This window comes from Vibrio sp. 10N.222.54.E6, assembly GCF_041473955.1.
GTDB classification, from domain to species: domain Bacteria; phylum Pseudomonadota; class Gammaproteobacteria; order Enterobacterales; family Vibrionaceae; genus Vibrio; species Vibrio tasmaniensis_A.
Map to the genome: position 1 here is coordinate 57,672 of NZ_JBFRTD010000042.1, position 44,441 is coordinate 102,112.

A 44,441-nucleotide genomic window follows, 5' to 3' on the forward strand; every position below is an offset into this window, starting at 1 on the left:
TCGCAAGTGGTGGCACCTTGTTCCTCGACGAAATTGGTGAAATGCCACTACCAATGCAAGCAGCGCTGTTGCGTGTGTTAGAGCAACGCACTATTCGTCCAGTCGGTAGCGAGAAAGAAATTGCCGTTGACGTACGAGTAGTGGCGGCGACTAACCGAAACCTTCAACAAGAGGTCGAAAAAGGGCACTTCCGTCGCGATCTATTCTACCGACTCAATGTCCTTAAAATTGATGTTGTGCCATTGAGAGAGCGTCCATCCGATCTAATAGAGCTTGTTCCGTATTTCACTCGTCTTTTAGCAAGTGAACTTAGTGTACCGGTTCCAAACTGGGCGCATGAGGACATCTTGGCGATGAATGAATACGAATGGCCGGGAAATATTCGCGAACTCAAGAACCTAGTCGAAAGGTGCATTCTTTTAGACAAGCCACCAGCGCACTATTGGCGCGAAATTAATGGCGATCCTGCGCCCACCAGCATTTCAGTGACGGTGTCACATGGAGCGGAAATACCAAACTTGAATAACGTAGACGCTGCAGAAGGTTACCCCAACACTTGGACACTCAAAGAAGTAGAGAAATCTCATATCGAGCAACTGGTGAGTTTTCATGATGGTAATAAATCCGCAGCTGCAAGAGACCTCGGCGTTGCACGGAAAACGCTAGAGCGTAAATATAAAGATTGGAACACAGAAGGCTCTGAATATGCCGATTAGACGTCATTGGTGGTCAAAGTGGACGTTCCGGTTCAAAACCATGGTGCGTTATCGTCTGTTATTTTTGACGTCAGCGCCGATCATTTTAACTTTATGCGCTTTGGTTGCGATCACTTTGTATTGGTCTGTTCACTATACGTGGCAGGGGGCTTTGATCGATGTTGATGAGCGTTTGGATGTTGCCGACAACAGTATCCATCTAATTCAAAATCAACAGGCCTATAACGTTCAAGCATTCGCTGAGTCTTATAACTTTCGAATCAAACTTACGAGTGATATTTCAAAGGAAGAGCTCACTCGTTGGGTTTCTGAAAACAAATCTCGCTATGAGCTCGACTTTTTGCGTTGGAGAAGTGTTGAGAGCATGGGGAAAAAGCGTGAATACCTCGATCTGACACGCAAAGAATCGTTCTTTAGTGTATTGAGCCAAAATGAACTCAACGAGTTAGACCAAAACCTTGCAAGGCAAGCCGAAGTCCCAATGCTCAATAGTCAAAATGTTGAAACTCGGGGTTTAGTTAGCCGTACCGTTGTGTCGATTCGTGACAAGAATGATCACGTGATTGGTTTTCTTGATGGCGGGATCCTCCTTAATAACAGCACACAGTTAGTTGATCAGATCAGCAACTTGATCTATCCACAACGTGATGGTTTTAATCGCCGCATTGGTACGGTTACCGTATTCCTTGATGATCTGCGTGTCAGCACTAATGTGCCATTAAGCAGTGAAGACAGTGCAGGGCGCGCAATTGGTACTCGCGTTTCTCATGAGGTTCATTCAAAAGTCTTGAATCAAGGGCAAAAGTGGTTAGACCGAGCATATGTTTACGACGCTTGGTACATCACCGCTTACCAACCAATCCACGACCAGTTTGATAACGTTATTGGCATGCTTTATACCGGCTATCTAATCTGGCCACTCGTAGAGACGTATCTGACTAACCTTGGTGAAATCAGCATCACCATCATATTACTGCTGTTAGCTTCAGGTTTGATCGTACACCGTGGTGCACGCGATCTTTTCAACCCAATTGAACGCATCCATAAAGTTGTAAAGCTAGTCCAAATGGGGCAAGACAAGCGAATCGGTACGTTGGGTTTGGATGATCAACATGAACTTACGTTGCTTGCGAAACAGTTCGACAAAATGTTAGATCTGCTCCACGAGCGTAATCAAGAGATTCAACAAGCGGCGTCTGAACTCGAATGTAAGGTTCATTCTCGTACCGCCAGTTTGAAAGAGAAAACGGAAGAACTCGAACTGCACATCCAGCTTCTTAACCAAGCTAGAGATAAGCTGGTGGTCAACGAAAAATTAGCCGCGTTAGGTGAGTTAACCGCAGGTATTGCCCATGAAATCAATAATCCGACAGCAGTAATTCTAGGCAACGTTGAGCTAATGAAGTTTGAACTAGGTGACGAAGTGGCTCGTGTAGACGAAGAAGTCCACGCGATCATGGAGCAGATCGACCGAATCCGAAACATCACGCGAAGCTTACTTCAATACAGCCGACACGGTGGTGTACAAGACGAAATCACTTGGCAACATATCAATCCAATTGTCGATGAAAGTATTACGCTCGTAAAAACAGGCGCAAAAAAGAAAGGCATTGTGTATGTCTCGCAATTGAATGCTAAAACCTCAGTCGAAGTGAACCGAAACCAATTGCTGCAAATTCTAGTTAACCTGCAAATGAACGCGATTCACGCGATGGACGGACAGGGCACATTGACTATCTCGAGTGAAGATTGGGTTGAAAATGGAGTATCTCATGGGGCTATTGTTCATGTTGAAGATGAGGGCTGTGGTATTAAGGAAGAACAACTGAAACGTATTTTCTCTCCTTTCTATACCACCAAAAGAGACGGTACAGGCTTAGGTTTGTCCGTTTCTCAAAGTATTTTGAGCCAAACGGGCGGCGAAATACGAGTTGAATCCGAAGTAGGTAAAGGAAGTCGCTTTAGTATCTATCTTCAGCAAAAAGCCACACCGCAGTTATTAGTGTCTAACCTTTAGTCGTTCATAACGCGAATAGAAAAACACCTCCGCACTTAAGATAAGTTCGGAGGTGTTTTTATTTATGGCCCGTTATTTCAAACAATTACAAGCCATGTCGAACAATTACAAGCGTCTAAAATATGAAAAGCCTAATGCGCTGCCACTGAAATCTTCGGTGGGTTGATGTTGTGCTTCTTAAACTCTTTCATCACACGCAGGGTAATGTCGGTTTCAAACAATTTCTCATACGCGGTGTCCACCACATAAGCCTTACACGTCAACTGTATCGCTAGGTAGTTGTCGGTAATCGTCTGTTTAACCAGAACCGTTACAGGCTTTGGCAAGTGTATGTAACGACTTGAAGACGCGGCTTCTTGAATCAGGTCGCGGGCTAGGGTGATGTCTTCATTCATACCGACGTAAAACGGAATCACCACTTGCATGTCCAATGCGCCATAGTTACCACTGGTGGTCACTTCATTTAAGAACTTGTTGTTCGGAATAGTAATGATGTCATCGTTCAGGGTTCTCATTCGTACCGAACGTAAACCAATGGTGATGATGTCGCCGTAGTTGCCTTCGAACGTGACGCGGTCACCAACCTGAAACGGTCTGTCAATCATCACAGTGATGCCGGCGATAAACGATGCTGCCAAGTCTTTAAGCGCAAAGCCGACCGACACGGCGAGCGTACCACCAATCAAAGCTAAGATTTGGTCGTTGATTCTAAAGCTCATCATGAACACGATAAGACCGGTGCTCACGTAGATAAAGAACTGAGTAAACGATTGCAGCTTTTGTAGCAGCATTCGATATTGCACGAACTGACTACCAAAACTGGTCACTAACGAATTGATGAACTTAAGCAACAACCACATTGCGGCAATAACGATCATGGAGAAGAACACGCCGCTCCATCGCACCAAGCTCGCTATCTTAGAGATGTTTTCTACGTTAGCTAACTCTTCCGTCGCAAAGGTCGGGAAACTGACAGCACTTGCCAAGCCAACAAATAGTAGGATAAATAACTTCTTCATTTTACTTCACCAGTAGATGTTGACGATCAAGAACGTTAGTAATGTGGCGGAACCAGTGCTCGGAAATTCGAGCCTTTTCTTCATGCCAACCAATATAACCACGGCTTTCAAAGTAACGCAGAATCCCCGTTATCTCTGCCGTGCTCAGCTGTGTACATTCAGACAACACTTCTGGAGAAGCGATTTCCAGTTGTACAATAGAACGAAGTACAGCCAACATAGGTTTAGGCATATTCTCTAGTTCCTGCGCTTCAGGGACATGGAATAAACGTACTACCGCTTGATCTGTCTCTTTATTTCGGTTCAAAGAGAGTCGGAAGAAACGCAGCGCAACGGTAGGGTTGCCATCAGAGTAGTGCCACAAAATTCGATAGAAACCTTGGCGTGCACGTTCTTCTTCACTCATGTCATCTTGGTCCCATTGCTTAGGGACCACTAAGCCATCAAAAGACAACGGCTTCTCAAGCTCCGTATTGATACGGCTATTTAGAAGTTCACCCACTTGTTTCTCTGTCCAACGCGGAAGGAAGCACACCAAATCAAACAGCAGACGCTCACCACGCGCTCTATCCACAAATCGCCAACTTGATTTGGCGATCGATATCACGACACGGTGGTTCTTTTTAGAACGACGCAGAAGGTTGGTCAAACGAATCAAATCAGACAGACCGCCAACCATTGGTTTCACCAGTCGTTGAGCGTTATCTATCGCGATAAGGTAAGTGGTATTGCTCTTACGAAGGTGCGCTAATATTTGAATTTCAGTCGCTTCTTCTTCCAAGCCGATGCTCACGGCTAGATGTGCCAACAGCTCTTGGTAACCCGCGTAAGGGCAGCTTACATATACGGGCTCAGCGTTAGATACTTTGTGCAGCAAAGTATAAAGCAGCGTTGTCGCGCCCACACCACGCTCGCCTGAAACAATACAGATAGCCGGGCTGTCTGACATCAAGTAGCGAGACAGTTGCTTAACCTCGTCACCGGCATAGTCAATTAACGTGCTGTCTATATTACCCGGCAGAATGTATTCATACGTTTGATCGCCTTTGATTCGAACCAAGTTTTGCTGATTCTTATCGAGATCTGACTGCTTAGCTACTTCGATTCTAAACAGATACGCTAAAGCTTGGCTAAACAGCGTGTAGTTAGACAGAAGGGCCATAATTCGGTGTTGGAAGTTGTAAACGCTCAGCCACACGATACCAATGGCTGTCGCCAATATATTAAGTATGAACGTACCCTTACGGTTTACCGCCCAACTCACCCATACCGGACGTTCAGAAATGTGTTGAAGTGTATCGAAGACCTTCGCCCTCCATAACCTGAGCACTGAAACCGTAACCAATACAAACCAGAAAAACAGAGCACTATATATCCAACTATAAATCGTGCCTTTGCCTAGCGTAATACTTGATATTTGCAGAATCACACCCGCTACGATGAAGCTCCACACGTAACGGCGGATAGTCGATAGGCGCAGCGCGATCACTTCTTGATTGGATGTACGACCCAAACGGTAGGCAAATTCCAAAATAAAGCTGATGGCAATCGAACCACCTAGAATCCACCACGTGAAGATCTCCAGGAAAATCAAATGTTGCAGACTAGGGATACTAGAAAGCACTCTCAATGACAATGTGATGGCAATTAGCCAAGCAATCGCAATTTCAGCGCGGCTGATGTACCAAATGACACGAACCAAGAAAGGAGGATTCGTTTTCGCTTCAAGAAAGTTAATTCGAAACAACTCAATTAAGCGAGTGCTGTTAGCAAGCCACCACACTAAACCGAAATAGATGAACAACACTTTTAACGACGCACCAATCACAGGTACGGGCGAAATAAAGATATCGTTAACTAACGCCTTGAAGCTTCGGATTTGGAAGTATGCAAGATACTCAATATTGAGCTTAGTTAATTCCCATTCTTGCTTAAACTGGGTAACACCATAAGGGCCAAAACCGGTTAAGCGCTCTTTGTTCGCAGAGCTCGTCTGTTCCAGAAGATGTTGTTTACTGACGTTTAAGCTATTCAAAGTGACGTAACTGGTTTGAACCTCAAACCATTGAGCGACGTCGTTGTTATCTCTATAAGCTTTTATCTGTTGCTCGAAGATTTTGATTTCCTGCTTTTGAACTCGCAGAACTTCAGCTAACAAGATATTGACTTGGCGTCGGTCCGACGACTCCATAAAGAGGGGATCGGGTAACGAATCAATTCGAGCATCGAGGTCAACAGCAGAATCGGATACCTGCGGCTGAGATTGTAAGTCATATTCCAAGTTGGCATGACTAGGCCATGAGAGAATGGCTAAAGTGAGGAGTAAGAAGCGCGATAGTGAACGCATAAAAGTCTCTTAGAATTATGAGGTTAGGATTACTATAGTTAGATAATCTTACTTTGTGAAATCCAACCCCGTATCGGGGGCGAGTACTTTATTCCTGTTTCGATCGATTTTGTCATGAAATTGTCAGGGATTAGGCTAGTATTTGAGCATATTGGCTATGTCTGTGCGTGCTTTGATCGGGTTGGTTTTACTGTAACTAATCAGCATACGATATATTCAATGGTCGGCATGATTTGGGACGTTATATCTCTCCCATTTTAGGGCGCCGTTTGATATTTTGTTTTCCCTGAAAATCAGCGGCTTTTCGTCGATAAATAGAAAATCAAAAGTGTGAGTCAGCTCAAACTATGATTTGGTTGGGTTATCACTCACTTAATAGCGGGTAATTGCAATCAAGACTTGCAGTTAAAGCCCCGAACAAGTAACGTTGCGGCGTTTTTCACATTAAAAAGGTAACGGCATTGATCTCCACAGCAAATATCACCCAACAATTCGGCGCTAAGCCACTTTTCGAAAATATTTCAGTTAAGTTCGGCGAAGGCAACCGCTACGGTTTAATCGGCGCGAATGGCTGTGGTAAATCGACGTTCATGAAGATCCTATCTGGTGAACTTGAGCCAAGTGCTGGTAACGTAAGCTACGATCCAAACGAGCGCGTAGCTAAACTAAACCAAGACCAATTTGCTTACGAAGAATTCACGGTAATCGACACGGTTATCATGGGTCACAAAGAGCTTTGGGCTATTAAGCAAGAGCGTGACCGCATTTACTCTTTGCCTGAAATGAGCGAAGAAGACGGCATGAAGGTAGCTGATCTTGAAGTTCAGTTCGCTGAAATGGACGGTTACATGGCAGAAGCGAAAGCGGGTGAGCTTCTTCTTGCGGTAGGTATTGAAGAATCTATGCACTTCGGTCTAATGAGCGAAGTAGCACCAGGTTGGAAACTTCGTGTTCTATTGTCTCAAGTACTGTTTGCAGACCCGCATATCATGCTTCTTGACGAACCAACGAACAACCTGGACATGGACACCATCAAGTGGTTGGAAGATACGCTAAACCAACGTAACTGCACAATGATCATCATTTCGCACGACCGTCACTTCCTAAACTCTGTTTGTACACACATGGCTGACCTTGATTACGGCGAACTTCGTCTATTCCCAGGTAACTACGATGAGTACATGACGGCTGCGACTCAAGCTCGTGAACGTCTACTGTCTGACAACGCTAAGAAGAAAGCACAAATTGCTGAACTTCAAACGTTCGTATCTCGTTTCTCTGCTAACGCATCTAAAGCGAAGCAAGCAACGTCTCGTGCTAAGCAGATCGATAAGATCCAACTAGACGAAGTTAAAGCGTCTAGCCGTCAAAACCCATTCATCCGTTTCGAACAGTCTAAAGAGCTATTCCGTAACGCACTTGTGGTTGAAAACCTATCTCAAGGTTTTGAAGAAGACCTATACAACAAGTTCGACGGTATTTTCGAAGTAGGTGAGCGTGTTGCTATCATTGGTGAAAACGGTGTGGGTAAAACAACACTACTTAACACACTAGCTGGCGCTCTTGAGCCACGTACTGGTGAGTACAAGTGGTCTGAAAACTCAAACATCGGTTACTACGCTCAAGATCACGCACACGATTTCGAGACAGACATGAACTTGTTTGATTGGATGAGCCAATGGCGCCAAGAAGGCGAAGACGAGCAGGTTGTTCGTGGTTTCCTAGGTCGAATGTTGTTTGGTCAAGACGACATTAAGAAATCTGTAAAGGTTATCTCTGGTGGTGAACAAGGTCGTATGCTTCTTGGTAAGATCATGATGCACAAGCCAAACATCCTGCTTATGGATGAACCAACGAACCACATGGATATGGAATCTATCGAAGCGCTTAACTTGGCTCTTGAGAACTACAAAGGCACATTGTTCTTCGTATCTCACGACCGTGTGTTCGTAGACTCGCTTGCAACTCGTATCCTTGAAATCAAAGATGGCAAGATCAACGATTTCCGCGGTACTTACGCTGAGTTCTTGAAAGCACGCGGCTAAGCTTTAAGTTAGCCTTAGTTTTCAACTCAATGCGTTGGAAATTCAGGCATAAGCTATAAACCGAAAATTAAAAATTAAAAACGCCGTCATACTGAAAAGCATGACGGCGTTTTTGTATCTTGTATCTAGCTAAGTTTCTATGTATCTATCCTTGAAGGGTCACTAACTCTTTACATCAGAACTTTACAATTAGAAGCGGTTAGTGAATCTCCAATCGAACCTACGCTTTTTTCCGACTGCTGATTATTCACCTTTCACATCAAATTCAATCTTCTCTGCGCCAGTGAACACTTGGAAACGCAGGCCTTTAGCGCGAGCAATGGTCGTGATACCAAATTGCTGAGCCAAGTCTAAACCCATTTGCGTTACGCCTGAACGTGATAACAGAACAGGAATACCCATCTGCGCCACTTTGATGACCATTTCAGAAGTCAGGCGGCCAGTAGTGTAAAAAATCTTATCTTCACCAGACTCTTTGTTAAGCCACATCTCACCAGCCAACGTATCTACCGCATTGTGACGGCCAACATCTTCAACAAACGATAGAACCTTGTCGTCTTTGCAAACAGCGCAACCATGTACCGCGCCAGCTTTCTTGTACGTGTCGTTGTAATGAGTCAGTGCTTCTAAAGCCGTGTAAATTTCAGATTGCTTAATTTTGGTCTGAGGCACTTGGTAATCTTCCAACTGCTTCATCACGTTACCAAACATGGTGCCCTGACCACAGCCAGAGGTCACCGTCTTCTTCTTAAGCGCTTGCTCAAGCTGGCTCGTATCTTCATTGGTAATGACCGCTGCAGAGCTGGTTTCCCAATCGATGATGATAGATTCAACTGCTTCAGGGTCAGAAAGGAAGCTTTGGTTCTTCAAATAACCCAAGACTAAAGATTCAGGACGCGAGCCGAGCGTCATCAGAGTTACGATCTCTTTCCAGTTCAACATGACGGTAAGAGGGCGTTCACAAGCGATCTGTTTGGTTAGCTTCTCACCATATTCATCAAACACTTCAACTTCGATTGTTTGAAGTGGGTTTTCACTAGTTTTTATTATGTTTGGTTTTACCACAGTCACGTCCTACTTAATGAGATAGCGATTTAAAGAGATAAGAAGTTAACAAGAGGGTCTAACGCCGATCTTGTTCATCGATTCTTTAACTCATGCTTAAAGCAAATCTTATTCCAAAATAACGGGTATTCAGGAAAACATGAAGCATTTGATTAAAATAGCGCAAAATATGGGAGTTCACCGAGTGGAGTTGTCTGAAATAACCAGTATCGACTAACGTTAAGTGACAACTTGATGACGAACATTGTAGATGCGCTATTGAAGTTAACCTGTATTGGCGTGTTTATTGCTTTATAGCGCTTATAGGATTGAGCTAAGTACAAAATGTCCTAAGCACATTCAGGCCAAAGAAAATCAATTGGGTGAAGTATGTCTGAGATAAAAGAATTCAAAGAACAATACGAAAAAACAGAAGCAGCTTGGCCAATAGGTGTCCAAAGAATAGAGAAAGAGATCAAAACAGGTATCTGGGTAACCACTCAATGGGAATTGAAGGGGTTTGAATTGTCACCAGAAGATGACGCCCCAGACGTTTGTTTACTTCAATTACATAAAGATGAACGTACAGACTATCGATTCAACCTAAGCTCTCAGCAACCTAAGCTTTTCTTAGTAATGGATAATGTCGATTCTGATGTTAAGCCCGTCATTCAGTTACTTACTGCCTCACAAACCGTTGCAGGGCAATACATGGACGGTGACAACCAAGTACTTTCCTACGACATTCCTTTGCCCGTACAGGCTTGGATGGAAGCATTCATCGGTCGTCATGGCGAGTTATTAGAAACAAGACGTAAGAAACGCAAAGGCGCGGGAAGATCAAATGGCAACTAACTTCTTTAGCCGTTGGTCTCAACGAAAGCTTGATGAATCCACTGACGAACCTTTGGAAGTAGAGCAAACATTGGAAGTACCAGCACTCACTCCCTCTGATTCTTCAGCTTCTGAGATTTCGCCTGCTGATCTTTCGTCTGAAATGGAAGCAGCAGCGCCTCAGTCTTTAGAGAGTGAAACTATAGAAATCAATGAAGAAGTTCATGTTGCTGACGTTCAAGATCCCGCACCAGAAGCCACTGAAGATTTGTCTGTTGCCCAATTATTGGTATCAGAAGCCTCTGAAAGCGTAAAAAAAGCCGCATTGCGTAAACTATTCCTCTCAGAAGAGTTCAACGTTCGTGATGGTTTAGATGATTACGACGACGATTACAGCAATTTGAAGTCTCTGTCTGAAGGAGTTGCAGAAACTCTTCGCGATTGGGTAAAAGACAAGACAGAAGAAGACACAGTAAACGAACCTGAACAAGTCGCTGATAATGAAGAAGAAACTTTGATTGATGAGGTTGATGACTCTATTAATGAAGCTGAAGAGACCGAGTCAGAACTCAGTGAAAGTGACGAAATTGCGGGTGAAGAAAAAGGACTGTATAAAAACACAGTGACTAATAATAAAGCTACAATGTCAGACGAAGCTGACCTGACAGAGATGGGACAAAATATACCACACAAATAATAGGTACATTTTGACTAAACACTCAATGAACCGCTTGCGACAAAATGTCCCAAGCGGTTTTTTTATACGTACAATAAACGCCACAAAGCATTAAAGCACTGATATATAAGAATTATTAAATTGGCATGGCATTTGCTAAATAACGTTCATTATCAACTTTTTTGTAGATAGACGAGTTCAGGGTCTAACGAATGGCACACTAGCTAAAGAGTTAGTTGTTAACGGATTACTCAGCAAGTTCTCTATCGCTTACTACAATGAAGGTTGAACAGATTATCCATGTCCATAGATGGAACTGAGCAATGCTTAAACAATTATTAGAACAAGCAACTTCAAATAACGCTAAAGCAAGACTGTATGCATTTGAAAATACAGTAGAGTTAACAAATCTGATTCCACCTACTGTTAGCTACGAAAGCGGCGGTAATACACTTGTTATTGGTCCAACTGCGATCATTGAAAGTGCTGCGGCGCAATTACCTCAATTAACGAGCTTAACCTTGTTGTCAACAGACGGCGAAAAGGGCACAAACCCAGAACTGTACTTCGCGAATTCGGTTCAAGTATCGGGTTTCCTCGGCACGTTTGAAGTCGTGATTGAGAGTAAAGGCACATCAAGCAACCTAGCGAAAGTCGCCATTAATCACGATTGTTTCGATGTTGTTCTAGACCTATGTCTGAACAGCTGCATGACAGAAGAAGTACCTGTTCCTGGTTATTACCCAGTAGGGCGAGGCTATCCAAAACTGGCGGAAGCACTGGAAGAGATTCCAACGCTAATGGGTACTTTTGATAAGCCTAAGTTTTTCCGTCTAGACACTGACCTTTGTGCACACAGTTCTCGTGGCGTAAAAGGCTGTGAGCGTTGTGTTGATGCTTGTCCTGCTGGCGCACTATCAAGTGAAGGCTCAGATAAGACAGGTCACAAGATCGAGATTAACCCTTACCTATGTCAGGGCGTTGGGACTTGTGCAACAAGCTGTCCTACAGAAGCGATTACCTATGCGCTTCCAAATCCTGACGATACGCAAAAGTTCATTGAACGTACGCTAGCCAATTATGAACATGCGGGCGGTCTGGATCCAATCGTACTTATCTGTAGCTCACGTCATGAAACTTACAACGTGATGGCTCTTAAAGCGCTACCAGATAACGTGATTCCAATCGTTGTTGAAGAATTGCCTTCTATTGGTATTGATACTTGGTTTGCAGCGTTAGTGAATGGCGCAACTCAGGTTCTGTTTGCTGCTTCTCGCTTTATGCCAGAAACCATCATTCGTGTCCTAAATAACGAAGTAGGGATCGCTCAAGAGTTACTAGACCAAATCGGTGTTCCAAAAGAAACCATCGATATCCTGTATTTAGAATCTCTACGTGAAGGGCCTCCAACACTGTGTGTTGATTCGTTCGATCTTGCACTTGGCGATCTTCAAGGCAATAAACGTCAACGCCTATTCACAGCACTTGATGCGATGTCTTCATCTCGTATTCCTGTTGAAAACATTGTAGAGCTCCCTTCGAATGCGCCATACGGCACGGTTTCTTGTGAAAGCAAAGATTGTACTTTGTGTATGAGCTGTGTGGCTGTGTGTCCAACACGTGCGCTGCATACCGATGGTGCCTCTCCATCACTTAAGTTTGTAGAGCAAGACTGTATTCAATGTGGTCTGTGTGAAAAGGCATGTCCTGAGAATGTTCTTACTCTGACTCCTCGTATGAATTGGGTGAAAGAAGAACGTCAGAAGGCTGTTGTGATTCATGAAGAGAAAGCAGCGGAATGTTTACGTTGCCATAAGCCATTCGCTCCACAGTCTATGATTGACATGTTACAGAACAAGTTACGCGGTCACTCTCATTTTTCAGATGAAACTGCGATTAATCGTATTGCGATGTGTGAAGACTGTCGTGTGGTGGACATGTTCGATTCAATGGCTCAAGACCCATTGAAACAATTGAAATACTAGGAGTTGGCCTTGGATACTAATTTGGATCAGGCACAAGAGCCTGAGCTCGTAAAAGAATTAAAGCAAGAACAGACACTAAGAACTGAAATCTATCTGGTTCTTTCTGCATTGTTTCGTAGCGCACCTTCTGAAGAGGTGATCAACTTTCTCAAGACGCTAGACATTGAAGCGTCTGAGAGTGCGATGCAAAAGGCTTGGATTGCGATTCAACAAGCCGCAACCGAATCAAACCGCGAAGCACTAGAAGATGAATATCAGAATCTTTTCATTGGCATTGGCCGCGGAGAGATTGTTCCATTTGGCTCTTGGCATAGAACTGGCGCCATGATGGAAAAACCCTTAGCAGAGATTCGTCATGACCTAGAGCTTTTAGGCATTGAACGTGATGATCAAGTGAAAGAACCAGAAGATCATATTGCTGCATTGTGTGAAGTAATGGCGATGCTAACCAATGAAGAAGACGCGCTTCAACAAGCCGTTTTCAATAAGCATCTTGGTCCTTGGTTTAACTCTTTTACGCGTCAGCTTGAAAGTGCAGAAAGTGCGAACTTCTACAAATCAGCAGCACAGCTGTGTGAAGCATTCCTAACGTTAGAGCAAGTGCGTTTTAGCGTTAATACAAAAAGCAGTAAACATAAATTAAAGATTGATGTGAAAAACGTCACTGATTACGAGTAATCGAGCAGTACGCGATTATATCGATAGAGGGGCATTAAGCCTCCAAAAAGATCTACCGCAAGGTAAGGAAGCAATGATGAAAGATAATAAAGAAATAAACACAAGCCGTAGGGACTTACTCAAAGGCTTAACGACTGCAGCCGTTGCTGGTGCCGTTGTCGCTGGTACAACGAAAGTGGCAACTGCTTCAGAAACGGTTGAAATGCCGAAAGAAGACATGAAGAAGACGGGCTATCGTGAAACGCAACACATTCGCGATTACTACGACACACTTTAGGAGATAACGGATGAAACTTGTCAAACGCTCCGATAGTGTGAGCAAAGAAACCAATCAACTGGGTGTGTCTCGACGTGCCTTCATGAAAAACACCTCATTAGCAGCTGGTGGCGCGGTAGTAGGCGCAAGTCTATTCGCTCCAGGCATGATGAAAAAGGCGCAAGCTAAATCAGTCGACCCAGAAGCGAAAACAGAAGTGAAACGCACTATCTGTTCTCACTGTTCTGTGGGTTGTGGTATCTACGCTGAAGTTCAAAATGGCGTATGGACAGGTCAAGAACCTGCATTCGATCACCCATTTAATGCTGGTGGACACTGCGCGAAAGGTGCAGCACTGCGTGAGCACGGCCACGGTGAACGTCGTCTTAAGTACCCAATGAAATTGGAAGGCGGTAAGTGGAAGAAGCTTTCTTGGGAACAAGCGATTGAAGAGATCGGTAACAAGGCGCTAGAACTTCGTAAAGAGTCTGGCCCTGATTCGGTTTACTTCCTAGGTAGTGCAAAACACAGTAACGAGCAAGCTTATGCATTCCGTAAGATGGCGTCTTTGTGGGGAACAAACAACGTTGACCACCAAGCACGTATTTGTCACTCAACCACAGTAGCCGGTGTTGCGAACACTTGGGGTTACGGTGCAATGACAAACTCGTTCAATGACATGCACAACTGTAAATCAATGCTGTTCATTGGTTCAAACCCTGCAGAAGCTCACCCAGTAGCAATGCAGCACATCCTAATCGCGAAAGAGAAGAACAACTGTAAGATCGTTGTTGCGGACCCTCGTCGTACGCGTACGGCTGCGAAATCTGATCACTATGTTTCTCTACGCCCGGGATCAGACGTTGCGTTTATCTGGGGTGTGCTATGGCATGTCTTTGCTAATAAATGGGAAGACAAAGAATTCATCCGCCAACGTGTATTTGGCATGGACGAGATCCGTGAAGAAGTCGCGAAGTGGAGCCCAGCAGAAGTTGAACGCGTGACAGGCGTAAGCGAAGAAGACGTTTACCACACAGCAAAACTGCTTTCTGAGAACCGTCCAGGTTGTATTGTTTGGTGTATGGGTGGTACTCAACACACGACGGGTAACAACAATACACGAGCTTACTGTGTACTTGAGCTCGCACTAGGTAACATCGGTAAATCAGGCGGCGGTGCAAACATCTTCCGTGGTCACGATAATGTACAAGGCGCAACTGACCTTGGCGTACTGTCTGACACACTTCCAGGTTACTACGGCTTGTCTGAAGGTTCTTGGCGCCACTGGTCTAAAGTTTGGGACATCGACTTTGACTGGGTGAAAGGACGTTTCGACGACAACGCATACGGCGGTCAAAAACCAATGAACAGTGCAGGTATTCCTGTATCTCGTTGGGTTGATGGCGTACTTGAAGACAAAGACAAGATCCGTCAGCGCGAAAACATCCGCGCGATGTTCTACTGGGGTCACGCGGTGAACTCTCAGACTCGTGGTCCAGAGATGAAGAAGGCGATGCAGAAGCTGGATATGATGGTTATCGTTGACCCATATCCAACAGTTGCAGCAGTAATGAACGATCGCACAGATGGCGTTTACTTGCTTCCAGCAACCACTCAATTTGAAACCTACGGCAGTGTAACGGCATCAAACCGTTCTCTACAGTGGCGCGACAAGGTTGTTGATCCTCTGTTCGAATCTAAGCCTGATCACGAAATCATGTACCTTCTTTCTAAGAAGCTTGGTTTCTCTGATCAACTGTTCAAAAACATCCGTGTTGAGAACAACCAACCATTGATTGAAGACATCACTCGTGAATTCAACAAAGGTATGTGGACGATCGGCTATACAGGTCAAAGCCCAGAACGTTTGAAAGAACACCAACAAAACTGGCACACGTTCCACAAAACAACGCTTGCTGCAGAAGGCGGCCCAGCGAATGGCGAGACTTACGGTCTTCCTTGGCCATGCTGGGGCAACCCAGAGATGAAACACCCAGGTACGCATATCCTTTACGATACGTCTAAACCGGTTGCTGAGGGCGGCGGTAACTTCCGTACTCGTTTCGGCGTCGAATTTGAAGGTCAAAGTCTATTGGCTGAAGACAGCTACTCAAAAGGCAGCGAAATCAAAGACGGTTACCCAGAATTCAGTGACAAACTGCTGAAACAACTGGGTTGGTGGGACGATCTAACCGCAGAAGAGAAAGCTTCAGCGGAAGGTAAGAACTGGAAGACTGACGTTTCTGGTGGTATCCAGCGTGTGGCTATCAAACACGGTTGTATCCCGTTTGGTAATGCGAAAGCGCGTGCGATTGTTTGGACATTCCCAGACCGCGTACCACTGCACCGTGAACCACTTTACACGCCACGTCGTGATCTTGTTGCAGACTACCCAACATGGGATGACAAGGAAGCAATCTTCCGTGTTCCTACGTTGTACAAATCAATTCAAGACCAAGACAAGTCTGCTGAATACCCAATCATTCTGACTTCTGGTCGTCTGGTTGAGTACGAAGGTGGTGGTGAAGAAACCCGTTCTAACCCTTGGCTAGCGGAACTACAACAAGAGATGTTTGTTGAAGTGAACCCGAAAGACGCAAACGACATTGGCTTTAAAGATGGTGATGATGTTTGGGTTGAAGGTGCTGAGAAAGGCCGCATCAAGGTGAAAGCGATGGTTACTCGTCGTGTTAAACCGGGTTTAGCGTTCTTGCCGTTCCACTTCGGTGGTAAGTTTGAAGGTGAAGACTTACGTTCTAAATACCCAGAAGGCTCTGATCCTTACGTTATTGGCGAAGCTGCCAATACAGCAACCACATATGGTTACGACCCTGTCACGTTGATGCAGGAAACGAAAGTAACCCTTTGTAATATTCGTAAAGCGTAAGGAGTCTTAAAATGGCTAGAATGAAATTTCTTTGTGACACCAAACGTTGTATCGAATGTAACGGTTGTGTCACTGCATGTAAGAATGAAAATGATGATGCTCTGGAATGGGGTATTCAACGTCGCCGCGTTGTCACATTGAACGATGGCGAACCGGGTGAAAACTCTATCTCAGTCGCATGTATGCACTGTACTGATGCCCCTTGTATGGCAGTTTGCCCAGCAGACTGTTTTGAACATACAGAAGACGGCATCGTACTTCACAATAAAGATCTGTGTATCGGTTGTGGTTACTGCTTGTTTGCTTGTCCGTTTGGCGCACCTCAATTTCCTAAACAGGAAGCCTTTGGTGAGCGCGGTAAAATGGACAAATGTACCTTCTGTGCTGGCGGTCCAGAAACAGAGCCAGGTTCTGTGGAAGAACGTCAGAAGTACGGTGCGAACCGTATTGCTGAAGGCAAGCTACCAATGTGTGCTTCTTTATGTTCAACCAAAGCACTGCTAGCGGGTGATGCAGAGAAAGTCTCTGATGTATTCCGTCAGCGTGTTGTTGAGCGTGGTGCGAAGGGTGCAGGCTGGACAGACGGCAATGACCTTTCTTACGATGCGATGAAGAGCTAGTTAGGAGAGACATATGCTTACAATGTTTAAGCGTCTCTTTCTTGTTGTGCTGCCAATGTTGGCAGCACTAACAATGCTGTCTCCTTTGAGTCATGCATCTGAGACAAACTCATCACAAACTCAATCGAGCTCTGCTGAAAGAGAAATCACACAACTTGCTGGCGCTGATTTTTGGCGACAAGTAAGAAACGGTGAAGAAGGTTACACCACATCTCAATCGGCTGAGCACGGTATGTTAATCAGTACGCCCGGGCAAACGTGGTACATATTGAAAGAGAAGTGGATGTCGCCAGCCGGTGCCGTCGCTATCTTTGGCAGTATTGCTTTCGTTACTTTAATGTACGTTGTGATTGGCCCATTAATGCTGAGTGCACCAAGAACGGGCCGTAAGATCAAACGTTGGTCGCGACTGGACCGCGCACTGCACTGGAGCATGGCGTTTACTTTCTTAACGCTCGCGTTCAGTGGTTTGATGTTGGTTTACGGCAAGCACTTTTTGAAGCCGTATATTCCAACTGACCTTTGGGGCTTTATCGTTCTATTGGCGAAGCAATACCACAACTACATCGGCCCGATTTTCTATGTGCTATTGATGGCTGTTCTTATCAAGTGGTGGCGCAAGTCGATCTTCAAAATGGTCGATATTCAGTGGTTCATCAAACTAGGCGGCATGGTAGGGAAACACAAAGGTTCTCATCCATCGGCAGAGTTTTCGAACGCGGGTGAAAAAGCGCTATTTTGGCTGCTTATCATTATGGGTAGTGTCGCAGCGATCAGTGGCTTGGTGTTAGATTTCCCAATCTTTGGCCAAACACGACGTGATATGGAGCTTTCGAACTTAGTTCACATGCTTGCTGCTCTGATCCTTATCTGTGGTTTTGTGTTCCACATCTATATTGGCTTGTTCGGTATGGAAGGCGCACTAGAAGGTATGGTAACAGGCGAAGTCGATGAAACCTGGGCTAAAGAACACCATGACCTTTGGTACAAAGAAGTGATGGAACAAGAGAAAAACGGCGTTGAACAAAGCGCTAACGTAGCAACAGAGAAAATGGAAGGGGTGAATAAGAATGAACAAACCTCATAAGGGTATTTGGGTTGCTTACATCCTAAGCTGCTTTACACCATTTACTTGTCTTCTCTCTGGTGTGATTGCCATTATCTACGCGGGCTATCGTTTAGATAAAGGCGAAGACGGCGAAGTAGTGGATACCCATTACTACGGCTTGATTCGCTCGTTCTTCTTGAACCTGACGTTTTTTGTTGTGCTTATCGTTACGGTAGCGACCTCTAACGGCGTGTTGATCGGTGTGAACGATTACTGGTATCAAAACCATATTATCGATGACATCGCTTACTACATTCCATATGTGGGCATGGTATTTGGTGGTGTGGCGATTGTGGTGTGGTTTATTCGTATGTATCAAGGCATGCAGCGTTTAAGTCAAAACCTACCGCAAAACCCGACAACAGGTCCAAACCTTTAAGCGTTTATATGTAAGCCGTTCGGGTTAACAAACTCGATAATAGCTCCTTTGCGATGAGTTAACTGTAATCAGCGAAAGACCTTAAAAGCCCTGTGATTCATTTCACTGGGCTTTTTGTCGTTTGGGCGCTAGGTAACTGATCTAATGCCTTATATTGACCGCATCAATATGGTGCAATTCCCACAATTGGTGCAATCAGTTATCGAATGTTTTCTCTCTCTGAGAACCAATAAAGTGCACCTAAGAAATTAACCACAAAGAATCAATAACTTAAAACCAAACTCTGTTGCACGTTTTTTGCGTAACCAAGTTGGAACGCATCTTGCGTTTACTGTTGAGTCTTTAATTAATTACGACATCAATTCGCACGGTTCTAGTGCAATTGAGACAAAGCTAAGGGAGAGAGCTTTAATGAGTCAAACGGTTAACCAAGTTCATAGCGCAGTACAGAGCTTGACGCAGAGTTCGGATACTCTGTTTTTATTATTAGGCGCCATCATGGTCTTCTTAATGCACGCAGGCTTTGCATTTTTGGAAGTAGGTACAGTTAGAAAGAAGAACCAAGTTAATGCGTTGGTTAAGATCCTCTCGGACTTTGGAGTCTCCGCCATTGCTTACTTCTTTATCGGTTATTGGGTCGCTTACGGCGCGCACTTTTTTGCCGACGCAGAAACGCTATCGCAAGGGAATGGATACGAGCTAGTTAAGTTTTTCTTCCTAATGACCTTTGCCGCAGCAATCCCTGCGATTGTATCCGGTGGTATTGCAGAACGTGCACGTTTCTATCCAATACTCATCGCAACACTGTTCACCGTAGGCTTTGTTTATCCATTCTTTGAAGGCATCATCTGGAACGGTAATTTTGGTTTCCAAGATTGGCTTGAGGCGCAATTCGGTTATGGCTTCCATGACTTCGCGGGCTCTGTTGTTGTTCATGGTGTTGGCGGCTGGATTGCATTGGTCGCGGTTTACTTCCTTGGCATGCGCAAAGGCCGTGTCCGCGCCGGCAAACACACTAACTTCGCACCATCAAACATCCCATTCTTAGCACTAGGTTCTTGGATCTTATGTGTGGGTTGGTTTGGCTTTAACGTGATGTCAGCTCAAGCTATCAATGGTATCAGCGGTCTCGTGGCAATGAACTCACTCATGGCAATGGTTGGCGGTATTCTTGCGGCTCTGATTGCAGGTAAAAATGACCCAGGCTTCATCCACAATGGTCCTTTAGCTGGTCTCGTCGCTATTTGCGCAGGCTCAGATTTAATGCACCCACTCGGCGCACTGGTAACAGGCGGCGTAGCTGGCGCATTGTTCGTTTACTTGTTTACTTACATGCAAAACAAAACACAGATAGATGATGTGCTAGGTGTGTGGCCTCTGCACGGTGTATGTGGTGCATGGGGTGGCATTGCAGCGGGTATCTTCGGTCAGCAAGCATTCTGGGGGCTAGGGGGCGTAAGCTTTACTGCTCAGATGGTAGGTACACTAGCGGGCATTACGGTAGCTTTAATCGGTGCATTGGTTGTCTACGGTGTGTTGAGCAAAGTAACTGGCCTAAGGTTAAGTGAAGAAGATGAGTTTAATGGCGCGGATCTTTCTATCCATAAGATCTCATCAATCAACGAAGACTGATCACGGTTCAATAGATAAACATCAAGCGGCTTCGGCCGCTTTTTTTGTGCCTATTTCATTTCTGAATAGCAGAGATCAAGCGAGTTATGTCACAAATAGCCAATGAATTCAGTTGGCTAAGACTATGGTCTAATCCCTAAAACTATTGTTGGAATTTGAACAGTGCTAAGCTGTTACCAAGTGACATATTGAAAAGGACGTTATATGCATTTCCCATATCGAAATATCGTAATTCTTACTGGCGCCGGTATCTCTGCGGAGTCGGGGATACAAACATTCCGAGCACAAGACGGATTATGGGAAAACCATAAAATCGAGGATGTTGCGACACCTGAAGGTTTTGCAAAAGATCCTGACCTTGTACAAGCGTTTTACAACAAGCGTCGTCATGGATTACAGAGTGAAAGTATCTTTCCAAATTCAGCCCACAAGGCGCTAGGAGAGCTTGAAGATAAGCTCGATGGCAAAGTAACCATCATCACTCAAAACATCGACAATCTGCACGAGAGAGGCGGTAGCAACAACATTATCCACATGCACGGTGAGCTTCTTAAGGCACGTTGTAGTGAGTCAAACCAAGTTCTAGAGCACAAAGACGACATTCATACTGGTGAATTGTGCCATTGTTGCCAGATACCAGCTCAAATGCGCCCTCATATTGTGTGGTTTGGCGAAATGCCATTGAGGATGGGCGACATTTATTCAGCGTTAGAAGAAGCTGATTTGTTCATCTCTATCGGGACATCAGGCGTGGTTTATCCTGCTGCAGGGTTTGTGCATGATGCGAAAATGCATGGAGCACATACGATCGAGATAAACCTCGAACCCAGTGCGGTAGAGAGTGAATTTGAAGAGAAACGTTACGGTAAGGCGAGTATCGAGGTACCTAAGCTAGTCGGTGAGCTACTGCTGTCAGAGAAGGGGTCTCTAACGGCCTGACCATTGTGCCAATAAATTGATTGACCCGCTTAAGGTTGGAACTTGAGAGCTCGTTATCAGCAACATTTATCATTTATCATTTATCAGTGGCAAACTGACATTTATTCAGATGAGGCTCTAGTCATCAGTTTGCCTTGTTGTCTCTATATTCAGGTAATTTGTTTCTAGATTAGGACAAGACGTGCACCAAGAGTTTTGAACAGGTCGTTGAGCTTTTTTCATTTCGTACATCGCCTTATCGGATTCAACCAATGCCTGTTTAAAATTATCTCGGTTGGTCACTTCGATACCGTAAGAAAAACTGATGTTCTCACCATGCAGTAAGTTATTGACTTGGCTGACAAACTCACCACCACGACCGAGTTGAGCCGTTGCAACAAACTCATCACCACCCACTCTAAACACCATTTCATCTTCCAAAGCAGTTTGCCTCAGAGCCTGAGAGAAACGAACAATCATTAAATCTCCAACTTTGTGGCCTTTAAGGTCATTTGTCTCTTTTAGTCCATCTAAGTCGAAGTAAATGAGCTCAAACTCTGCAAGTTTGATCGCGTCAAACTTCTTGCGATTATACAAACCAGTAAGCTCGTCGCGTTTACCTTGGTCTTTGATCTTGCCAGTTAATTCAGTAATACCGTAAGCAATCAATAAAAATGCTATTTGTAGCAACCCGTCTTCCAAGAAGGTATCTATTAGTTCATTTTGGTCAGCCCACTCATCAAGATGTTTAAGCTCGGTTGATACGTCATAAAACAGGTTAAAAATGAGTAATAGAGCGCCGTAGCGAAGAGCTTTGTGGGGACGAATGGCGTGACGCGCAACATAATAGATGTACATAGTGATCACGAGGGTATTTGTTTCGAAAAACAAATCATAATTTGAATCAATATGAATAAATGAACTCAGGCCAAGCATCAACAGTGACGCTAACAGCATAAAAGTCACAACTAACAGGATAGGGTTTGCTTGCATATGTAATCGCACTTCGTATTGTTTGCTTAATCCTATATAAATTTTGAATAAAAATAAAGCGGCTTACGCCGCTTTATTTAACTTACTAGCAACAATTAAACTTTTGCTAACAAATTAGTTGTCTACTTTAAGTTTTTGAAAGTACTCGTCATAAATAACGCTCGCTTCGCCAACTTCGTCTTGCCAAACACCATTATCCATCACTGATTGTGGCGGGAAAACGTTCTTATCTTCAGAAAATTCTTTCGGAAGAAGAGGGTAAGCTGTTTTAACTGGTGTTGGGTAACCGATCTCTAGAGCAATTTTCGCTGCGTTTTCAGGGCGAAGAAGGAAGTCGATCATCTTATGTGCCGCTTCAGTGTTCTTAGCACCTGCTGGAATCGCTAGGCTATCCATCCAGAAGATAGCGCCTTTCTCTGGCCAGATGATGTCAATCGTTGCGCCTTCTTGGCGTGCCATGTAAGCAGAGCCATTCCAAAGCATACCAAGAGACACTTCACCCGCTAGGTAAGGGTTTGCTGGGAAATCTGAGTTAAATACCAATACGTTTGGCATTAGCTTACGAAGTTCTTCGTACGCTTCTTTGATTTCTTCAGGATTAGTCGTGTTTGGAGAGTAACCCAGTTTAGACAGTGCGACATGGAAAACTTCACGAGAGTCATCCATCATCATCAGTTGACCTTCCCACTGTGTATCCCACAGATCGCCCCAGTTTTTAACTGAAGACTTGTCTAGCATATCTGAGTTGATACCAATACCCGTTGCGCCCCAGATGTATGGGATCGAGTAGTTGTTATTTGGGTCAAATGGCTTATCTAAGTAATTTGGATCCAAATCTGCAAAGTGGCTTAGCTTAGTTTTATCAAGCTCTTGAAGCATGCCTTCTTTACGCATCTTAGAAACGAAGTAAGTAGAAGGAACGACCAAGTCGTAACCCGTACCTTGAGTTTTTAACTTAGCGTACATGCTTTCGTTAGACTCATAAGTTGAGTAATAGACTTTAATGCCAGTCTCTTCGGTGAAGTCTTCTAGTACTTCATTTGGAATATATTCAGACCAGTTGTAAAAATACAGTTCTTGGTCAGCTGCGAAAGAGGGTGTAGAAAGTAAAGTAGCAGCACACAATGCGCCGGTATACAGTGTTTTTTTCATTACTGTTCCGTTCATTTGTTTGATTTGGAGCTGGGTATTGAACCCAAAGTAAATGGATTTCTAAAAATCGCGCTAAATTATAGCAGTGATATAACAAAATAGGCAGCCTAAGCTGCCTATTGATTGATATTCTTATTTTTAGTTTGTTGATTACCTAACTAGGCTTGTTAAGTAAACCAGTTACTTATTAGCCTCTTTTGACCGGAGCAATTAGATAACAAACTCGCTTACTGACCGGCTTTAAGCTTCATGAAGTAATCTTCGTACTTCACCGTCTTATCACCAACCGCAGCTTGCCATTCCACACGATCAAGGTCTTCTTGAGATGGGAACAGCGCAGGGCTGTCTTTAAACTTCTCGTTAGACGCTTTAACGGCTGTTAGGTAGCCTGTGTCACGAGAAATCTGCTCAGCAATCTCTGGGCGAAGTAGGAAGTCGATCATCTTATGAGCTGCTTCTACGTTTACCGCACCAGAGCTAATCGCAAAGTTATCAACCCAACCGATACCGCCTTCTTTAGGGAAAACCAGTTTGATTGGTAGACCTTCGTTTTGCGCTGCAGCAGCAGAACCGTTCCACAGCATACCAAGACCCACTTCACCAGACATGTATGGCGCACCAGGGTTATCTGAGTTAAATACTAGAACGTTCGGCATTAGCTTTTGTAGTTCAGCGTAAGCTTCGTCGATCTCTTTCTCGTTGGTTGTGTTACCAGAGTAACCTAGCTTACGCAGTGCGATGTGGAACACTTCACGCGTGTCGTCCATCATCATCAGTTGACCTTCAAGCTCTGGCTTCCATAGATCAGCCCAGCTTTGGAAGTCTTCCGGATCGTATATTTCAGTGTTAACAGCAAGACCTGTAATCGCAACTACGTGTGGAATAGAGTAGTCGTTGCTTGGGTCGTACGGCTTATCTAAGTAGTTAGTATCTAGGTTCTTGAAGTTGTACAGCTTAGTTTTATCGATTTTTTGTAGCATACCTTCGTCACGCATCTTAGAAACGAAGTAAGTCGACGGCACAACTAGGTCGTAGCCTTTGTTGTGTGTTTTTAGCTTTGCGTACAAGGTTTCATTCGACTCGTAAGTTGAGTAGATAACCTTGATTCCAGTTTCATCAGTGAACTGTTCTAGAATCTCACTATTGATGTAAGGTCCCCAGTTCATGAATACCAATTCTTTGTTATCTTTTGCAAATGATGATGCAGATAACATTGAAAGCGCACATGCACTACCAGCTAATAGAGTAGCCCATTTTTTCATTGACGTTAGCTCCAAACTAAACGTTGCCTAAAGGCAGTAGATAGAAAAACAGAATGGCAATTTACCATTCTGTTTATGAATAACACTTTTGTTAAACTTGAATCTTATCAAGTCCGTCTCAGCAAAGAGTAGGAGACTTACTTGATTTTCTCTCTCGCTAACAACTGAGAAATAATCACCAGTATTAACGACACCACTAACATCACTGTTGCTAGGGCGTTGACCTCTGGAGATATACCGACTTTAACCATCGAGTAAATCTTCAGTGGCAAGATTTCGTAAGTTGGACCTGTTACGAAAGAGCTGATGATCACATCGTCCAAAGACAGAGTGAAGCTCAATAACCACCCCGCAGCAACCGCTGGCTTAGCAAGAGGCAGGATGATCTGTTTTAGAATCGTCCACTCACTTGCACCTAAGTCTTTTGCTGCTTCTAGCATCTTCACATCAAAGCCATTCAAGCGACTGTAAACCGTTACCACAACGAACGGTAAACAGAAAGTAATGTGCGCTGCAAGTAGGGTAAAGAACCCAAGTTGTACACCCATAACCAAGAATAGCGCAAGAAGCGAAATCGCCATTACGATATCTGGTGACATCATCACGATGAACAACATGCCATTGACGATGCCTTTACCTTTAAATTGGTAACGGAATAGGGCAACGGCAGTCAGGCTTCCGACAATCGTTGCGGCAGTCGCTGAGAACACCGCTACGTTGATCGAATGCCACGCAGCCTGCATTAGGCTGTCGTTGTTAATCAGCGCGTCATACCATTTGGTGGTAAAGCCACCCCATTTCATGCCGAATTTATTGGCATTAAATGAGTTTGCAATCAATACGATAATAGGTAGGTATAGAAAAGCGTATACCAACGCCATAAAGCTGAACTTAACTGTGCGACCCATTAGTCTAGCTCCACTTTCTTATTCAATAACTTGCCTGCACGGTAGTAGGCATAAAGCATCACAGCCATTGCCACGGTCAGTGCAATACTCGTCGCAGCGCCAAACGGCCAGTCCCGAGCATTGAGTACTTGGCTCTTAATCACGTTACCAATCAGCAGGTTCTTTGCTCCGCCTAATAGGTCAGAGATGTAGAACATACCTAACGCGGGCAATAACACTAATAAACAACCGCCGACAATACCTGGCATAGTCAGTGGTAACACGACTTTCAATAGCGTTTGCAGTTTGTTCGCACCTAAATCTTTAGCCGCTTCTAGGTACGTATCGTCCAGTTTTTCAATCGCTGAATACAGCGGCAGAATCATGAATGGAAGTAGGATATACACCAAACCAATCATTACTGCGGTTTCTGAGTACATGATGCGTAGCGGCTTATCAATAATATCTAACGCTAACAAACCTTTGTTCAGAACCCCTTGAGTACCCAAAACCACTTTCAATCCGTAAGTACGAATCAGTGAGTTAGTCCAAAATGGTACAATCACGAGGAACAACATGATTGGACGCCACTTCGCTGGCATTTTTGCCACGATATAGGCGAACGGGTAACCAATAATTAAACAAAGCAGGGTAGCAACGATTGCCATATAGAAAGAGTGCATCAGCACTTTAAAATACAGCGGATCAGCCAAACGCACATAGTTATCGAGAGTAAAAGTCATCTCAATCAAGTTAGCTTCATCACGAGTTAAGAAGCTAGTACCGATGATCATGATGTTTGGAATCATCACGAACAGCACCAACCAACCTGTGATTAAAGCAACAATTGCGTTTTGTAAATTAAACTTCTTGCTCATCTTCTAATACCACTTCCCAGCTCTCAACCCAAGTTACTGCAACTTTTTGGCCCAGTGAGTGATCAACATCAGGGTCATCTTCGTTGAAGAATTCGCTAACCATGACACGCATACCCGACTCAAGTTCTACGACTGAATCTAATGTCATGCCTTTATAGGTTCGCTCGACAATGTGACCAACAATACCGCGTTGCTCAGATTCTTTGATTTCTTCGATACGAAGATCTTCAGGGCGAAGCAATACTTGCAGTTTTTGACCCGGTGTTACGTCTTTATCGTGATAGATAATGGACTCTTCACCTTCGATTGTCGCAACAATGCGCTTTTCATCTTGACGAGATTTAGCTGTCGCTTCGAATACGTTAATTTCACCAATGAAACGCGCTACGAATAGGTTCTTAGGCTCTTCGTAGATCTCTCTTGGTGTTCCGTCTTGTTCAATCACGCCATCACGCATAACAATAATGCGGTCGGACATAGAGAGTGCTTCTTCTTGGTCATGCGTTACAAAAATGAACGTGATACCAAGTTGGCGTTGCAGTTGTTTCAGCTCGATTTGCATCTGTTTACGTAGTTTGTAATCAAGAGCAGATAGAGATTCATCCAACAAGAGAACTTTAGGCTTATTAACGACAGCACGAGCGATTGCGATACGTTGCTGTTGGCCGCCAGATAGCTGGTGTGGCTTTCGTTGTGCCATTTGCTCTAAGCGCACCATTTTCAAAGCATCCATTACACGAGGTTCAATCTCGCTGCTTGGAACTTTCTGCATGCGTAAGCCAAATGCCACATTATCGAAAACGGTCATATGCGGGAATAGGGCATAGCTTTGGAAAACAGTGTTTACATGCCTTTGTTCAGCAGGAACTTGGGTTACGTTCTGTCCAGCTAATAGTATTTCACCACTATCCGCCGTTTCAAAACCCGCAATCATTCTTAGCACGGTTGTTTTACCACAACCTGATGGGCCTAAAATCGTGAGAAACTCACCATGATTTACGTTTAAATCCAGATTGCCGATGACTTCCTTACCATCGAAACTTTTACTGATGCCAGTTAGCTGTACTACTGGCTTCCCTACTGATTTTTTAGCGTTCAACGTCTGTTTTTCTCCACCTTGGTTCTATTTGAGACCTGTTGCTATACACCTCTAAGGCGCGCATCATAATCACCAAAAACGTGAATTCAAAGCATTTTTTATCTTTCGAAGACAAAAAAATTCGCAGGTAAAAGTAAACATCCTTTACCATACTGTTATTTGTTGGGTTCACACCCTAACAAGTGTCTAATTATTAACCATTAAGACGTAAAAGCAAGCCTTGTTACAGATTCATATTTTAGTTTGCATCCGACATATGGGTATAATGAAGGTAATTTTTTATCAATAAGTTAGGTGCCTTCGTTTAGTTGGCGCACCTAGGTATCAATATGAACAACGACATCGAAAAAGATTTTAATTTGGGCGGTAGTATCGACCGTGCACTTTCCGGCGATTATGAGCTCAAAGCAACGGCTGTATTCCAAGAGGCTTGGAAACATACGATAAGTCACTTTCTTTCGTTTTCCCCTGCGATTGTTGCGCTGATGTTCGTACAATTGGCTATCTTTTATATCGCACTAAAACTGCAACTTGGTGACCCAGCAGTGATCTTAGATGCGGTAATCGACCCTGAGGCCTTTACCCCCCAGATCGTTGAATCGATTTTCATTGCGAATTTTAGCTATGAAGTCGTCAGTGCACCTATCTATGCCGGCATCTGTTTAATGGCAATGAGCCATGCTGCAGGTCTTCAAACTAAAGTGCGCCACATAGGCAAAGGTTTACAGTTTACGATCCCCGTTATTCTAGTGACTTTGTTCAGCCTAATGCTTCAAGGCATCGCTGGTATGATTCTGCCATTTCTGTCTATCTACTTCTCACTTGCGTTCAGCAACTCAATTCTGCTGATTTGTGATAAAAAAGTGCCACCGATGCAATCGCTGTTACTTTCTCTAAGAGCAGTAAATAAGAAGATCTTCGTAGTCGCGTCTATATACCTAATGGTTATGCTGATGTTCATCGTTGCTGCGATGATGTACGGCATTGGCTTGATCTTCGTTCTTCCATTCTTCTTCCACGTGAAAGGTATCGTTTACCGTGAAATGTTTGGCATCAAGCTGAAGATAATTGCATCAGACCGCCCAATGAGCGATGACGATAGCGATGGCGGTAACAATAACGGCAACAACAGTAGCCATGGTAACAAGAACAAAAACCCGCAGGTCTTCGATGCGTAATAACGACAAAGGCAGCGCGAGTAAATCTCTTGCGCTCAAGGTAACAACACTAGCAATCGTGGGTTCTATCTCACTGATTGGCCCATACCTTTACCAAGAAGAAGAACGCCGACGTACGACAGAACAGAGCTCTACTTCAGCAGACCAATTTGATGACTTGACTGTTGCTTCAAGCGCACCAAATTTTGCGGCTATTAAGGGTGTAAACGAGAAAAAAGACGCGTTTTTCTCGTTCCTACGACCAAGCATCAAGATTGAAAACAAACGTATCACCAAAGAACGTGCGTTTTTAACTAAGCTCTCTGAATCTGGTTTAAGTAATATTGATTCTGAAGACATTTCTTATGCGAAAAGGTTAGGGAAGTTGTACAGCTTACCGGTACCTAGCACAGGTATAGAACAGACATGGTTGGCGGAATTGCTTAACCGAGTCAACGTACTGCCAGAGGCGCTGGTACTGACACAGGCTGCTAATGAATCAGCTTGGGGGACATCACGTTTCGCCACCAAAGCAAACAACTATTTCGGACATTGGTGTTACAGCAAAGGTTGTGGCCTTGTTCCGCTACAACGTAACGAAGGCAGCTCGCATGAAGTAGCAACATTTTCTTCAAGCCAAGAATCCGTACACCGTTACTTCATGAACCTTAATCGTAACCGTGCCTATGCAGATTTAAGAGCCATTCGTGCGCAACTGGCAGCGAATGGTAATGATCTGTTAACCAAAGAAACGGCGACCGAATTGACCAATGGCTTGTTAAAATATTCTGAGCGAGGTTCAGACTATGTGACTGATTTACAAGCTATGATCCGTCACAACAAGGTATACTGGGAAAAGTAACTCATTTGGATATCCGTTTGATTGACTTCTTTAGTCAATTTGACACCAAGCAATATCGCAAAAGAGCAGCTCATTGGCTGCTCTTTCTATTTATAAACGCTCAACTTCAACAAGATTATAATAATGAAAAAGACAGCACTCGCTTTATTAGCCATTTTAAGTTTTGGGGTTTCTCTTCCAGCTTCGGCGCAAGAATACATGTTCACGTATTCTAAACTCTATACTCAGCTGAAAAACAACACCAAAGAAGGGCACGATGATGTCAAAGTTGCGGTGTTCTTTGTTGACCAACAAGCACAGAAAACCTGTCACATCAGCAAAGCTTGGATGGAGAAAGAAGAGCACTACGAAGAGCTAAAAGTGTCTCCTGCGAATGAGCTGCTTCTACCTGTAGATCAAAACCTGCGCTCAGCAAATCCTCTTATCTTTGTACAAACCCAAGAACAAGAGTGCGCGTATTCGCTCGTTGTCATGACACAGGAACCTTTAGCTGAAACTGTTGAAGTTGCACAGCTAGAAAGCCTGTTACCGCAGATGCAAGCGATGCTAGAAGACGTCAGCGGCATGTTCTCTAGCTGGTTCACACCTGATATCCAAGGGTTAACGTTGGAGTTCAATGACAAGCTTGAAGGCAACATTGCTCTATCTAACGGTAAACAGATCCCAATTAAAGAAGGGCGTGCTAAATTCACCTTAGAAGAGCTGAATGGAAGTGACAGCATCACTTTACCAGAGCCAACGGTTCGCGTATTACCGTACATTCCCGCGCAATAAGTCTAGCTAGAAGCACTCCCTACGCTTTGAGGAAGTAGTTCTTAAGCAGCCTGATCTTTTAGAGAAGGCTGCTTTTCTTTGTCTACTATGCAAACCTCGAATTTGTTAAGACGCGTTTATCTAACCGTTTAGAGAGCTTAAAGCACAAAAGAAGCGGAATCTTTCCAATACTCAGCTTGTTAATCCTGCCGTTACTATTTCAACATCAAATAAAAATCCGTATAATCCACGCCCTAAAACAGTCCCACTAGCAATCTACAGTCGGTAATACGACGGTGTGAGAGTCGCAATGAACCAAAACGAAAATAAAAAAGAAACACTTGAATTCAACAAGCTTCAGAAACGCCTGAGACGAAATGTTGGAAATGCCATCGTTGACTACAACATGATCGAAGAGAATGACGTAGTAATGGCATGCATTAGTGGCGGTAAAGATTCATTTGCGATGCTAGATATTTTGCTACGTTTACGTGAAGCTGCACCTATCAAATTCGATGTTGTTGCCGTAAACCTAGACCAAAAACAACCTGGCTTTCCTGAGCACATTCTTCCTGAATACTTCGAAACTCTGAACATTCCTTACTACATCGTAGATAAAGATACGTACTCCGTAGTTAAAGAGAAAGTGCCAGAGGGTAAAACAACTTGTGGTCTATGTTCTCGTCTTCGTCGTGGTACTTTGTACTCGTTTGCAGAGAAAATTGGGGCGACTAAGATTGCTCTTGGCCACCACCTAGACGATATTGTTGAGACGATGTTCCTGAACATGTTCCACGGTGCACGCTTGAAAGCAATGCCGCCAAAATTGCGTTCTGATGATGGCCGTAACGTTGTTATTCGTCCACTGACTTATTGTCGTGAAACGGACTTAATCCAATACGCAGAGCACCTAGATTTCCCAATCATTCCTTGTAACCTGTGTGGCTCTCAAGAGAACCTACAGCGCCAGAACATTAAAGCAATGTTGATTGATTGGGATAAGAAAACGCCAGGTCGTGTTGAGAAGATCTTCAAGTCAATTCAGAACGTAAGTCCAAGCCAACTGGCTGACCGAGAACTGTTTGATTTCGTAAACCTTCCACTAGACCGTAGTGAAGATCGCAAGGCCTACGAATTCGAAGAAGCTGAAATTTCCTCATCAAATATCGATGAGTCAATGTTCATCGACGTGACTAACGTATAATAAGAATAATCGTTGTAGAGCAATAGATGCGCCTACAACAGACAGACAAACAAAAACGCCTCAAGCAATGCTTGAGGCGTTTTTTTATGATTTTAAATCAGCTATAAGGCATTAACCTATAGACAAATTGGGATCAAGTGGACTGACGTAACCCGACGGTTTAAGAGCAAGTACGTCACAGTTAATCTTGTCGATGACATGTTCCGCAGTATTACCAATAAAGACGGCAGACAATCCAGTACGGCCGGTGGTACCAAGAATCACCATAGCAGCGTTGTTTTCAGACGCGACACAAGGAATAACATCTTCTGGCAAGCCTTGCTCAACAACAGTTTGCTCTTCACTCATACCGTGCTTCTGGCGCAACGCTTTCATCGCTGTTAAGTGATGGCCACGAACCGCGTCAGTATAAGAGGTTGGGTCAAACTCTGGCAGCTCGATTGTGATATTAGCAGGTGTCACCGGGTAGGCGTTTACCAATAGCGGCTCAGCATCTAAACGACCTGTGATTTCAAGTAACCTGTCGACCATCGTATCATTGAGCTCTAAGTGAGCTTCGGTTTCAGAGCCAACATGGACTGAAGCGTAAATCTTCGCGTGTTCTGGCCAGAAATCATTTTTAACCAATAGCACTGGGCTAGGGCATTTTCTCAATAAGTGCCAGTCGGTAGGAGTAAAGATGACAGATTCTAAGGTATCGTGCTTACGCGTACCTTTGATTAGGATGTCATGCTCGCCACTGTAAACCTCTGCAATGATCGCTTCATACGGGCGGTTATGCCAAACCACTTGCACGTTAAATTCAATAGAATCATCAAGGTAAGGAGCCGCCACTTTATTCATCCAAATTTCACGTTGATGAATTACGCCTTTACGCATTGCGTCTCTTTCATCGACAGAGAGCATAGATGTCATGTCATACGAGAAATCGTAGATCGATAAAAAGAAAGTGATGTGGCTTGTTGATGTGCTTTTCTTGGCAAGTTGGATAGCACGAACTAGAGCAGGTTGCTCATCGTGATTAATGTCTGCGACAACTAAAATTTTGTTATAGATACTCATAACTAAGCCTACTTTTCAGACCGAACATATAAATAATGTAGCGTAGTTATGGAGAGAATAAGAGAAATATAAGAGGTTTTAAGAGAGAAACATGATGTAGCTCATTATTGAACTACATCATTGATATCTAGACTATTCTTTTGAAACGCCAGCAAGTTCCATCAACGCATCGTGATCTTCGATAGTGATATATTTGCCTTTAACGCTCAAGATGTCTGCTTTTTGGAAGCGACCTAAAAGACGACTAATTGTTTCAACAGTCAAACCAAGGTAGTTACCAATATCGCCACGAGTCATCGTTAGGCGGAACTCACGTGGGCTGAAGCCACGTTGAGAGAAACGAGTAGAAAGGTTGTAAAGGAATGCAGCAAGACGCTCTTCCGCGTTCTTCTTAGAAAGAAGCAGAATCATTTCTTGGTCACCTTTAATCTCATTACTCATCAGACGCATAATTTGCTGACGCAATTTAGGCATTTTGCCTGATAGGTCGTCTAGAATTTCGTATGGAATTTCACAGACCATAGAAGTTTCTAACGCTTGTGCGAAACTAGGGTGCATGTCACCAGTAATCGCATCGAAGCCAACAAGATCGCCCGCTAGGTGGAATGCAGTAATCTGCTCATCACCTTGCTCGGTAATCGTGTAGCTCTTGATCGTTCCAGAGCGAATAGCGTATAGAGATTTAAGCTCGTCACCGGCTTTAAATAACTCTTGGCCTTTTTGAATAGGCTTTTTTCTCTCAATGATCTGATCAAGTTGATCGAGTTCAGATTCATTCAAAGTAAACGGAATACAGAGCTGGCTAATACTACAATCCTGGCAATGGATCGCACAGCCACCAGACTGAACACGTTTCGTCACAGGCTTTTCAGAAATCATAACAATCTTTCACTATTTGATATACGTCAATATTTTAGCATTCCTTAATCCTAAAGGGTAGTAAAAAAACCGGATTAAAGACGCCACTATACGGTATAAATAATAAGCTGTAGCGCCATATAACCGGTATAGAAGCCGTAAATGAGGATTAAAATTGCACCAAACTGACGAAATAAGTCAGCTTGTTGCAGTTTTTTGAGGAAATTTGCCCCCATTCCAACCGTGAGCATCGCAGGGAGGGTTCCTAAACCGAAAGCAAGCATGATACCCGCTCCGTTATACCAACTTCCTGATACGGCCGCCCATGTAAGCATAGAATAAACAAGGCCACATGGTAACCACCCCCAAATGAAACCAAATGGTAGAGCGTGACTAGGATGCTTCAATGGTAGAAATGATTTACCGACAGGAGAGATATAGCGCCATAGTTTTTGTCCGACTTTTTCAAAAAACAACAAGCCGAACCACCATTTGCCAATATACAAACCTAAGACGATCATAAAGCCAGCAGCAAATAATCGCAGCCAACCTAGCAGAGCGTTAAAATCGCTTAGCTGACCTATAGAAGAAATTGCACCGCCAATCACACCGCCAATCACGGCATAGCTTAGCAAGCGTCCTAGGTTATAAAGCAGGGGAATGACAGGGGAAGGTTTACTGTTTCCAATTGAAAGAAGCGACGCAATGCCACCACACATTCCCATGCAGTGACCTGCGCCGATCAACCCAACAACAAAGGCTCCGATCCAATCAGGCGTCATCGTTCTTTTTGTCTAAGTTAGTTTGGCTTTCTACGTTAGCTTTCTCGTTCTTAACAGGTTTACTATCAGAATGGTGAAGAGCATTAGTGTCTTCATCAAACAGAATGTTGTGGCCTTGACGCTCAAGGTCTTCAAACTGCTCACTCTTAACTGCCCACAGAAATATACCGACAGCGATGCACACAAGTACGATCGCAATTGGAATAAGTATGTATAAACTTTCCATTATTTACCTTGCTCTTTTAAAAGCCTTAACGAGTTAGACACAACAATAATAGAGCTAGCAGACATGCCAACAACGGCAATGTATGGAGCAACCAAACCAGCAACAGCCAATGGAAGAATAACTAAGTTATACCCCAACGACCACGCTAAGTTTTCACGGATTATCTTACGCGTTTTAAGCGCTAATGTTCGTGATTTAAGTAATCTATCGAGTTTGTCACCCAATAACACCATATCCGCTGAGGCTTTCGCCACGTCGGTACCGCCGCCCATTGCGACAGAAAGGTGAGCACCCGCCAGAATAGGCGCATCGTTAATACCGTCACCAACCATCATGGTGATGTCACTAGCGTCTCTAGAGTTTAAATAAGCCAGTTTATCTTCCGGCTTCGCGTTAGCAACAATGTCAGTAATGCCGATCTCTTCAGCAACAGGTTTCGCGTTAATCAAAGAATCGCCAGTCAGCAGCGTGGTTTTGATTCCCGCTTCTTTGAATTGCTTAATGAACTCAATACTTTCTTTACGAATCGGGTCTTCATAAGTGAATGTTGCGGTATGTCGACCAGACATCGACAAGTAAATACCATTGCTTTCCGATGTTTGTGCATCACCAAGAATGAATTCACTGCTGCCGATAGCGACTTCTTGTCCATTCCACTCACCAGTGATACCAGAGCCAATTACGTTATTGACAGACTCTACTTCGATATCATCAGAAAGATGAGTCTTGAACGCTTTCGCGATAGGGTGGTTAGCATGTTGCTCTAGGCTCGCCGCTACTTTCAAACAGGTGTCTTTATCAAGTTCTGCGAAGGTTTCAACTTGGCTGATACGAATATCACCCTCGGTCAACGTGCCTGTTTTATCTATGATCAAGTGATTCACTTTGCACAAAGTTTCAAACACATGGCCTTTGCGCAGCAAGATACCGAAATTACCCATACGAGAAGTTGAGCAGGTGATGGCTGTCGGTGTTGCAAGCGATAGAGCACAAGGACATGTCGCAACAAGTACCGAGAGCATAATCCAGAAAGCATCTTCTGGACGTGTTTGGTGCCAGTAAAACCAAGTGCCGAACGAGATAACCAGAATCACAGCAACAAAGTATCGAGCAACCACATCGGCAATCTCTGCGATGCGAGGCTTAGACAGTTGCGCTTCATCCTGAAGGCGAACGATATTGGAAATCACGGAATCCGCTTTAGACGTCATCACTTCCAATTCAAACGATTCATCACCATTCAATGTACCAGCAAAGACGGTATCGTCTTCGTTCTTAACCACATGAATTGACTCACCAGTCAGCATGGATTCATCAATGTGAATTCTGCCAGATAATACTTTGCCATCCGCAGGAATATGCTCACCAGGAAGAACGCGAATCTGGTCGCCGACTTTCAATGTTTTAACTGGAACTTGTTCACCGTCTAATGTTGTCGCCATAGCTGGAACTAGCTTAAGCAGGTTACCACTAGCTGCTGCCGCTTTACGACGCGCGCGCATCTCAAGGAAACGCCCCAGTAATAGGAAGAAGGTGAACATCGAGATAGATTCAAAGAACACTTCGCCTTGCTCTGTCACCGTTGCCACTAAACTCGCAACATAGGCAAACAATAGAGCGATCGACACAGGAACATCCATGCCCAAGGTTCGGCCTTTAATACTACGCCAAGCGTTAATATAGAACGGTAATGCTGAGTAGAGCAGTACAGGCGTTGCGAAGATCAAACTCACCCAACGAAAGTAGCTTTTGAATTCCGGCTCAAGGCTGCCAAAAACTTCGAGATAAAGCGCCACCGCTAGCATCATAACTTGCATAGTCGCTAAACCCGCGACACCAAGACGATAAAGGTAGTTTTTCATCGAACGATGATAAGCGGCTTCTTGTTGGTCAGCCTCGAATGGTGCAGCTTTGTAGCCCAACCTATGAATCGCGGATAGCAACTCGCTTAGTTTAGCCTGAGTGTTGTCCCAACTAAGCAAAGCGCGGTTGGTCGTGGTATTAACACGAATACTCACAACGCCAAGCTTTGAAGAAACTTGCTTCTCAATAAGCCAAGCACAAGCCGCACAAGAGACACCATCTAGTGACAATGTCACCTCAGAGACGTTTTCGGAGTTACGGACGAACTCCAATTGAACATCTTCATTGTCATAGTGACTGAGAGCCAGAAGTTGCTCTGGCACCAGATCGGCTTTTTCAGCCGGAGCAGTACGGTATTGGTAATAAGAGACCAAACCGCTATCTATGATTGTCTGGGCTACGGTTTCGCAACCCGGACAACACATAGGACGAACCGATCCTAAAATTTCTACTTTAAAATCCGTTTCCGCTGGTACATCTTCACCGCAGTGATAACAGGATTCACACATAAGCTTTAATTCGTTAGTTGAGTAGGAGTATCAATAGGGAAGTTCATGCGACCTTGCACTAACCATTCAGAATCATGCGGAGAAAGCTCAATAAACCATGGTCCTTGCATTTCGTGATCCAAAGTCATGGTGTAGTTGCCTTTCGCATCCGCTGTCAGTAGTTGAGTAAAATCGCGGTCAGGCAGTGTTCTGTGAACAAACATTGCGTTAATCGCAGGGAAGTGATCGAGTTTACCTTTCTCAAGAGTAATGATAACTGAGTTACCTTTCTCGTTAACTGAAGCTGAAAGGCCGAGTTCCTTTGCAATATTTACTTTTGAAATGTCGACATTAATGCCTTTTCCTTTTTTATAGTAATCCTCAGTCACTAGGTCTACAGAGTTCTGTGTGAACACAATAACCGTCATGATGGTCCAAATAACTACTGTCGCTGGCAACGCGATTAAGAACCACGGCCAAAACTGTTTATACCAAGGCTTTACCATAAAAAAGATCTCAAAAAAGAATAAAAAGAAGGGGTTATAAAATAAAGGAAAGACAGCCTCTTAGAAAGAGGCTGTTATTGAAATGTTACTTATTATCCGAGTTGCTTAAGCTCCACACGTATGATGAAATCAGTTGTACTTTATCCTCGCCTAGAATGTCTTTCCAAGCAGGCATCACGCCAGAGCGTCCGTACATTACTGTTTCCGTCACAGCTGCGCGAGAGTCGCCAAACAACCAGTCGCGGTCAGTCAGGTCAGGTGCACCTACAGCAGGGTTACCCTTACCATCTGTACCGTGACATGCAGCACATACAACAAAGCGTGCTTTACCAGCTTCAGCTTCACGAGCATTCACACTACGTCCAGAAAGGCTAAGCGTGTAGCTAACCACTTCTTTAACGCCTTGCTCGCCAAGTGCATCTTTCCAGCCTGGCATTTGGCCAACACGACCATGCATGATTGTTGTCACGATAGCTTGTGGTTCACCACCATATAGCCATGCGTCATCAGTTAGGTTAGGAAAACCTTTTTGACCACGAGCATCAGAGCCGTGACACTGAGAACAGTTTTGCAAGAATAAACGTTGGCCCACTTTAATTGCGTCAGCATCTGATGCAATGTCAGGGACAGAACGTAAACCATTTTCGTCGTGAGCTAGCTTTTTGAATGCTTCACCAAAATAGGTGTTGGCGTCATCAAGCTCTTTCGCGTACTCGTCTAACTGCTTGTTCGCTTGAGCCGCAGCAATCGAAGAGCGAGACTCTTCAATACTACGAACTTCTTGGTTTGAACTTGTCCAACCTAGTAGACCTTTAAAATTGCCAAGGCCAGGGTAAAGAGCAAGGTAAACCGCTGCAAACACAATCGTACTGATGAAAAGGTATGTCCACCATTTTGGTAGTGGGTTATTAAGCTCACGAATACCATCGTATTCATGGCCCATATCATGACCTTCTTCTACGCCAGTTCGATCTTTAAAACACCAACGAAGCAAGACAGCACAACCAATTAGGGTACCAATCGTAATCGCACTAACCCAGATACTCCAGAATGTACTCATTACTTTGTCACTCCTTGATTTTTAGAACTTGTTGCCGGCTCGTCGTCTGCAAACACTAGGTTCGCATCTTCGTCGAAACGTGATTTACGATTCTTGCCGTATGCCCACCAAACGATGCCGATGAAGCAAGCAAAAACAGTAACAGTCCAAACACTTTGAAATGTAATAATGTCCATAATTATTCCTTATTTCATTGCGTGGCCAAGCGATTGAAGGTAAGCGATGATTGCATCCATCTCTGTTTTTCCTTCAACATCTTGTTTAGCGTTAGCAATTTGTTCGTCTGTGTAAGGAACACCAAATTGATTACGGAAGAGTTCAAGCTTCTGTTGAGTCAATTTGCCATCAAGTACATTCTCAGCAAGCCATGGGAAACCAGGCATGTTTGATTCAGGAACAAGTTCACGAGGGTCGATAAGGTGAACACGGTGCCACTCATCAGAGTAACGATCACCAACACGCGCTAGATCTGGACCAGTACGCTTAGAACCCCATAGGAATGGGTGTTCCCAAACGCTTTCGCCCGCTACAGAGTAGTGACCGTAACGTTCAGTTTCAGAGCGGAAAGGACGAATCATTTGGCTGTGACATACGTTACAACCTTCGCGGATATAAATATCACGACCTTCCATTTCCAGAGCAGAGTAAACGCGTAGGTTTTCTACAGGTTCAGTCGTCTGCTTTTGGAAAATAAGAGGGGTAATTTCTACTAAAGCACCAAAACTGATAGCAATAACGATCAAGATCGCCAGTAGGCCAACGTTCTTCTCTACCAACTCATGGCGATTATTTGAATTTGAGCTCATTCTAAATCTCCTTAAGCCGGTTGAGGGATAGCTTTAAGGCTATCTTTAGGTGCAGAAACAGTTTTGTACGTGTTGTATGCCATTAGGAACATACCAGATAGGAAGATAAAACCACCTAAGAAGCGTACAAAGTAGAACGGGTAAGATGCTTCTACAGATTCAACGAAGCTGTAAGTTAATGTACCGTCAGAGTTAACTGCACGCCACATCAGACCTTGCATCACACCAGAAATCCACATTGCAACAATGTAGAAAACCGTACCAATCGTTGCTAACCAGAAGTGAACATTGATTAGAGATACAGAGTACATACGCTCTTGACCAAATAGTTTAGGAACTAAGTGGTAAACCGAACCGATAGAAACCATCGCAACCCAACCTAGCGCACCAGAGTGAACGTGACCGATAGTCCAGTCCGTGTAGTGAGATAGTGCGTTAACCGTTTTGATTGCCATCATAGGGCCTTCGAAAGTCGACATGCCGTAGAATGATAGAGAAACGATTAGGAAACGTAGGATAGGGTCGTAGCGTAGCTTATGCCACGCACCAGATAGAGTCATAATACCGTTGATCATGCCACCCCAAGATGGAGCAAACAGAACCAAAGACATAACCATACCTAGAGACTGAGTCCAGTCTGGAAGTGCTGTGTAGTGTAGGTGGTGAGGACCAGCCCAAATATACAGAGACACAAGAGCCCAGAAGTGAACAATCGACAAACGGTAAGAGTAAACAGGGCGACCAGCTTGTTTAGGAACGAAGTAATACATCATACCTAGGAAACCAGCTGTCAATAGGAAGCCTACCGCATTGTGTCCGTACCACCATTGCACCATTGCATCGATCGCTCCGGAATAAATCGAGTACGATTTAAACGCAGATACAGGAACAGCCAGGCTGTTAACGATGTGCAACACGGCAACCGTGATGATGAAGGCTCCGAAGAACCAGTTAGCTACATAAATGTGCGATGTCTTACGCTTAATCATGGTTCCGAAGAACACGACCGCATAAGCTACCCACACAAGAGTAATAGCAATATCGATTGGCCATTCAAGTTCTGCGTATTCTTTACCAGAGGTTAAACCTAACGGTAAAGTAATTGCAGCGGACAGGATAATCGCTTGCCAACCCCAAAAGGTAAAGGCTACGAGAGGGCCACCAAAGAGACGCGTCTGACAGGTACGTTGCACAACATAATATGATGTTGCAAACAGCGCACTTGTACCGAACGCAAAAATAACCGCATTAGTATGCAGGGGACGTAAACGACTGTACGTCAGCCACGGCGTATCAAAGTTTAGCTGTGGCCAAACTAATTGAGCGGCAATCAAAACACCAACGCCCATACCGACAATACCCCACAAAATTGTAACGAGGGTAAATTGACGGACGACCGTATAGTTGTAGTTTTGTTCAAGCTGCTTTTCTTGGCTCATTTGCATGCTTCCAATTTCTTATTTACTACACTTTACTTCCAACACGACTCACGTCGTAATGCCACCCAAATTAGAAAAGGAAATTCAGCCTATTCAGAGCTTTATTTCCACTTGCTGATTTTAAAAAAAAGTGGCATTTTCAACGCGACACTATACTTGAATTAACAAATCAATGACAGAGTAGTAACCTTACGCTTGGTCTGGAATTGGATTTTTATTTAAAAACTTTGAACTTTGTAACAAGGAGTAAAGATTATAATGGCGGCACAAAAGCTAACAAAAGGCAGGCTTGTTCAAATTATCGTCATGTTGGTTATTTTAATAGCTGCATTTACTTGGAGAACAGTGACATACGACAATGACGAAACAGTAAACTGTATAATTTCTAAACCTTGCCAAATTACTATTGATAAACATAATGTTTTAATTTCGGGTGATAACCTAGGGTATTCGATCGAAACATCTAAAACTGGTAAATTTATCATTAACTATAATGAGAGTGGAACTCTAGAAGAAAAAGGGGCATCAATTTGGCTGTTACGAACGAACGCTCAGAACTCCTCAATAACGGTTACATTTCCACAACAGATAGCCACACTTTCTGTAAACCTTTCTAAGGAATAACACAGTAACAAGTTAGTCTCACCTCAATTCTTTTGATAGAAATATGTACTAAGTCAGTGAAATAGATTGTATAAAAGTGTTATAAAGAGAGCATTAATAAAATCTTCCGAGATCTATGAAATTTCTATCAAAAGTCTCTTATTCCCTAGACGATAAAATCGCAGTAGATGAGCTGCTCAGTGGGGTGGCAAACCCTGACGATATTGCCTGTCTTATCTGCTACTGCACCGAAGAGTACTCCACACTTGCTGTGCAGAGATATTTGGTAGATGCGCTCCCGAATACACCAATACATGGCTGCACCACTTGTCACGGTATTATGACCGAAACAGGGTTCCATTCAGGCCCTGTGATTGGGATACTCATCATCTATGATTCCGGGATCAATGCCTACGGTACCGGCATCAGTCACTTTGGCGATTCCATAGACCGTAGTACATTCAGCGCCATCGATAAAGCATTAAAGAACGCCAACCGAGAAGGTGAAATACCCGATCTTATCTTGCTCCATTCCACCCCAGGAAATGAAGAGAAGGTGATGGCGGCCATCGATAACAAATTTGGCACAGAGGTGCCGATTATTGGTGGAAGCGCAGCAGACAATCAAGTGTCTGGAAATTGGAGTATCTTTACCGAAGAAGCTCTTGCTATTAATGGCGTCTCTTTAACGGTGTTTTTTGCGTCACAATCCATCTATTCATCTTTTAGCGCCGGTCATACACCCACTCAGTATTCAGGCACCGTCACCAAAGTAAGAAATCGAATATTGTTAGAGATCGACCATAGGCCTGCGACCACCGTTTATAATGAATGGACTAATTTTCATTTAGGTGGCAGTGATGATGGGTATATTTTTGAAAAGTCGACAGTTTATCCATTAGGTCGAAAGGTCGGTTCTTCTTACGACTACCCATATTTCAAGTTGTCGCATTCGATCAGAGAAACTGAGTGTAACGGTATCGAGTTGTTCACTGATATCAATGAAGGTGACACCATCTATTTGATGCAAGGCTCTAAGCAACAACTTATCAGCCGTGCCGCTAACATCATTCATTCGTCTTACTATAATGATATGGATCTTGAAGAAAAATTAGGGGCGATCAACATATTCTGTGCAGGACCAATGCTGCACCTAAAACAAGATATGGATGAGGTTTGTGACCAAATCAATCACGCACTTGGTGGGCTTCCATACATATGTCCATTTACGTTTGGTGAGCAAGGCAGACTCTCTGGTGGTGAGAATGCGCACGGAAATTTGATGGTATCGTCTGCAACGTTTTATAGGCTGAAAAAGTAATGGATACTGAAGACCAGGAAGCGCTGCAAGAAGCTCGTATTGAACTCCAAAAACTAAAGGTCCGTGAACGTAAATTAGCTGAAGAGAATAGGGTGATCCTATCGACTATCTCTGCGATCAGTAAGGCGAGTAACATATCTGAAATATTTTCTAGTCTCGAATTCGCACTCAAAAAATACATAAAGTTTGATGATTTTATTGTGGTATCAAGAGTAGGGAATGAAGGTAGTTTCAAAACCCTGTTAACCAATAACAAAGTATTCGAACAAATGAATTGGACAGATTGTGGCAAGCTATCGCGAGTCATTAATGGAGAATGTGCCATTCTTTTTGAACCCAAATCTCTGGGTGAATTCAGCACTTTGCATCCCATTATCCTAGACCAAATTAACTCCGTACTGATTACTGGTATTGATAGCGGGCTTACACAATCCGTTATCATCTTTATCCATTCCAATACCAAACACTTTAGTATTGAAACCAAAGCCACTCTAAACCGATTTCGACCGCTGATTGAGCGTGCTGTTTTCGATATTGAAAACAAAGAAAAACTTGAAGCGACAGTCCGAGAACGTACAGCAGAACTCGTAGCAGCAAGAAAAGACGCAGAAAGAGCCAACAAAGCCAAATCTGAATTCTTAGCAATGATGAGTCATGAGTTAAGAACGCCGCTAAACGCCACCATAGGCTTAATCGACACGCTAAAGTCCACACCGCTGAATGATGAACAACAGTCTATATTGTTAAATATGAGTACATCATCTGAACTCCTATTGGCGATCATCAGTGATGTATTGGACTTTTCAAAGATTGAATCTGGATGCTTCTCGTTGGCTCCTCAATGGAGCAATGCAAGAGACACTGTAACTTTTGTTTTATCTGAACAAAAGAAGATAGCAGACGATAAAGGGTTGTCGTTAACCCTAACTAGCGACATTCCAGAAGGTGAACTACATTACATCGACCCAAGTCGCTTAGCACAGATCCTTTTTAATCTCATTGGTAACGCAATAAAGTTCACTGAACACGGGCATGTACATGTTTCTATTACATACCAGCACAGTTCATTCCGTATTAGCGTAGAAGACACCGGAATTGGCATCAGCTCACAGCAACTTTCGTCATTATTCAGTCCGTTCGTGCAAGCCGATAGCACAATCACACGTAGATTTGGTGGCACCGGCTTAGGTTTAGCAATAACAAAACGACTAGTAGAACTGATGCGCGGGCGTATATCGGTCGAGAGTGAGCCAGGAAAAGGCTCGAAATTTGAAGTGCGGTTACCAGTTCTAACGAGAGTTACGAACAATCAAGATCATGCTGCAGAAGATAAATACTCGCAAGTTCCCAGAACCCGTTATTCAGTGTTAGTTGTTGAAGACAACCCAACCAATCAGATGGTGATTCAATTGATCCTTGCGCGGCAAGGCCATGAAGTTTTCATCGCAAGCAACGGTGAAGAAGCCATTGGCTTTGTAGAAAGAGGTAATGACCCGATAGACATTATCTTGATGGATGTGTCGATGCCAGTTATGGACGGAATAACCACAACCAAATACATGAGAGACGCAAACATCAAAACACCAATTGTCGCGCTAACGGCACACACATCAGTAGAAGATAAATTTTCTTGTTTAGATGTCGGTATGAATGATTTCATTACCAAACCTGTAAGAACCAAAGAGATCATTGAAGCAATTGATAGGTTAATGCTTGAAGTCTAATAAACGTATTCTTAATCGAAGATTAGGAAATATGTTTATTAGGTATTTTATGGTAAATAGACTTACTGTTAAATGGAACGTCAGTTTGGTAGTCAAACAAGAGGCAGGGCATCACATAAAGGTACCTGCCTTATAAACACCAAACTCAATTTAACATAATATACATAATACGCACTGAATCGAGGGTTCTATCCCTAGGGCTATAGCACCGCAAGCCATTGAAATACTTGTTAAACCAAGCCCATTATACTTTTTTGCAATGCTGTTCCACAGTGTGTTAGAGCAATTTAGTAAT

41 protein-coding genes (1 of these 41 only partly in view) are annotated in these 44,441 nt (G+C 43.8%); 21 read left to right on the forward strand and 20 right to left on the reverse strand.

Features of this window, described 5'->3' with window-relative positions; genetic code table 11:
• Together AB4513_RS22170 and AB4513_RS22175 are read left to right on the forward strand one after the other, a co-directional pair.
• Positions 1–716 carry the 3' end of a sigma-54 dependent transcriptional regulator gene (locus AB4513_RS22170; RefSeq protein ID WP_009846740.1) on the forward strand. Its footprint begins 748 nt before the window's first position, so only the last 716 of its 1,464 coding nucleotides appear in the window; its start codon lies off the left edge, out of view; its stop codon occupies positions 714–716.
• The gene (locus AB4513_RS22175; protein WP_032555202.1) at positions 706–2,733 is read left to right on the forward strand and encodes a cache domain-containing protein; all 2,028 of its coding nucleotides are present in this window, start codon (positions 706–708) and stop codon (positions 2,731–2,733) included. Before AB4513_RS22170 ends, AB4513_RS22175 begins: the two co-directional genes overlap by 11 nt.
• 131 nt (positions 2,734–2,864) lie before the next feature.
• Here the strand turns inward: AB4513_RS22175 and AB4513_RS22180 are convergent, their stop codons facing one another.
• A complete protein-coding gene (locus tag AB4513_RS22180; protein WP_009846738.1) occupies positions 2,865–3,752 on the reverse strand; it encodes a mechanosensitive ion channel family protein in 888 nt (295 codons plus the stop codon).
• Position 3,753: 1 nt separating this feature from the next.
• Positions 3,754–6,099, reverse strand: coding sequence for an ATP-binding protein (locus AB4513_RS22185; RefSeq protein ID WP_009846737.1), 2,346 nt, complete (start codon positions 6,097–6,099; stop codon positions 3,754–3,756).
• Positions 6,100–6,560: 461 nt separating this feature from the next.
• Between AB4513_RS22185 and AB4513_RS22190 the strand changes: the two genes are divergently transcribed.
• On the forward strand, positions 6,561–8,144 hold the full coding sequence (locus AB4513_RS22190) for an ABC-F family ATPase (RefSeq protein WP_009846736.1): 1,584 nt from the start codon (positions 6,561–6,563) through the stop codon (positions 8,142–8,144).
• Positions 8,145–8,387: 243 nt separating this feature from the next.
• Here AB4513_RS22190 and fdhD read toward each other — a convergent pair whose 3' ends face one another.
• Positions 8,388–9,209: a formate dehydrogenase accessory sulfurtransferase FdhD gene (gene fdhD, locus AB4513_RS22195; protein WP_009846735.1), complete on the reverse strand. Its 822-nt coding sequence runs from the start codon at positions 9,207–9,209 to the stop codon at positions 8,388–8,390.
• 369 nt (positions 9,210–9,578) lie between these two features.
• On the opposite strand from fdhD, the gene AB4513_RS22200 reads away from it, so the two are divergent.
• From AB4513_RS22200 to cobB, 11 genes are all read left to right on the forward strand, one after another.
• The gene (locus AB4513_RS22200) at positions 9,579–10,043 is read left to right on the forward strand and encodes a DUF3305 domain-containing protein (RefSeq protein ID WP_009846734.1); all 465 of its coding nucleotides are present in this window, start codon (positions 9,579–9,581) and stop codon (positions 10,041–10,043) included.
• Positions 10,033–10,719 carry a DUF3306 domain-containing protein gene (locus AB4513_RS22205; protein ID WP_009846733.1) on the forward strand — a complete coding sequence of 229 codons (687 nt, stop codon included), beginning with the start codon at positions 10,033–10,035 and terminating at the stop codon, positions 10,717–10,719. The genes AB4513_RS22200 and AB4513_RS22205 overlap by 11 nt, the downstream gene beginning before the upstream one ends.
• 302 nt (positions 10,720–11,021) lie before the next feature.
• Positions 11,022–12,683, forward strand: coding sequence for a 4Fe-4S dicluster domain-containing protein (locus tag AB4513_RS22210; protein ID WP_009846732.1), 1,662 nt, complete (start codon positions 11,022–11,024; stop codon positions 12,681–12,683).
• 9 nt (positions 12,684–12,692) lie between these two features.
• On the forward strand, positions 12,693–13,361 hold the full coding sequence (locus AB4513_RS22215) for a molecular chaperone (protein WP_009846731.1): 669 nt from the start codon (positions 12,693–12,695) through the stop codon (positions 13,359–13,361).
• A gap of 76 nt (positions 13,362–13,437) precedes the next feature.
• The gene (locus AB4513_RS22220) at positions 13,438–13,638 is read left to right on the forward strand and encodes a twin-arginine translocation signal domain-containing protein (RefSeq protein WP_004733728.1); all 201 of its coding nucleotides are present in this window, start codon (positions 13,438–13,440) and stop codon (positions 13,636–13,638) included.
• A 10-nt stretch (positions 13,639–13,648) separates the two neighbouring features.
• Positions 13,649–16,504 (forward strand): formate dehydrogenase subunit alpha, encoded by a 2,856-nt coding sequence (locus tag AB4513_RS22225; protein ID WP_009846730.1) that lies wholly within the window; start codon positions 13,649–13,651, stop codon positions 16,502–16,504.
• A gap of 11 nt (positions 16,505–16,515) precedes the next feature.
• Positions 16,516–17,124: a formate dehydrogenase FDH3 subunit beta gene (fdh3B, locus tag AB4513_RS22230; protein ID WP_004733723.1), complete on the forward strand. Its 609-nt coding sequence runs from the start codon at positions 16,516–16,518 to the stop codon at positions 17,122–17,124.
• A 13-nt stretch (positions 17,125–17,137) separates the two neighbouring features.
• Complete coding sequence (locus tag AB4513_RS22235; protein WP_009846729.1) at positions 17,138–18,211, forward strand: formate dehydrogenase subunit gamma; 1,074 nt, start codon at positions 17,138–17,140, stop codon at positions 18,209–18,211.
• Positions 18,195–18,611 carry a hypothetical protein gene (locus AB4513_RS22240; protein ID WP_009846728.1) on the forward strand — a complete coding sequence of 139 codons (417 nt, stop codon included), beginning with the start codon at positions 18,195–18,197 and terminating at the stop codon, positions 18,609–18,611. The genes AB4513_RS22235 and AB4513_RS22240 overlap by 17 nt, the downstream gene beginning before the upstream one ends.
• A gap of 411 nt (positions 18,612–19,022) precedes the next feature.
• The gene (locus AB4513_RS22245) at positions 19,023–20,243 is read left to right on the forward strand and encodes an ammonium transporter (protein ID WP_102257387.1); all 1,221 of its coding nucleotides are present in this window, start codon (positions 19,023–19,025) and stop codon (positions 20,241–20,243) included.
• Positions 20,244–20,447: 204 nt separating this feature from the next.
• Positions 20,448–21,182, forward strand: a complete 735-nt coding sequence (gene cobB, locus AB4513_RS22250) for a Sir2 family NAD+-dependent deacetylase (protein WP_009846726.1) — start codon at positions 20,448–20,450, stop codon at positions 21,180–21,182.
• Between the two features lie 117 nt (positions 21,183–21,299).
• Here the strand turns inward: cobB and AB4513_RS22255 are convergent, their stop codons facing one another.
• The 6 genes from AB4513_RS22255 to potA form a co-directional block, all read right to left on the reverse strand.
• Entirely contained in the window at positions 21,300–22,166 is an 867-nt protein-coding gene (locus AB4513_RS22255; RefSeq protein WP_012603927.1) for a GGDEF domain-containing protein, read from the reverse strand.
• Positions 22,167–22,268: 102 nt separating this feature from the next.
• The gene (locus AB4513_RS22260; RefSeq protein ID WP_009846724.1) at positions 22,269–23,306 is read right to left on the reverse strand and encodes an extracellular solute-binding protein; all 1,038 of its coding nucleotides are present in this window, start codon (positions 23,304–23,306) and stop codon (positions 22,269–22,271) included.
• A 227-nt stretch (positions 23,307–23,533) separates the two neighbouring features.
• Complete coding sequence (locus AB4513_RS22265; RefSeq protein WP_102257388.1) at positions 23,534–24,568, reverse strand: extracellular solute-binding protein; 1,035 nt, start codon at positions 24,566–24,568, stop codon at positions 23,534–23,536.
• A 137-nt stretch (positions 24,569–24,705) separates the two neighbouring features.
• Positions 24,706–25,476 (reverse strand): spermidine/putrescine ABC transporter permease PotC, encoded by a 771-nt coding sequence (potC, locus tag AB4513_RS22270; protein ID WP_004733706.1) that lies wholly within the window; start codon positions 25,474–25,476, stop codon positions 24,706–24,708.
• Positions 25,476–26,333 carry a spermidine/putrescine ABC transporter permease PotB gene (gene potB / locus AB4513_RS22275; RefSeq protein ID WP_012603924.1) on the reverse strand — a complete coding sequence of 286 codons (858 nt, stop codon included), beginning with the start codon at positions 26,331–26,333 and terminating at the stop codon, positions 25,476–25,478. Before potB ends, potC begins: the two co-directional genes overlap by 1 nt.
• Complete coding sequence (potA, locus tag AB4513_RS22280) at positions 26,317–27,432, reverse strand: spermidine/putrescine ABC transporter ATP-binding protein PotA (RefSeq protein WP_009846720.1); 1,116 nt, start codon at positions 27,430–27,432, stop codon at positions 26,317–26,319. The genes potB and potA overlap by 17 nt, the downstream gene beginning before the upstream one ends.
• Before the next feature lie 329 nt (positions 27,433–27,761).
• Between potA and AB4513_RS22285 the strand changes: the two genes are divergently transcribed.
• From AB4513_RS22285 to ttcA, 4 genes are all read left to right on the forward strand, one after another.
• Complete coding sequence (locus tag AB4513_RS22285; protein ID WP_009846719.1) at positions 27,762–28,610, forward strand: membrane protein; 849 nt, start codon at positions 27,762–27,764, stop codon at positions 28,608–28,610.
• Positions 28,603–29,451 carry a glucosaminidase domain-containing protein gene (locus tag AB4513_RS22290; protein WP_009846718.1) on the forward strand — a complete coding sequence of 283 codons (849 nt, stop codon included), beginning with the start codon at positions 28,603–28,605 and terminating at the stop codon, positions 29,449–29,451. The genes AB4513_RS22285 and AB4513_RS22290 overlap by 8 nt, the downstream gene beginning before the upstream one ends.
• Before the next feature lie 123 nt (positions 29,452–29,574).
• On the forward strand, positions 29,575–30,225 hold the full coding sequence (locus AB4513_RS22295; RefSeq protein WP_009846717.1) for a DUF2987 domain-containing protein: 651 nt from the start codon (positions 29,575–29,577) through the stop codon (positions 30,223–30,225).
• A gap of 289 nt (positions 30,226–30,514) precedes the next feature.
• Positions 30,515–31,408, forward strand: a complete 894-nt coding sequence (gene ttcA, locus AB4513_RS22300) for a tRNA 2-thiocytidine(32) synthetase TtcA (protein WP_009846716.1) — start codon at positions 30,515–30,517, stop codon at positions 31,406–31,408.
• A 111-nt stretch (positions 31,409–31,519) separates the two neighbouring features.
• Here ttcA and uspE read toward each other — a convergent pair whose 3' ends face one another.
• The 10 genes from uspE to ccoN all read right to left on the reverse strand — a co-directional run bounded on the left by uspE (position 31,520) and on the right by ccoN (position 40,504).
• Positions 31,520–32,470 carry a universal stress protein UspE gene (gene uspE, locus AB4513_RS22305; protein ID WP_009846715.1) on the reverse strand — a complete coding sequence of 317 codons (951 nt, stop codon included), beginning with the start codon at positions 32,468–32,470 and terminating at the stop codon, positions 31,520–31,522.
• Positions 32,471–32,602: 132 nt separating this feature from the next.
• Positions 32,603–33,349, reverse strand: a complete 747-nt coding sequence (locus AB4513_RS22310; protein ID WP_009846714.1) for an FNR family transcription factor — start codon at positions 33,347–33,349, stop codon at positions 32,603–32,605.
• An 86-nt stretch (positions 33,350–33,435) separates the two neighbouring features.
• Positions 33,436–34,110, reverse strand: coding sequence for a sulfite exporter TauE/SafE family protein (locus tag AB4513_RS22315; RefSeq protein ID WP_009846713.1), 675 nt, complete (start codon positions 34,108–34,110; stop codon positions 33,436–33,438).
• Positions 34,100–34,336: a cbb3-type cytochrome oxidase assembly protein CcoS gene (gene ccoS, locus AB4513_RS22320; protein ID WP_009846712.1), complete on the reverse strand. Its 237-nt coding sequence runs from the start codon at positions 34,334–34,336 to the stop codon at positions 34,100–34,102. The genes AB4513_RS22315 and ccoS overlap by 11 nt, the downstream gene beginning before the upstream one ends.
• Positions 34,336–36,708 (reverse strand): heavy metal translocating P-type ATPase metal-binding domain-containing protein, encoded by a 2,373-nt coding sequence (locus AB4513_RS22325; RefSeq protein WP_009846711.1) that lies wholly within the window; start codon positions 36,706–36,708, stop codon positions 34,336–34,338. Before AB4513_RS22325 ends, ccoS begins: the two co-directional genes overlap by 1 nt.
• A gap of 5 nt (positions 36,709–36,713) precedes the next feature.
• A complete protein-coding gene (locus tag AB4513_RS22330; protein ID WP_009846710.1) occupies positions 36,714–37,193 on the reverse strand; it encodes a FixH family protein in 480 nt (159 codons plus the stop codon).
• 85 nt (positions 37,194–37,278) lie between these two features.
• A complete protein-coding gene (ccoP, locus tag AB4513_RS22335) occupies positions 37,279–38,253 on the reverse strand; it encodes a cytochrome-c oxidase, cbb3-type subunit III (protein ID WP_009846709.1) in 975 nt (324 codons plus the stop codon).
• Positions 38,253–38,429 (reverse strand): CcoQ/FixQ family Cbb3-type cytochrome c oxidase assembly chaperone, encoded by a 177-nt coding sequence (locus AB4513_RS22340; protein ID WP_009846708.1) that lies wholly within the window; start codon positions 38,427–38,429, stop codon positions 38,253–38,255. The genes ccoP and AB4513_RS22340 overlap by 1 nt, the downstream gene beginning before the upstream one ends.
• 9 nt (positions 38,430–38,438) lie before the next feature.
• Positions 38,439–39,059 (reverse strand): cytochrome-c oxidase, cbb3-type subunit II, encoded by a 621-nt coding sequence (gene ccoO, locus AB4513_RS22345; RefSeq protein ID WP_004742292.1) that lies wholly within the window; start codon positions 39,057–39,059, stop codon positions 38,439–38,441.
• A gap of 11 nt (positions 39,060–39,070) precedes the next feature.
• A complete protein-coding gene (ccoN, locus tag AB4513_RS22350) occupies positions 39,071–40,504 on the reverse strand; it encodes a cytochrome-c oxidase, cbb3-type subunit I (RefSeq protein ID WP_009846707.1) in 1,434 nt (477 codons plus the stop codon).
• 252 nt (positions 40,505–40,756) lie between these two features.
• Here ccoN and AB4513_RS22355 point away from each other — a divergent pair, with 252 nt between their 5' ends.
• The 3 genes from AB4513_RS22355 (at position 40,757) to AB4513_RS22365 (ending at position 44,146) form a co-directional block, all read left to right on the forward strand.
• The gene (locus AB4513_RS22355; protein WP_009846706.1) at positions 40,757–41,122 is read left to right on the forward strand and encodes a hypothetical protein; all 366 of its coding nucleotides are present in this window, start codon (positions 40,757–40,759) and stop codon (positions 41,120–41,122) included.
• 115 nt (positions 41,123–41,237) lie between these two features.
• A complete protein-coding gene (locus AB4513_RS22360) occupies positions 41,238–42,422 on the forward strand; it encodes an FIST signal transduction protein (protein WP_009846705.1) in 1,185 nt (394 codons plus the stop codon).
• A complete protein-coding gene (locus tag AB4513_RS22365) occupies positions 42,422–44,146 on the forward strand; it encodes an ATP-binding protein (RefSeq protein WP_009846704.1) in 1,725 nt (574 codons plus the stop codon). Before AB4513_RS22360 ends, AB4513_RS22365 begins: the two co-directional genes overlap by 1 nt.
• A gap of 150 nt (positions 44,147–44,296) precedes the next feature.
• On the opposite strand, the gene AB4513_RS22370 is transcribed toward AB4513_RS22365, so the two are convergent.
• Positions 44,297–44,441 (reverse strand): DUF3693 domain-containing protein (locus AB4513_RS22370; RefSeq protein ID WP_240798335.1); only part of this gene is annotated, 145 nt, incomplete at its 5' end.

Excerpts from the sequence above, each read along its gene's own strand:
- AB4513_RS22175 (WP_032555202.1), top strand. The coding sequence starts at position 706 with ATGCCGATTAGACGTCATTGGTGGTCAAAGTGGACGTTCCGGTTCAAA.
- AB4513_RS22180 (WP_009846738.1), bottom strand. The coding sequence starts at position 3,752 with ATGAAGAAGTTATTTATCCTACTATTTGTTGGCTTGGCAAGTGCTGTC.
- AB4513_RS22185 (WP_009846737.1), bottom strand. The coding sequence starts at position 6,099 with ATGCGTTCACTATCGCGCTTCTTACTCCTCACTTTAGCCATTCTCTCA.
- AB4513_RS22200 (WP_009846734.1), top strand. The coding sequence starts at position 9,579 with ATGTCTGAGATAAAAGAATTCAAAGAACAATACGAAAAAACAGAAGCA.
- AB4513_RS22205 (WP_009846733.1), top strand. The coding sequence starts at position 10,033 with ATGGCAACTAACTTCTTTAGCCGTTGGTCTCAACGAAAGCTTGATGAA.
- AB4513_RS22210 (WP_009846732.1), top strand. The coding sequence starts at position 11,022 with ATGCTTAAACAATTATTAGAACAAGCAACTTCAAATAACGCTAAAGCA.
- AB4513_RS22220 (WP_004733728.1), top strand. The coding sequence starts at position 13,438 with ATGAAAGATAATAAAGAAATAAACACAAGCCGTAGGGACTTACTCAAA.
- AB4513_RS22225 (WP_009846730.1), top strand. The coding sequence starts at position 13,649 with ATGAAACTTGTCAAACGCTCCGATAGTGTGAGCAAAGAAACCAATCAA.
- fdh3B (WP_004733723.1), top strand. The coding sequence starts at position 16,516 with ATGGCTAGAATGAAATTTCTTTGTGACACCAAACGTTGTATCGAATGT.
- AB4513_RS22235 (WP_009846729.1), top strand. The coding sequence starts at position 17,138 with ATGCTTACAATGTTTAAGCGTCTCTTTCTTGTTGTGCTGCCAATGTTG.
- AB4513_RS22240 (WP_009846728.1), top strand. The coding sequence starts at position 18,195 with ATGAACAAACCTCATAAGGGTATTTGGGTTGCTTACATCCTAAGCTGC.
- AB4513_RS22245 (WP_102257387.1), top strand. The coding sequence starts at position 19,023 with ATGAGTCAAACGGTTAACCAAGTTCATAGCGCAGTACAGAGCTTGACG.
- cobB (WP_009846726.1), top strand. The coding sequence starts at position 20,448 with ATGCATTTCCCATATCGAAATATCGTAATTCTTACTGGCGCCGGTATC.
- AB4513_RS22260 (WP_009846724.1), bottom strand. The coding sequence starts at position 23,306 with ATGAAAAAAACACTGTATACCGGCGCATTGTGTGCTGCTACTTTACTT.
- AB4513_RS22265 (WP_102257388.1), bottom strand. The coding sequence starts at position 24,568 with ATGAAAAAATGGGCTACTCTATTAGCTGGTAGTGCATGTGCGCTTTCA.
- potC (WP_004733706.1), bottom strand. The coding sequence starts at position 25,476 with ATGGGTCGCACAGTTAAGTTCAGCTTTATGGCGTTGGTATACGCTTTT.
- potB (WP_012603924.1), bottom strand. The coding sequence starts at position 26,333 with ATGAGCAAGAAGTTTAATTTACAAAACGCAATTGTTGCTTTAATCACA.
- AB4513_RS22285 (WP_009846719.1), top strand. The coding sequence starts at position 27,762 with ATGAACAACGACATCGAAAAAGATTTTAATTTGGGCGGTAGTATCGAC.
- AB4513_RS22290 (WP_009846718.1), top strand. The coding sequence starts at position 28,603 with ATGCGTAATAACGACAAAGGCAGCGCGAGTAAATCTCTTGCGCTCAAG.
- AB4513_RS22295 (WP_009846717.1), top strand. The coding sequence starts at position 29,575 with ATGAAAAAGACAGCACTCGCTTTATTAGCCATTTTAAGTTTTGGGGTT.
- ttcA (WP_009846716.1), top strand. The coding sequence starts at position 30,515 with ATGAACCAAAACGAAAATAAAAAAGAAACACTTGAATTCAACAAGCTT.
- uspE (WP_009846715.1), bottom strand. The coding sequence starts at position 32,470 with ATGAGTATCTATAACAAAATTTTAGTTGTCGCAGACATTAATCACGAT.
- AB4513_RS22310 (WP_009846714.1), bottom strand. The coding sequence starts at position 33,349 with ATGATTTCTGAAAAGCCTGTGACGAAACGTGTTCAGTCTGGTGGCTGT.
- AB4513_RS22315 (WP_009846713.1), bottom strand. The coding sequence starts at position 34,110 with ATGACGCCTGATTGGATCGGAGCCTTTGTTGTTGGGTTGATCGGCGCA.
- ccoS (WP_009846712.1), bottom strand. The coding sequence starts at position 34,336 with ATGGAAAGTTTATACATACTTATTCCAATTGCGATCGTACTTGTGTGC.
- AB4513_RS22325 (WP_009846711.1), bottom strand. The coding sequence starts at position 36,708 with ATGTGTGAATCCTGTTATCACTGCGGTGAAGATGTACCAGCGGAAACG.
- AB4513_RS22330 (WP_009846710.1), bottom strand. The coding sequence starts at position 37,193 with ATGGTAAAGCCTTGGTATAAACAGTTTTGGCCGTGGTTCTTAATCGCG.
- ccoP (WP_009846709.1), bottom strand. The coding sequence starts at position 38,253 with ATGAGTACATTCTGGAGTATCTGGGTTAGTGCGATTACGATTGGTACC.
- AB4513_RS22340 (WP_009846708.1), bottom strand. The coding sequence starts at position 38,429 with ATGGACATTATTACATTTCAAAGTGTTTGGACTGTTACTGTTTTTGCT.
- ccoO (WP_004742292.1), bottom strand. The coding sequence starts at position 39,059 with ATGAGCTCAAATTCAAATAATCGCCATGAGTTGGTAGAGAAGAACGTT.
- ccoN (WP_009846707.1), bottom strand. The coding sequence starts at position 40,504 with ATGCAAATGAGCCAAGAAAAGCAGCTTGAACAAAACTACAACTATACG.
- AB4513_RS22355 (WP_009846706.1), top strand. The coding sequence starts at position 40,757 with ATGGCGGCACAAAAGCTAACAAAAGGCAGGCTTGTTCAAATTATCGTC.
- AB4513_RS22360 (WP_009846705.1), top strand. The coding sequence starts at position 41,238 with ATGAAATTTCTATCAAAAGTCTCTTATTCCCTAGACGATAAAATCGCA.
- AB4513_RS22365 (WP_009846704.1), top strand. The coding sequence starts at position 42,422 with ATGGATACTGAAGACCAGGAAGCGCTGCAAGAAGCTCGTATTGAACTC.